Source organism: Bacillus sp. XF8 (genome assembly GCF_017498755.1).
GTDB lineage: Bacteria > Bacillota > Bacilli > Bacillales > Bacillaceae_G > Bacillus_A > Bacillus_A bingmayongensis.
On sequence record NZ_JAGDQK010000043.1, the window covers coordinates 1 to 57,671 of the forward strand.

The following is a 57,671-nucleotide window of genomic DNA, read 5'->3' on the forward strand; positions in this document are numbered from 1 at the left end:
GAAGAGAAACATATGCCTGAAGGCATACAACTAAGGCAAGTTAAATATCTCAATAATATAGTAGAACAAGACCACCGTTTTATTAAAAGGCGAGTTCGTTCTATGTTAGGATTAAAATCATTTAAAACAGCATTCTCTATATTGAGTGGTGTTGAAGCCATGCATATGATGAAAAAAGGACGAGTGGTTTTACCGGACAAGTCCGTCCAAAAACAGAAGGAATTTATTCATAAATTGTTTGGCTTGGCTTCATAAGATAGAAATGTAGAGGAAATTGCTATTCTATGTTTCTAACTAACATTTTTGCACCAGAATCGCCAATGGTTATACCCTCTCCAATGGAAATCAACCATTTTCCATGACCTCTCCCCTAATCCTCCTGGCTCATGTTCTCGTTCCAATAATACTCGTCTGGTAAATAACGAGGACCAAATACGCTTGTCCCTACACGGATGATAGTAGCTCCTTCTTCGATGGCCACCTTGAAATCCCCGGACATACCCATCGAAAGAATATCCATTTCTACACGTGGAAACTTTTTCTCCTTAATTTGTGTTTGAATAGATTTTAATAATTGGAAGCAGTGCCGGGTCTCGTCGTTTGTGGCATTTAGTTTTCCAATGGTCATTAAGCCTTTTATATTTAACGTTTCGAACTGGGACAATTGCTCTACTAACTCCAGTGCTGATTCAGGCGGAGCACCAAATTTGCTTTCTTCGTATGAAGTATTGATTTGTACCAGAATATCCATAGTTTTATTCTCTTTAATGAGGTGATTATGCAACACCTGCCCCAATTTCAAACGGTCCACAGAATGAATGAGCGTAACATATTTAACGACGTCTTTCACTTTATTCGTTTGCAGATGTCCTATAAAATGCCATTCCACCTGATTGTACTGCTGAATAAGTGGAAATTTGCCCCGAAGTTCTTGCGCTTTATTTTCACCAAATAAAGTTTCACCAGCTTGAATGGCTGTTTGTAATTTTTCAATTGGTACAGTTTTTGTTGCCAACAACAATTTGACGTCCTCTATCTTGCGTCCTGAGGATTGGCATGCCAATTCCATCTGTTGCCTCACGGTTTTGAGATTCTCCTCGACTAAATTTCCCACGTTCTTCCCTCTTTCCGCTCTATATTCGTGTTTATTTGTAATGGTTACTTTAGAAGACATCATACATCTCCAAATTGATATTTTCCTTTGCCAACCGCGCTTCCCCCTCTGTTGGATGGAACAAAATGCGTGAACTACACACCACTTAGCTCCCACTTCAAGCGTCAGCTAAGTGGTGAGTAGTTCAATTCCAAATGAAGTTTATTGAACTTAAAACTAGGTATCAATTCGTTTATTTGCAATGAAAAATCTGCCTTTGTCTACTATGGGTTAACCCTAATCATCCATTGGTTAGTTACTGAAAACATTTCGTTTCGATTGTATGATTAGGATATATGATAATAAGTTAACAAATAAAAGATTAGACGTATGAAGGATTTTTATAAAAAATAATAAACAAAAAATCCGATTCAAAATCCATTTGGAAATAACAGTAAGGCTATAACCTATTTTTACACATACCTCGGTTGTACCCTAACAACATGGATAAAGCGTTCACTTATTTCCTTCCGCATTACCATGGTCTAAACCAAACGAAATTTCTTTTAACGTATCAATCAAAATATGTGTAGCTGCGCCTAGATATTTATCCTTTCTATAGACAATTCCCACATTTCGAGCAAGATTAGAATTTCGCATAGGAATGATTTTTATATTAGGTTGGTTAAGATACTCTAGGTAAGGGCCAGGTAATATAGTGATTCCTATACCGTCTGCCACCATATTAATTAATGACTGCATAGTTGTAATTTCAAAAATAGGCTCCGGAAGAAAGCCCAAGTCTTTGCAATTTTTATTTATAAGCTGTCTTATAAAATATTGTTCAGGAAGTAAAATAGAAGGGGTCGTCTCTAATACTTCTAATCCTAACATATCCTGATGTGCTAATGGATGTTCAACAGGTACTGCAAAAGCCATTTCTTCTGTATATAAAGAAAGCGTTTCAAATTCATCGCCTTTCATAGGTAAAAAAACGATTCCTAAGTCCACCTTATTTTCTAACAAGTGTTTTTGAATATCCCCAGTACGTAGACCTAGCACAGAAATCTTAACAGCTGGGTATAGCTTGTGAAATTTAATTAATGCGGGTGGAATCAGATAATTTTCTACTGTTAACAATGTACCAATCGAAATTGATCCTCTTTGAAGTCCATTTAATTCATTTATTGAAGTTTTTGCTTGTTCTAATTCGTGAAAAATGTTGCGAGTATACTTTAAGAGTAGTTTTCCCGATTCAGTAAGAGCTGTCTTCTTACCAATTCGATCAAATAAAGGCGTTCCAATTTCATGCTCTAATAATCTGATTTGTTGACTTAAAGATGGCTGTGAAATTCCAACCTTTTCTGCAGCTCTTGTAAAATGAAGTTCTTGGCACACAGCATAAAAATACTCCAGTTGTCTTAATTCCATTCTGAAGCCTCCTAGTTCAAATGGTGATAGTTAATGAATTGATGTTATGTAAAGCCTCAAGGATCTTATTTATTATGGATAGTTTCTATATGAATTCTACAGAAACTTAAGGTAATACAAATTATATCATAGGTTAAAACTATAGTTATTATATAAATAATTAAATTGTTCTATTAATTGAAGTATCTTAGACTATTATTTACACAGAAGGCTAATCTTATAGTTTCAAAAGTTAAAAATCTTTCAACTGTGTAAAATTTTGAGGAGGTTAATAGGATGAGTAATCAAAGAACAGATATTGTCAATTATAGCGAGTTTCTAAAAAAGAGTAGGAAGCCTGCCATTCGAGCATGTTCTTGGAAATGGAAAGATATTTATCCCTTGCTTAATGAATCTGTATCAGAAGATTTTCTTGAAAGTGGACGTGGAACTTTATCCCTCATTCATAAGGATACTGGAGATGCATATGGCACTTCCTCAACAATGAATGTAGTAGTACAAATTTTTAAACCTGGTGAGCATAATAAGGCTCATCGTCATACGAATGTGGCTTTAAACCTAGTATTTCAGGGAGAGGGTTTTAGTATTGTAGATGGAGAGAAGATTGAATGGGAAAAAGGTGATTTATTCCTAGCTCCTCCATGGTCTGCTCATGAGCATTGCAATACTTCAGAAACAGAGGATGCCATCCTTTTCACTTTTCAGGATGTGCCGGTCCTTACTTCAATGGGCACATGGTTTTTAGAAGAACCGATAGGGAGTACTCCCCGTCACGTCTTAAAACAAAATATACAGACAGAGAAAAAATAGAAGGTATTAACTAGTACTTTTTATATTTGATCTCACATACAAATTAATTCTTTCTATATATATCAACACTGGAGGATAAAACAGATGAAAAATTTAAATGTAGCTATTCCAACCCCCTTTCAAGATGATGAGAGTTTGTATTTAGAGGGCTTTAATTCTATTGTTGAGTACTTAACAGATAACGGAATAGAGTCTCTTCTTGTATCTGCTACTACAGGTGAACAAAATTCAATGAGTATTGAAGAGCGAATCCAAATTATCGATTATTTTAACCAGCAAAACTTTAAACATGTTGAACTTATGTTTGGTGTATCAGCTACAAGAACAAAAAATGCAATAAGATTGATTAAAAAACTTGAGGAGTCTGTTTTCGATTCCATTCTAATTCAGTTCCCTCCATACATTCAGCCGACGCAAGAGCAGGCTATTTCTTATATTAATGAGTTGTTACAACATACCACAAAAAATGTTGTACTTTATAACAATCCTTTTCGAACAGGTTTTGAGCTAAGTGCTGAGTCATTCAGTACTCTTATTAATCAGAAGCACTCCAATCTGGTAGGCATGAAAGAAGAGAGTGATGTTAAACGTCATGAAAATACAACTTTACCAGATGACTTCATCATGTTTGCTGGAGGAGATGTAAACCTTATAGAAAAGATTATGAATGGGTGTAATGGACTTTCTAGTATGGTAGGAAATGTTTACCCAAAAGAAATTCAACAAATTTTCAGCGACTTATTAACGAATAAACCAGTGGACCTTCGAAAAATAAACCAATTAATCAATAAGGTTACAAGTGGTCAAGCCGTTATAAACATTAAAAATCACTACAATTCTTTGGGTATAAAAGTAGGTACTTGTCGTTCTCCTATTCGGTAATAGTACTATTTCAAGGATTTCCTCATCTTAATGAAAAAATCCTAAGGTAATCGCCAAGCAGAAAAAATAATTGAATTATTTTTTCTGCTTGCGGATACCATTACTAAACAATATGGAGGGTCTATAGCTATCATGAGCATTTTACATCAAATGGAAAAACAGAAACTAGATATAAAGACTAAAAGAGAATTACTTATTATAGGTGTTATTCTAATTGGAGCTAATCTCAGAGCTCCAATTACATCAGTGGGCCCACTATTATCTTCTATTCGTGATAGTCTGGGTATATCTAACACATTAGCAGGGACAATCACTACAGTACCGTTACTTACATTCGCATTTTTATCCCCTTTTGCCCCTAAGCTAACTCGTCGTTTTAGCATAGAATTTACGCTATTTATTTCCTTAATCTTATTAATAGTTGGAATTGGAATACGTTCTTTTGGTGAAGTAGGCACGTTATTTATAGGAACCGTCTTAATTGGTTCATCGATTGCGATTGGTAATGTATTATTACCGAGTCTCATTAAACATAACTTTGCACAAAATATAGGTATGATGACAGGCATTTATGCTGTTTCTATGAATTTATTTGGAGCTATTGGATCTGGGATAAGTATCCCCATTTCTTCGTTTTCAGGTTTGGGATGGTCAGGAGCCCTCGGATGCTGGGGAATCTTATCTCTTCTCACTATTTTCTTTTGGCTATCACAATTACGGAATTGCCACAAATCTATGGACTTTTTACAAACAGAAAAGAAAATAAACTCCATCAACTTATGGCGTTCTAAGCTAGCCTGGAACGTCACATTGTTTATGGGGGCTCAATCCTTAATCTTTTATACAGTGATTGCATGGCTTCCTGAAATACTTGAATCAAAAGGGTTAGGCATTAATGAAGGAGGCTGGATGTTATCTTTAATGCAACTTTCTATGCTTCCTGTTACATTTATTGTCTCTATTTTAGCTGGGCGTTTAGGAAAGCAACACGTATTAGTAATTGTTTCAGTTACCTTGCTTATGGCAGGTTTATTCGGAATTTTATATGGAGGCCCACTTCTTATTCCCTTATGGATTATCATGATTGGAGTTGGAGTTGGAGTTGCCTTTAGCTTAGCTATGATGTTTTTTAGTTTACGTACCAAAAATATTCACGAGGCTGCAGAACTATCCGGTATGGCCCAATCATTAGGCTATCTCTTAGCAGCTATAGGGCCTATTTTATTCGGATGGCTACACGATATTACCCATAATTGGACTACCCCTTTATTGATGTTAATTTTCACATCAATAATCATTTTCATTACAGGTATGAGTGCAGGAAAGAATGTATATGTAACCTCTAAATAATCAATATCTTCTATAGCATTTCTGTTCTGAAGAGAGCTTTCTTCGATTATTTTATTAGAAATAACGTATTCCAACTTTATTTGTTTTCTATTTTTTAAAAAGTAAAACAAACCCAAACCAATCCCTGTTATATAAAAAACAAAAATTCGATTTTAAATCAGATTAGAAATCAAAGTAAGGCTATACCCTATTTTTATATGTCTCTCGGCTGTACGTACCCCTGGTTAACCATAAAAAAACCTTTATAATACTTTTTCATGTGTATCATAAAGGTTTTTTTAAAGTTAGTGAAATAATTAATATTTTATTTTTGTTGATAAAGACTAGTAAGTTTATCTAAAAAAGTATATAGCTGATTATTCATTGTTGTATAATCATTTTTTCTTAATTGCTCTGGAGACTGAACGAAACGATTTTCCTTATACTTTTCTAACTCTTGTTCAGAATGTTGAATTAATAATTCTATTAATTCAGGAGTAAACTCCATATGGCATTGAAAACCATAAACGAGTTCACTATATTCCACAATTTGCCGTGGACACCCCTCACTAAACGCTAATATTTTACTATTTTTAGTTAAACCAGGCATATCATTGTGCCAGTGGCCAACCGTACTTGTAGTAGCGAAATGAGAGAAAAGCTCATTCGTTTTTCCTTCTTCAGTTAAAGTAATAGGGAAGGTTCCTACCTCTTTTTCTGGACTATGTTCATAAGATGCGCCTAAGGCTTCACCAATTAACTGGGCACCCAAACAAACTCCTATAATAGCTTTATTAGCCTCTATACATTTTTTAATGACAGATATTTCTGCGGCTGCATCAAAATGTGGGCACATTTCTTTAGTTGTACTAGGATCTTGTGGTCCACCTAATACAATAAGTAAATCTATGTCTTCGATATTATAAGGAAGTTGTTCTTCTTCGTAAACTCTTGAATAACTGACCACGTGTCCATTCATCTCTGCCCATGTAAGAAAAGCCCCTGGTCCTTCAAATACTTCATGAATAATAAAATGTATACGCATTTGTTTCTCCTTTTTAAAAGAATTAATTAACTTGTGAATTGACTAGTATTATTATAAGATGTTAACTGACATATAAAAAGGTACAGTTTTATAAAAAAATACATGTCAGATGAGGGCAATATGAAAAACTACTTGTTTACTTTTGAGAAAAGTATTCCTAAATATAAACAAATATATACAAATGTCAAATTACTCATTGAAAAAGGATTATTAAAAAAAGATGAAGCGTTACCTTCAATACGTCAGCTTGCAGATTCACTTCATGTTAGTAGAAATACAACATTATTAGCATATGAACAGCTTGCAGCTGAAGGATATATCCGTGGCGAAAATCGAAGAGGTTTTTTTGTTAATGAATTAGAACCAAATTCATATCAAAGAAGAAAAAAGGTTAAACCAAAAGATGAGAAACAAATTAGTAAAGAAATTATCATTAACTTCAAAGTAGATGCAGTGGAAAAGGAAATGTTTCCAAAAAACACATGGAAAAGATTTGTAAATCATTCCATGGAAGAAAATCTTTTATATAAATATGGTGACCCGTTTGGGGAATCAACTCTTAGAGAACAAATTGCAAAATATTTATTAGAATCTAGAGGATTAAATACGGATAAAGAATCTATCATTATAGGTAGTAGTACACAACAAATGTTAACTTACATTGGTCATGTATTAAAAAGTGATTTTTCAAGCGTTATTGTAGAAGATCCAGGTTTTTGGGGCGCTAGAGAAGTTTTTAAATTACATCATTTTTCTTTTGAATTTCTCCCTGTATATGAATATGGCATTGAATTATCTGAGTTAAGAAATTTAAAAGCTAGACTAATTTATGTAACCCCATCTCATCACAGCCCTTATGGAGTAAGCATGTCAATTCAACAACGACAACGCCTTATTCAATGGGCTAAAAAAAAGAAGGGATATATTATAGAAGACGATTATGATAGTGAATTTCGATATACACAACGTCCATTTCCTTCATTAGCATCTATTGATCAAAATAGAGTAATTTATATCGGAAATTTTTCGAAAGCATTTTTGCCAGGTCTACGATTAAGCTATATGGTCTTACCAAAGGAACTAGAAATAAGATATAAAGAACAATTTAAAGGCTTTGAAAATACAGCATCAACGATACATCAAATCGCTATGGCAAAATTCATGAAGGAGAATGAATGGTATAGACATATAAAGCGAATGCGTAATATTTATAGAAGAAAAATGGAACATTTAATTTCTACCTTAGACGAACATTTTGGTAACGATATAACTATCATCGGTAACAATTCAGGATTGTATCTGCTCATCAAGGTGCATTTGCAAAAGTCAGAGAATTGTTTAATAAAACATGCGTATAAAAATGGTGTAGAGATAGGCCCAACATCAAGTTATTTTGTCAATAATTATACTGACACACCAATCATTAAATTAGCTTTTGGAGGTCTATCTCACAAAGATATTACTTTAGGAGTAAAGTTACTTAAAAAGGCATGGCTTTAAATAATATAGGGACTAGGACTTAGTACAGTAACTAAATTCTATTTTGTATATAATTTAATATGAGCCCTTAATGCCAATTAAAAATGAAAATAACAACTTCACATTTTGATACCAGTCCTTACAACAAAAATGGTCGTTTTTGTTACGTTTTATATTTAAAAATATGGAATAGCCTAACTGTTGAACTTGCTGTAACAAAATACTGTATCAAAAATAATTTGTAACATTATCAACTTAGTACCTTTTTGTTACAACAAATTTGATGAGTGGCTCAAAAAATAAGTAATCGTTGCCGTCCCCCCTACGGTTTTAATATGCTACGAAACATGGGAAAACGTCAATTCCTTTTTATGGTAAATATATATTTAGAATGTTCTGTTCACGTTCAATCAGAAAAACAAAAAGAACTTGTAGCAATCACTACAAGTTCTTTTTAAGGTAAGGTGACAAAAACTATCTTAATAGGCATATTAGAAAAACATAGGGATGTTTCTTGATAGGTTCATTATATAACAAATATTAACATTTAAAGATTTTAATTTTGAAAATTATGTGAATTATGAAGGTGGAATAGTGGTTCTGTTGCAAAGTTTTAAACGCCCCCAAAAATATAGAATGAAAATACAATTGTTCCGAATAAACATTATAAAATATACAAGAACATGTATCGTATACTCATTATTTTTGGTTATTTTTCAACTTTGCAACAGAACCCACAAAACACTACTGATAGATCACAAGATTTAAATGATTATTTAAGTAAAGATCAGAAAAAAGCATACCGCTATATAACAAGTCAACTAGTAACAAATTTAACAGAACAGGACGCTTATACTATAGCCTTAAGAATGCCGAAAAAAATTGACCGTTATCAAAGATGGGATTTTGAAAAATGCGTTGAATGGTTTGAATATAATCAAACTGAAATAAGTAATCCCGCTCATTTTATGAAAATGTTCGCTGAAAAATCTAAACAAAGAAAAGAGCGTAACGATTACGAAGCAAAAGAAGCCTTAACTAATATAGAACACGAACAAAAATACGAAAGCAAACTTCCAATTATAGACTGGCTTAATAGCAAGAAAATGGATTCCGTCTTACAAAAAATGGGCGTTCTAAAGTCCTAATTAAAAAACATCTAAAACTTAGCCTTGCTCAAAAAAATTTTAATTAGCAAGGCTATTTGTCATGTATTCTTATAACCTCCAAGCAACTTATCCTTTTTCGACACAAAGAAACTCAAAACACCTCTCAGTTCCTATGATTATTTCTCCTTTTCTAGACTATTCTGCTATGTAATTTACACTTATATGAAACTGAAAGTTCACTTATTTACTCACAGGTTAACCTTGAATTTTACTAAGATAAAATCTTGAATCGCTTGGTATATTTAGCCTAGCATCTCTAAAATAGATTCTAATGTTTATAATGGTTATATTTTTTAAACAAGACTTAATAAATATAGTATTCTATCCTAAAAGGGCAACATTATAGGTATTTTCTTTAGCGGTATGGCTTTAATAATACTCATAAAACTATATGTTTAATTGTAAGTTTGAATTAAAGTTTGATTAGCAATATTGAATGTACCAATAATTTTAATCATATATTCCCCATTCAAACAAAAAATAATGGCTATCAGATTGTCCGAATATATAATCATAAACATATCCCTTTTGTACTTGTATTGTTTCAATATGATTCAATCTAATTAAGAGTTCTTTAACAACCTGTTCTGGTGCATTCACATCAGCTAAATTCCTTTTAAATCTACTTATAAAATCATCTTTGTTTACTAGCTCTATGCTAGTACATACTCTTGAATAATATGCATTAATCCAGAAACTTTTTAGTGCTGTTAGCCATTGTTTATCTGAAGGGGCTGGCTCATCACTAATATCCCATTCCTCTCCATCGAACAATTCCTTCTTAAATAGTGCAGAAAATGCCTCTTGAATATTATCAAATTGAACTTTTTGGGCGAATATTAAGTCTACTTGCATCGCACACTTATCCCCAAATTCGTATACATCAAATGATAAATTTTGCAATCTTACGTTTGCAATTTGTTTGGCAAATAAATTGAGATCATCAAACAATTCTTGAATTTCTTTATTCATCGTATTCCTCACCCTTTCTTCCTAAAGCCCCGATATTTTGACTATCGATGTTTAAAACAACCATTTATATCTATTGTATAATCATTAAAGATGTATTCAGCCAATAGCATACACGCAGCATCTTTAATAAGTTAATTGCTATTTTTTGTTGTTATTTAGGGAGACACATCACATTTATAAAAAAATAGGGAAGCTTGTAAAAACATACAAGCTTCTCTACTTTTTTACAGATTTCGCGATACGAGAAAGCCCATGTAGGACTTTAGTCCGCCTTTAGGCATGGGATGAAAGTATCGTTTTTGCATAGCAAAACATGTTAAAATTTATTCAAAGTCATGCAAAAGATTCTAAAACGATCAAGTTCTCTGAAAAGTGAATATTGTATGAGGTTGCGCAAATCAATTTCAATTCGTGCGTAAAACAATATGTGTCGTCAAGAACAAGACGCTAAAACACAATGGAAAACCAACAATCTGTACGGTATGGTAACAGTACCGTAGCCCACGAACCTATATGGTCTGTCGTAGGAGTGGTGATGGCACACCGCAATCTTGCACGTCAGCGATACCAGAAATGGACTTCGCCTTTGGTAGCAAGAATCCCACTGACGTTAGTCAGCTTGCCCCTTTAGGGATGGGAGTGTCAAGTATCATTTAAGTTATTTTTTAAATAATTTAGCAAACCATGATTTTTCTTGTTGTGTAGATGCAACTAATTTCTTAGTTTCTTGTATCTCACGAACTACTTCTAATAGCTGTTGATCTCTGTTATTTATTTTCCCATCAATATTCTTTTGTTGTTCATCAATCTTATTCAGTAGCATTTGATTAGTTTGTTCTAATTGGTCTATACGTTTTAAAAGTTCCATGCTCATGGCTTTTTGTTCTTGAAAATATATAGAAACCTCTTTCATACTTTCATACATTGTCTGAATAATTGGCTTCGTTATTTCGTCGTCTTCATCACTCTCTTCTACTACAATATAATCTACATTTTGTTTTAACATCTGTTCTATTAATTCTGGTGGCTCTTGTGCATCTTTCATATTAGCAATTAATTTAAAAAGCTCTAATGCTTCCTGTTCATATCTCAGTGTCCGCCCTTTCGTCCCAGCGACAGTTGGTAAATATGGTTTGAATTGATCTCGCCAGGCCTGAAGAGTTGTCCGTGGCTTCCCAAGCATCCTTGCTATATCTGCAAGGGAATATGTTTTCTTGTAAGGTTCTTCCCTATCCATTTCATCGTCCTCCCTTCATCGTCATTTGTTGTTATCGATGTCCGACATGTTGTCATTTCATTGTTATTGATTATCATCCATGTCGGTCTTGTTGTCATTTCACTGTTATTGATCATCATTTATGTCGGTCTTGTTGTTGTTTTACTGTTATTCATCATCATTTATGTCCGACATGTCGGCATCTAATTGTTATGTGTCTAATTCGTTTGAAAGAAGGTATTTCCTTGTTTATTTTGAATTTTTTAAGTATATAAGTTAATTAAATAACAAGTACGATTCAAATCGTACTTGTTATAAAAAACGTTCTTATTTTTGGTTAAATGTGCTAAAATATAATTAAAAGTAGCACTTAAGTCGCACTTAATGTATAAAGGAGGAATTTTAAATGAAAATTGGAAGAAAAGTAGCGGATTTCGGAAATAGTTTTAATAATTTCATGGTGGATGGTTATTATATTGAACTTGCAACGAATGTAGTTAAAATTTCAAAGAAAAAAGCTGAGGATTTGCTTGTTGATCGTATTTCTAGACCCGAAGATTTACTAGATAGATTACTAATTTCAACTGAAATTGAAGGTGAAGAATCTTTCTACTTAGTTGGACAATTAGCTGAAGATAATCAATTAGCAAACTCTCATGTAAATAAGATGCACGATAAAATTAATAGTCCTATCCCTTACATAAGCTTTTTAGGAGCAATTGCATATTATCATGCTCTTAACGCTGAGCAAGAAGATAATGAAGTTGAAATTGAAAACATGAGTATGATGCTTCCAATTTGGCTTTTAAAACGTGAAGAGAAATTTAGCATTGCCCATAAAAAAATGGAAGAAAGGTTTATCGGTGAACATAAAGTTAAAGTATTAACACCAGGAATGGAAAGAGAACTAACTATTACAGTTAATTCAGCAAAATGTAGAAATGAATCAGAAGTTGCTAGACATTCTTTAAAATATAAAATGGTTTCAAAAGATCAGAATACAAATGTAATTAGTATTGAAAAGCGATATGAATCTGAGAGATTCGATGACTATGAAGTGGTTTTAACTGACATTGGTGGCGGTTCTACAGATGCTGTGCGATTAGGTAAGGGACTCACTACACCTAAGCACAGAGATTCTTTCCAAGTTATCGATATTGAACCATTCTTAGGATACCTAGAACGCTTTAGAAAAGAAAAATTGATTCAATACTTTAAAGATCTAAGAACATTAGAGAAATTTATTGTTAATAATTATAAAGCACAAAAGTATGTACTATCGAATGAAAATACTGGTGAAGAATATGATTTCACATCTGAAATTGTAGAAGCACTAAAAGAATATGCAAGAATTTTAGTTGCTAAAATTCTTGATGTATTCATCCCATCTAGTACGAATACAGTATTGAAATTCATCTATATCGGAGGCGAAGCACCAGTTCTAGAACCATACATCCGTTTAGCTTTATTGAATCATATGTCTGAAACGGCTGCTAAAAACAATCACTTCTTCTTGAACGATATTATTCAAAATAGCGAGAAAGAAGTATTTGCTCCAACTTCACGTACAATTAACCTAGCTGCATTAGAATTAAAAGCAATTGATGAAATGAAGGGACAGTTAGCTTAGAATAAAGGGATGTGCTGATAATGGATAAAAATAGAAAAATGGCATTACGTGCTGATAATATGCCTGAAGATGTATATAAGATCCTTAATGAAAAAGCTAATAGTAGGCAATTAACAGCATTTGTTGTTGAACTGGTACAAAATGAAAAACGTTATGAGCAACTACTACAAAAATTAGATAATGTAGAACAGAGATTAAATCTTTTAGATATAGTTGAAAACAAATTGGATCTTCTACTTACTAATGGATTTGTTCCTGCACAGAAACGAGAAGATTTAAAAATGGAAGAGCCCGTACTTCAAGAAGGTAAAATTATTGACGCTAGGGAAGTACTTGGTGGGATTTCTGAAGAAGATAATGAGGAAATGGATTTTTGATTAATACGGGTATGAAGTGACAATAATGTGATTCAATCTATACCTTGTAAACCTTACATTACTACGTTATACAATTGAATTATAACAAGAATACAACCGTTTAAAAGTAATGAATGAAGCAAAAACAACTAGACGTATTATAACATGATGGAGTGCTTACTTATTAAAGAAGGCACTCCATTTTTGCATTTTACACACGAATTTTTTGGCGAAAACCTTGCAATTATAAACTAAAAATACAAGAGGTGAGATAATGGAAGCACCAGTAAGCAAGGAAAAACAGAATCCTAAGATCTTAAAATCTTTTCTATTTTGGATACTTCTTCTAAGCGTACTGTTTTTATTAAAATCATTTATTTTGCAAATAATTGGAGTTTTATTGCTAGTAGCTTTTGTATGCCTAGGTTTTTATTTTCTCGGGTATTTACTATTTGGGGTTCTTTCTTTGATTATAGTTGTAGGTAGTATTATATGTGCAATTGGGATTTTAGCATATATCTTCGCTTAGTTAAAAAAGGAGGATGTGATTGGTGGAAATCTTAATAGTATTGGTATTACTTTTTTATGCTGTATGAGTTGATTAAAACAAGAAATGAACTTAAATTCTTTAGAAATGATGTAAAACGTTTATTAGAGAAGGAAAACAAAGATATATAATTTAGCTTCTGTTAATGGAAATTATGGTAAATAAATGAGGAGTGATATTAAATGTTAGATGTTTTAAAACAACAGTACAGCTTTATTCGTTCTACCAGAGAAATTCTATTTACGTTTTTGGAAGAAATTCCACTGCAAAAGTTGCACAGCACAGTTCCAAATTTCGGAAGCGGCAGCATTATAAAGACCCATATTCATGTTGCCGATTGCTATCGATACTGGCTTGGATCATTCGCATTTAATCAAAAGCGAGCAGATTTTTCGTTTACTACTGATTATGAAATTGAGCATTCAAATGTCGAGAAAGTTCGCATCAAATTTGAGTTAGTAGATGAGATTGTAAAACGTTTTTGGGATGAATTCAATGCTCGCTGGTTCGAAAATATAGCAAATGAAGTAAAATGGCAAAAAGAACCATGGAGTACAACCCCGCTACGGCTTTTAACCCATACTGAGACACATGAATTTCATCATAAAGGACAAATCGTATCAATGGCTCGTCACCTTGGATACAGTCCTCCTAACACAGACCTTGATTAATTCAATTGTACTAAAAATGATCTGCTCTAACTGTCGATAACATTGATTATGTAAATGGAAAATTCCTTTATTACTTCGGAATGCACTTTTAAAGGTTTGATAATACTTTGGTTTTTTAACAGTTAATCTTTTTTCAAAACGGCTAAACTTTATTTCAAATCCATACTATCAATACTCGTTGTTAATTATAGCATAATAGATAAATAATCTCTTTTGAAATCAATGGTTTAGGCATTATCCGTTAATTCTACGACCTTATTGTATGCACCACATTTCACTGCTGTAATCTTTTTACAATACATAAATATCCCTATTTCTATAAATGGATATTTCCCTATATCCCTACTTTTGTTGTCAGAAATATAGCAATGGGGATATATGGGCTTTTTTGAAAAATAACTGGAGTAGTATAAATGGCGGATTCTATTGCATGTACTGTAGCTTTAAAATTAAGTTTAAACAAAAACATTAGACAATCCCGTATTTAACGGCAAAAGAGAGGAATCGATTTTGAAAAAAGATTAATCAAAGTGGATTCCTTTCTTTTAGGATGAACTTTCCCTTTTATAACAAAGTTTGATTAAAACGCACTTGGAATTCTTTAATTGAAAGAGGTAAAGTAACAAACCTCGCATCTTTTTTGTACATATCGTAACTTCATTTTAAAGCCACATGTACCATATTTCACTGTTACAACCTTCTTCATAATATAGAAATATCTCTATTTCCATAAGTGGATATTTCCCTATATACTGACTTTCTTTATCAAAATATCATCACCAGAACTTCCACCATGGCTTTTTCTTCTCTCTTGCTGCTGCAACTTCTTCATGAAATTCCTTCATTATTCTCTTCGTCTCTTGGATCTCTCTTAATGTTCTCATCAAAGTTTCATCTCGTTCTTCTAATCTTTTTTCAATCCGTTCGTTCCGTCGTTCCATACTTTCCTCAATGCGTTTACTTCTTTTCTCAGCTTGTTCGCCAAATCTTTGCTCCATTTCCAAGAGGTTTGGGTTCATTTGTTTCGCCATAACGTTATATTGCTGCTGAAGTTGTTGTTGAATATGAAATGGTATTAAATCTGTGTTCTTGGATTCTTCACCATTAACCAAATCTGGATTGATACTTTCTAACTTCTGCGTAATCATCCTCGCTGCCTTTTTTAACGTCATACCGTCATGTTTGCTAAGTTCGATTAACTTCTCAATCACCATGACGTAATGCCCTGTGTATTCCCTCTTACCTTGCTTCTTCTTCTTAATGATGTAGGATTCTCGTTGGAGGACTTCAACGTATTTTCTTAGTGTGCTGTCGCTCACTTGCAAGCGACTATAGACGTCTTTTGGAGTATAAATAATTTTCATATCCGACATAACGCTATAACACCTCCTAGAAAAGGTAATCCCTGGCATTCTGTAAATTCCTGCAAAGAAAAAAGCCCTGATATTGGGCTTCTTATTCTACATTCATATTTTATTACATAACTTAAACTACTCACGACTTCAAACAGTCCGTAAGCACGTTAAGTGGTGGGTAATTTATTTTTTAGTCTTGAAAAATAGCTATAATCCTTATGACCCCATCAAAAATAAATAACATCCCTTAAATACTAAAACACAAGGATACGACGGTGCAATTTTTTATAAACAGTCAATCTTTTTTCAAAACGGTTAAATTTTCTTATAAATGGTTAGACTGTCTTATAAACGATTACACTTTATTTCAAATCCCCACTATTAATAACCTTTGTAAATTATAGAATGAAAAGTAACTAATTTCTTTTGAAATATATAGTTTAGGCATTATCCTTTAATTCTATTGTATCTACCAAATATCACCGCTATAATTTTCTTTACAATAGGGAAATATCCCTTTTTCTATAAGTGGATATTTCCCTATATCTATACTTCCATTATCAAAAATATAGATATAGGAATTCAAGGGGATTTTTGAAAAATAACTGGAGTGGTATAAATGGCAGATTCTATTGCATGTACCACATATCACTGCTATAACCTTCTTTACAATAGGGAAATATCCCTTTTTCTATAAGTAGATATTTCCCTATATGCCTACTTTCGTTATCAGAAATATAGCAATGGGGATATAGGGACTTTTTTGAAAAATAACTGAGTAGTATAAATGGCAGATTCTATTGCATGTACCACATATCACTGCTATAATCTTCTTTACAATAGGGAGATATCCCTATTTCTATAAGTGGATATTTCCCTATATACCTACTTTTGTTATCAAAAATATAGAAATATCCCTACTTCTGTGATCTGAAATATTGTTAAAAACATTATTCTTTCTAGATTAATAAGAAGGGATAACACACAAAAAAGACACCCGCACAGGTGGCCTTTTCTTATTATAGAAATATCTTAAAATAGATATCTGGTGTCATATATTCAGTTTAAAAGACCTTTTGTTACATCATAACGCCATTATCTTTGAATGAATACCATTTACCATCAATGAAATGTTTTCCTACTGCCATTGCACCATTAGATTGTAAGTAATACCATTTTCCATTATACTGGAACCATTCTTGTTGGTTTACACCACTTATATCGTCAAAGTAATACCAGCTTCCATTATAACTTAACCAGCCATTATAAGCGGCTCCATTTTCTTTGAAATAATGCCACTGATTATTAATTAAATTCCACCCTGTTACCATTGAGCCATCTGAAAGGAAATAATTACCTTGTGGGGATTCTCCTATCCAACCTGTTCGCATTTTCCCTTTACTAAATCCATCTAAATAATATGTCTTATCATTATATTTAAGATAGCCCATGTGTAGATTTCCGCCTTCGAGAATGTAATACCAATCTCCCTCATATTGAACCCATCCTGCATTTGTATACAGTGCACCGTCTGCTCCTAATAAGTAAGCTCCATTTTCATCTTCAATATGACCCATTTTCATTTTTCCGCTTGCATCAAAGTAGTACCATTTTCCACCGTCTTGTAGCCATCCTATTTTCTTCATACCATTTTGATCATAGAAATACCATGTTTCTCCCTCTTTTACCTAACCACTTTCTTGCATTGTCTGTTCTGCTTTTTGAGCGTCCTGCTTCATATTATCTTGTTTTCTGCATGTGATACTGCAGGAACGATAAACATTGTAGACATTAAAATTGGTAAAATAGCTTTCTTCATTTTCCATCTCCCCCAAATAATGAGTAATTTTAGTTTTTATTTCCACGAATGGAATTACATTATGATATTTAAATATAATCAATAGCTTTATGTAACAAAAATGTAATAATTATAAATTAAATGAAAATAAATAACTATTAAAGTAATTATTATTACTTCTTTGTTACATTAGAGGTAGCACCACATATCCATCAATCTAAGGGTACATATCCCAAAACAGTTAAACTTTATTTCAAATCCACACTATTAATAATCGCTGTTAATTATAGAATGAAAGATAAATAATCTTTTTTGAAATCAATGGTTTAGGCATTAATCGTTGGTTCTATGATTCTATTGCATATACCACATATCACTGCTATAATTTTCTTTATAATATGGAAATATCCCTATTTCTATAAATGGATATTTCCCTATACCTTGATTTCGGTACCAAAAATACAGAAATAGAGATATAGGGGAATTTTTAAATAGATAACTGGAGTGGTATAAATGGCTATTACAATTACTGTTGGGAATTACAAAGGGGGCGTTGGTAAAACCACTAATGCTGTATTAAACTCTTATGAATTCGCAAAAAAGGGGAAACGAACTTTACTCGTTGACCTTGATCCACAGAGTAATGCAACAAAATCTCTAATGTTAACAAAATCTATCCTTAATCCTGACGAAAAGGTAACTTTAAATAAAACATTAATGAAAGGAATTCAAGAGGGGAATTTAGATGGATTAGAAGTTGAAATAATGGAAAATTTATATTTAATTCCCTCTTATGTTGATTTTCAAGATTTCGCAAAATTTCTATATAAATCGTGTTCTTCGGAAACAGAAGAAGATTTCTACTTTAAGGGATTACTTGAGAAAATAAAACATAAATACGATTACATATTTATCGATGTTCCACCTATGTCAATTGAAGTCACAAAAAATGCAGTTGTAGCTTCTGATTATGTTCTTATAACTCTACAAACACAAGAACGTTCTCTTACAGGTGCGGAAAACTACATTAACCAACTAGTAAAATTAAAAGAGCAATATAATCTTGATATTGAAGTTGTAGGTATTCTTCCAGTACTATTAAAAAATAATGGTAAAGTGGATGAATACATTATGGAAAATGCTCGTGAAATTTTTGGTGAAGAAAACCTATTTAAAAATATCGTTCCACAAATGGAACGTATTAAAAGGTTTGATGTTAACGGTATTACTGAAAATGATAGACATGATTTAAATGTAATAGAACTATACGAAAAGATTAGTGATGAATTATTGTCTCGTATCAATATTTTTGAAAGTTTGAAGGTTGGTGTATAACATGGCAAAAACTCCTGGATTATTAGGCAGAAAAAAGAGCAATTTTAACCCAATAGATCCTTATATTCCAAACGAGGATCCAGTTGTAACAAAAAGTGGCGAAAAAACTCCTGCTTTTCCACCTGAAAATGAACAAAAACAAGTAAATCAGCAGGAGGAAAAGAAGGAGCAAACACCAGAGAAAAAGAAATTTAAAAACCAACAAGGCAGTATTAAAATTTCTAGTCAATCTAAGGACGAGCTTGGAGCACTAATGAAACTCACTAATAAAAAATATGCTCATGAAATAATTGATTTACTTATACATCATTATGTAGAAAATCAATTAACTCCTGAACAGAAAAGGAAATTTAAATTATTAACAGAGATTTAGTAATATAGAAATATCCCTACTTAGAAATAGGGATATTTCTATATTTTTGTAGTTTAAAAAAATAGCATCAACAGAACTTCTTCCACGACTTTCTCTTCCCTCTCGTCGCCGCAATTTCCTCATGATATTCCTTAATCAATCGTTTTGTCTCTTAAGCTAACTATTTAATATTTTCTTTGTACTTGGCTACAATAACACTAAACCACTGATCAGTATTAACACCCCATTGTTTTTGAGCTAGTAGCGCCATTCTTTTTATCTCTTCAAAATCTGGAATATCCTTTAGTTTCATTTTTATTGTAGTTAATCTCTTTTGACATCAATGTTTTAGGCATTATCCATTAATTCTATAATTCTATTACATGTACCACGTATCATTGCTGTGATCTTCTCCTGCAATATAGATATATCCCTATTTCCACAAATAGATATTTCTATATATCCCTACTTTTGTTATCAACAAATAGTGAAGATAATCCTGTTTCTTCGCCTAATAATGAACAAAGACAAGTGAATCTACAGGAGAAAAAGAAATTTAAAAACCAATAGAGTAGTATTAAAATTTCTAGTCAATCAAGAAAGGGCTTGGAGCACTAATGAAACTCACTAGTAGGGAATATGCTCATGAAATAATTGATTTACTTATAAATCATTATGTAAAGAATCAATTAACGCCTGAACAGAAAGAAAAATTTAAATTATTAACAGAGATTTAGCAATATAGAAATATCCCTATTTAGAAATAGGGATATTTTTATATTTTGTGGTTTAACGGTACTCCAACAGAAGTCCTCTTCCTCAAGCACGTGTAGGACATAGTCCAGTGGTAGGGAGGGGTCATTCACTGCACCTTGTTAAGATGCATTTTTTAGATGATTGCATGAACCCTATTACTTTTGACAAGCCCCTTATAATAATCCTTAAATGTGTACAAAAAAGGACATTTAACGGATAATATTTACATATTTTTTATTAAATGGTAATATGTATTGGTAGTTTTTTTCAGAAAATACAGAACTCTAAAAGGAGATAGGGATTCTATGAAAAAATTAAAAGTGGTTTCTACCCTAACGATTGGTTTATCATTATTTATTCCATCTTTAAGTTCTGCACAAGCTGCAACAAAATTAACATATACACAGACTGGGGCGAATTATATGTATTCAAATTCGCCTGAAACTGTCAAAGGACCAGGAGCTGGATATGAACATCGTTTTGAAAGCGGAAAGTATTCTTATTACACATTACAACGTTACACAGAACCAGGTAAAGAATACGTAGCCGAATTCTATAATCACAACAACGCAGGAATGGATTTGCAATGGGGCTATGCAATTTACAATGGGAGTAGTTCGACACGTTATGTTACAATCAAAAATGATTCTATTAAATATGGTCCACAAAGTTTAGATGGAAATTCAATGGTTGTTGCATCTGACATGGAGATTGCATATGCCAACGATATACAAACAGAAACAAAAGCCATACCTGCATGGAGCAGTATTTTTATAAAAGAACAAAAGGTACCTAGCCCAAATACGGTTACAGGTAAAATGAAATTCACTACAGATGGCAATCTTACAGTTCGTCAGTTTGTTTCTAAGAAAAAGCCTGATGGAACTTTCCCTACAGCAACAGAAGTAATGGATTTAAATAAAACACCACAAATAAAAATTTCTACGAGTGCCCAAACAACTGCAAACTATCGAACAGATACAAGAAAAGTAACGATTGACTATAATACAACAAAAAATTTTTATGTTGGAAGTAATTTAAAAAACGCTTCACAAAATGTGGGAATTAACGAATATGAAAACCCGATTGACCAACTAGCTAACACAGCAACTATTTTAGACGGGAATTACGGAATTACGTATGAATTTACTTTTAAAAATGCGGCGGGTAAAAAGATAAAAATCACTCCTAATTTTTATCAGGGAACCCCTTCTACATTTGTGTATTACGACGGAACATGGAAAAAAGCACCTAAAATAAGTAGTGGATCTCATGAAATCATCGTTCCTGCAAGTGGAGTTATTAAATACATCTTGCCTGGGGGAACAAACGGTTCGAAGCTTTTTGAATTTATTAATTAATAAACCAGGGATAATTATATCCCTGGTTTATTTCTATATTTCAAGTTCACAATCCAGCAAATTGCGTCATGCATGAATTATTAAGGTTTTGATGTAAAAACATTTAAACTTTATTCCAAATCCAAACTACTAATAATCATTGTTAATTATAGAATGAAGGATAAATAATCACCTTTGAAATTAATGGTTTAGGCATTATCCGTTAATTCTATAATTCTATTACATGTACCACATATCATTGCTGTGATCTTCTCCACAATATAGAAATATCCCTATTTCTATAAGTTGATATTTCTATATATCCCTACTTTTGTTATAAAAAATAGCAAATATACTCCTGTTTCTTCACCTAAAAATGAGCAAAAATAATTGAACTTGCAGGAGATATAGAAATTTAAAAATCAACAGGGCAGTATTAAAATTTCTAGTCAATCTAAGAAAGAACTCGGGGCACTAATGAAACTCACTAATAAGAAATATGCTCATGAAATAATTAATTTACTTATAAATCATTATGTAGAAAATCAATTAACTTCTGAGCAGAAAAGGAAATTTAAATTATTAGCAGAGATATAGAAATATCATCACCAGAACTTCCTCATGATATTCCTTATGTAAAGTGATAATAAAGTTATTTAATTTCGATATAAAAATATAAGAGCCTTGCTACATTTTTTGTAGTAAGGCTCCTTAAAGTTGTTTAATTCTTATTGAACTAAAGCACCCGTTACTCTATATAGTTATATAAGTTATTTATTAGAAAAATTGTCAATCACTTGGATAGCTAATTAGAAAAATTGTCAATCACTTGGATAGCTAGTTTCAACGCTTTTATTCTTCTTTCTAAAAGCGTTCTTTGGGGACTACCAGCCTTTGACTTATCATAAATGCTCTTAATTGATGGAAGCAAACCAGTAAGAACATTACGAGCTTCCTCTAAATCTTCCTGGGTGTAATGATGGGGTCTTTGATTCCAAACGTTTTCTAGCATTGCTAAGCCGATGCAAACAGCTTTGAGTCGTTTCTTTACTAAGGTAGTATTTGCGCCTTTCTGAGTCATCTGTGACAAGGCATTTTCGAGTTTACTGATTGTCGATTGTAAAGATTTTATTGATTCCAATTTATCTACATTTGATACGTTTTCCATGTTAGTACTGTCCCTTCTTCGTTTCTGAATTATTTTGCTTGATACTTGATGAAATCGTTAAGAACCTAATTTCACTCGCAATATTTTAACATAAATAACTAACTCTCTTTGAGAGGATTTCTCAACAATCTGGCCCAATTGTTAAACATAAGTTAACTAACACCCTTCAACTAACCTACCTGTTAGTCCAATAAGAATTAAACAACTTTTTTGTCACTTAACACCTTAATCAATCGTTTTGTCTCTAAAGCTAACTGTTGAATATTTTCCTTTTACTTAGCTACACTAACACAACACCACTAATCAGTAGTAACACCCCATTATTTTTGTGCTAATAGCGCTATTCTTTTTATCTCTTCAAGATCAGGAATATCCTTTTAGTTTCATTTTCATTGTAGTTAATCTCTTTTGACATCAATGGTTTAGGCATTATCCGTTAATTCTATAATTCTATTACATGTACCACATATCATCGCTGTGCCCTTCTCCTGCACCGTAGAAATATCCCTATTTCTATATATCCCTACTTTTGTTATCAAGAATAGCGAAGATGCTTCTGTTTCTTCACCTAAAAATGAGTAAAGACACGTAAATGTGTAAGAGAAAAAGGAATTTAAAAACCAACAGGGCAGTATTAAAATCTCTAGCCCATCTAAGGAAGAGCTTGGAGTACTAATGAAACTCATTAATAGGAAATATGCTCATCAAATAATTGATTTACTTATACATCATTATGTAGAAAATCAATTAACTCTCGAACAGAAAAGGAAATTTAAATTATTAACAGAGATTTAGAAATATAGAAATATCCCTACATAGAGATAGGGATATTTCTATATTTTTTGTGGTTTAAAAAAATATCGTCACCAGAACTTCCTTCACGACTTATTCTTTTCTCTCGCCACTGCAACTTCCTCATGATATTCCTTCATCAATCGCTTTATCTCTATAGCTACAATTGTTGCTTTAAAATAAATTTTGATCAAATTGATACTAATAACCTTGATAAACGATCATAGAAAAGAGAGTGTTTTAAAAAAAAGATTGATCAAAACACGCTCTTAATATTTTCAGTCGGTTCATTCTTTTATAAAAAAGTTTGGTCATTTCCTATCTATGTTGCTCCACAATCGCGCCCTATTCTTGAATAATGAAAAAATGACTTAGTACTCGATCTTTTCGTACATCGTACGGTGTCCCCGTGAATGTAATTATTCTACTTTGCGGGTAATAGGTTCTCTGGTCCTCCCATATAGAATAAATATTTTTATAACTGATTTAACACTCACCTTTATGTAAGTACCTGTACTAAAAGTGCATACTTACATATTTACAGTGTTCACTTTATTATCAAGATATAAATAATACTTAAGGAGGACAAATCTTTGAAAACACTTGTTATTGTAACACATCCCAGCATAGAAACTTCCGTCATTAATAAGCGATGGGTAGAAGAACTGAAAAAATATCCGGAAAAGTATACTGTTCACGAATTGTCTAAGGTTTACCCTGATGGAAACATAGATGTGCAAAAAGAACAAAAAATGGTTGAATCACATGGTAATCTTATTTTGCAGTTCCCTATACATTGGTTTAATTGTCCGCCTCTCCTTAAAAAATGGCTTGACGATGTTTTAGCTTATGGATGGGCTTATGGTTCAAATGGAGGGGATAAATTAAAGAATCGTAAAGTTGCTTTAGGTGTAACTGCAGGAATCAAAAAAGAGGATTATAGTGAAAACGGAAGATATCAGTATACACTTGAACAAATATTAGTTCCATTTAAAATGACATTCCTGTATTGCAATGCAGATTATCGTTCGTACTTTGCGTTTTATGGTAAAGAAAATAAGCCGGGTGGAAACGAAGAAGAAGAAAATGAGCCTGGTACAAGCGAATTGGAAAAAAGCGCTCAGGATTATTTGAATTTTGTTGAAAACCTGTAATAGGTAGCTGTATAAAAGCTATAAAAAAGAAGTATCTCCTTCTTGAAGAGATACTTCTTTTGATTTAAACAAAATAGCTAGCTACCGCTGTACATCCTCCATAGCTGGAAAACGATTTTTCTCTCCCCACTCACACATCATATTTAATAATGGAACGAGAGAAAGACCACGGTCAGATAATGAATATTCAACTTTTGGAGGTATTTGGGGAAATTCCTGGCGTATGACAATGCCTTCTGCCTCTAGCTCTTTTAACATGATGCTTAGCGTTTTAAAGGAAATGGCACCGATACTTCGCTTTAGCTCATTGTATCGCATAACCTTATTTTCAGACAGCCAATATATAATGATCATTTTATATTTACCGGCTATTAAGGACAACGTATATCCAAATCCGGTGTCTTTTAGTTCAACGCCAGTCGGAACACAGGTTTTGTACACAATATCATTTTCTAATTCACTCATGATATTTCTCCCTTCACACTTAGATTCGTCTCTGTTTATATTACCATTTAAAAATATCCCTTGTTCAACAATTTGGCCCGATTGCGGAACAAGAAAAAATCCTGCACATCAACACAGGATTTTTGAACAAACTTTTTTACAAATTATCAAACTTTGTTTTAAAGCCATAACAATAACACTGGGCCACTAATCAGTATTCCCCCATTGTTTATAAGCTAGTAGCGCCATTTTTTTATCTCTTCAAAATCTGGAATATCCTTTATTTTTATTGTAGTTAATCTCTTTTGACATCAATGGTTTAGGCATTATTCGTAAATTCTATGATTCTATTACATGTACCATATATCACCGATATAATCTCCTTTACAATATAGAAATATCCCTATTTCTATATATCCCTACTTTTGTTACCGAAAATAGCGAAGATACTCCTATTTCTCCACCCAAAAATGTGTAGCTTTGAAATTAGGTTTGATTAAAACCCATTAGTCTAATGGATGTAAACTAATAGTTCACATATTTAAATTCTTGCTAAATCATTTAAATCTACATTCAACTAAAACAATATTATCAGAAAACAAAAAATGGAAGACGATCTCACATTAGTCCTCTTCCATCCTTAAAAAATAGCAAAAAATTATTTTATTTCATCTAACTTATCCATTTTTCTAAGTAATTTAGTTTTTGTTATATCTCTAGAAATAATAAATAAAACTAAGTTAACCAAAGCTAAAATTACATCTATACAAATGACCCAAAAATCACTTTTTATAAAAGAATTAGCAAAAACCAATATTAATAAACTAATTCCTGAAATTAAACCCACTTTGTTTTGTTCTACTTTTAACATAAAATCATCTCCTTCTAGCTATATTACACTATTCTTAATACAATTAATTTAAATATTAAATAATTTTTATATAAATAATGAAAGTAAACCTTTTATTAAAAGTTTACTTTATACAAGAAATTATATTTATATATAGAATTATTGATATTATGATCGTTTTTTCCTATACTTGCTATAAGGCGGTGAACATGAATGAAATTTAAGATTAAACAAAATCCTATTCATATGATTATATTTCTATTAACTATTTTCATTTTTATTGCTATGCTTTTCGAACATGGCACAAAAAATATCTACTTTAGCTGTATGATTCTATTAAACATAATCAATTTTTTATTTATTTACAGATCTACTTATAAAATTACTGACAAATCATTAATTATCAAATATTATTTTACAAATACTGAAATTCCCTTTGAAGATATTCAACATATTAAATACCAAGGAAAATCATTGAACTCAAAAAATTGGTCAAGACAACGTTTAGAAATTATGTATGGATTATTTAATACTTTAACAGTTTGTGTACCAAAAAAAGAAGAAGAATTCATTAATTTATTAACAACTAAATGTCCTAACATAAAAATAATAGACAAGCCCATTAATCAATAAAAATAATGGGCTTGTCTATTATTTTTATATTAAATCTAGGAAACTGCCAATGTAAACTTTGAAATATTAGACTCAATAGTAGCTATGTTAAATGATATTGTTGATTTTTAATACAAAAAATAAGGAAACTCCAATTTTGCCGGAAGTTTCCTTTCTTATTCCATTAAAGACTCCGTATATTGAACAAGGAATGCACTCCTTAGCTGATATAATAGAAGGATAGGTATAAACCTACTTAGGCACCTTCTACCTTTTTGTATCCGCAATTTTCTGGGACTTATATGTGTGAATTATACTCGGAACTCCTACAATCATACTGACCATAAAACTCCACATTACATACCGCCAATTTTCAGTGAGTAACGACACTCCTATAAAAAATACTAACTGACCCAAAAGGGCAAACCACGAAACTATCCATGCTACCTTTAAATTTTCCTTCATCCCATAACTCCTTATACCCATTAGTGGAATAACATATGTGAATTTGGTAAAAATTGATAATTTAAATTTATCATAAGTTTCTTCGACAGAGCACGGAAAAGTATCAATAACGCTATTTAATATAGCCTAAAAATCAAAAAGGTCTAATCCTTGTTGAATACAGAAATATCCCTATTTCTATAATTGGATATTTCCCTATATCCCTTCCTATGCTATCAGAAATGGAGGTATAGGGGGGAGCCTTTGAAAAATTTACTGGAGTAATATAAATTGCTGATTCTATTGCATGTACCACATTTCACTACTATAAGCTTCTTTATAATATAGAAATATCCCTATTTCTATATTTATGTAGTGTATTTTAAAACCACCAAATTCAATAACTACATTAAAAAGAGTCCTATTTCTAGGACTCTTTTTAATACTAATTTTTAGCTTTAGCTTACATTTTATCAATAATCATTTGTCTTTTATACCATTGGTTTAATTTGTCCCTCGCAGTTCCAGAGAGACGCTTTGTTTTTTTATTATAGAATCTTGAAAGAGTAGGCTGTGATATGCCTATCTCTGCTGAGAGCTCTCGCATAGTTATGTTCTTTCTCCGATGCATAAACTCTATTCTATCCCGAATTAACTGTTCATTTCTATTCATATCTAAGGGCTTTTCTTCAGTTTTTACTGGCTGATTTTCCTCATGTATTACATCTATAATCTTCTTCTTTGCTAAGTTTTCCATTGAATGAATTAATTCTTTAGGTGGTAGTATTACTATTCCTAACTGTGAATAATAATTTTTAAACCAATTCTTCTTCGTCAATTGTTCCTCATCTAAACTTTTATCATATCCCCAATGGGAAATTACACCTTCTTTTTCTAAATCAATTAAAACATTTTCTAATTGATCACGAATACGGTTAGGCTTTTGCTTTTGGTTAATGCCCATTACTGCTAATAACCCTTTATCTCCCCCTATGGAATATGGCCTTTTCAAGTTAGAAAACATTTGGCGAATTCTCCACTGCCATGTCAAATAACGAATTAATCTTTTATGATATTTGTGTCTATAGCTATTATACTCAAGGGCCTTTTTTGATAATAGTGCCGTAGTGCTATTAGATCCATATAGATAACTGGATAAGAAACTGCCCGGTTTAATTCGGCACGATTCTATACCCATGTATTCATTGGTATTTTTATCTCTCCAAAGCACTACAGAATCTAATACGAATAACCTTTTAATTACTTCACGCTTTACTTCATAATGTTTCCCGGTTTCAGCGCGATCATTTAGTACGACTACTTCATTCTCATCATTTAAGTATATAAAAATACTTGCTAGAGCCGCTATACGTTTAGCTACCTTAATCTTATCTTCCACTCTATAATATTCAACACCATTTGCTTTTGCTTTTGAAATACTGCACATTTCTAAAACTTGTTCATATGAAAAATCAATAAATTCATCAGGTGTGTTTGCTTCATTTAGCCATTGAATGGTGATGGTATCTAGTACGTCTGCTGTTAAATCATCCATATTACTCATTACACCATCTACTAATGTATTCCATCTTGCGGCTTCTTCAATATTCGTTAATCTTAGGTCTTCATCTTTATGAGATGATAGCTGTGCTACTCCATTACTATCTTTTGTTTCAATGGGATATGATTTTAATTTTGTATTTTCATCTTCCTCAAATTGATTCTTCGCTATCCCATCTCTTAACTTATAATAAACAGCCGAATTATTTACTTCCAAATAATTTTCATCCACTATATTCGCATCAGGCTCGACTACTGGTGTATGTGTTTTAGTATTATCTGTTTCATCATTGCGAAACTCCTGTGCTATAAAGACATCTAATGTCTCATGAATCGTTACTTTGTAAGTATCAATATTCTTAAATATATCTAAAGATGAAATCCCTTTTATTTGTTGCTGCTGTACCCACTTTACAAGCATTGAAAATGATGGAGAAAGGTATTCTGAAGTTACAATTTTACTATTATCTGCTTCAACGTCTACATAGTAAGAATTCCATTTATGCCACAATTGCTCGTTCTGTTTATAAAGTGGTTCTGTTATTGATAATGCATCTCTAAACAATTGTAGAACGTCTTCCATATATATTTTGCTCCTAACATACTTTTAATAAATATTATCTAAACGTGAAAATACTTAGCTATATGATGTCCCTTTCTAAATAACAAGAAAGAAAGATAGCCAGAATATTCTATTTGAAATTTTCTACGTTATACCTTTATAGGACTTTAGTATTCACACCTATGGTCATCCCTTTTAATGATTATACAAGACCAACTCAATTTGTAAAATCAAAATACGACTTAATTCAAGGATTTACGTAATATCCTAACTTTTTTCATAGATTCTTCTATTGGTCTTATTTTTCATAGACATGAAAATCTGTAGCTATATCATTACCCGTTCACCTGCACAAAATCTTTTGAAATAGAAGATTAAAGCTTGATATAACAGAATTTCTCTTGTAATTATAATTTGGAACATGAAAATTTATAGATATATGATGTCCTTTTTAAAACTAGAAATTTTAAGTTCCAGCCCTTTAGTATCAATCCTTAAGGGCCGTTTTACGAATCATTTCATAGTTGAAAACATGAAAATTTATAGCTACATGATGTCCCTTTTTTATGAAAAGATGAAAATGACTTTAGCTACATGATGTCCTTTTTTATGAAAAGATGAAAATGACTTTAGCTACATGATGTCCTTTTTAAAATTTAAAGTTTTTAGGTTTCATCCCTTTAGTATCAACGTTTAAGGCTGTTTTACGAATGATTTCATAGTTAAAAACATGAAAACTTATAGCTATATGATGTCCCTTTTAAATAATGAAAATCCTCTATAAATCCTTTGATATCATACATTCACTACCCTTTTCTTGTATTTTCAACTATTTATATAACATGAAAACCTGTAGCGGTATGATGTCCCTTTTTTTATGAAAAGATGAAAAGACTTTAGCTATATGATGTCCCTTCTCAAATTAAAGATTTTAGGTCCTATCCCTTTGATATCAACGTTTAAGGGCTATTTTACGGATAATTTCATAGTTGAAAATATGAAAATCTATAGCTATATGATGTCCCTTTCGTTTTTATAAGAGAACCCCATAAACGCTGTTATATTAATGTTTATGATGTTTTTTCTAATGATTTTTTGATTTTCTACAAAGATGAAAATCCATAGCGGTATGATGTCCATAAAAAAAAATTGATAAATCTTCAAACCCCTTGATACACAAGGGATTAACACGCATTTCATCTTTTCATTTTTCCTCTTAAAGGGGCACATTTCATCAATTTTCGATTTGCTATAATCATAATTGGTATATTTTATATTGTTTTGGCATATATTTCTTAATTTATGTGTAGGAGGTGAAAAGGATGGGACAATCATTTATTATTCGTAATCAACGTAGTCTAAATGGACAAGCTACAAATGCAGTTTTAGTCACACTAAAATCTTGGCAAAAACTTGTTGAAGCTTTTGAAGAGAAATACTACAGCTATAAAGATACATACCTTGAGGATATTTTAAACCATATGACATCTGAAGAACGTATTGCTGATGTAGACGGATTTGTGGCTCAGGCGAAACCATCTTTTTCACGTCGTACACTATCTGCTATTTCAGAAACAATGGGAAGAAAACATAAATTATATGGTATTACAAATGCAGATTTAGAAGTCTTCTTATATCTACACAAGAAATGTTACACGAACGGGATTATTCCTAATGTAACAGTACATATGATGTGGGAAGATTACAAGCAATATAAAGAGGAATTTGCTTATATAAAGCATTCTCAATTCTATATTGCATTAAAGAAATTAAGTTTACATAACATTATTGCAATGGAAAATGAATTAGATGGCCGCTATACCATTAAGCTAACTCATTTTATGAACGAAGAAACTGACAAGGCAAACCCTTACGTTTATATTAGCCCGGTCGTGTTCACTAAGGCTTTCTTTGAGATGTCAGTTGCAGCCAAAAAGCTATTCTTGGACATTGCTATGCAACAGCACAGCGAAACGACTCTTAAACGTTCCTTAGACAAGCAAGATGAAAGAGGAAATACAACTCATTTTGGTGGGATGTACCGCTTTTTACATAAGAAATACCCACATCAAATCCGTGCAGTTATGAAAGAGCTAACAACTGCATTACCATGTACAGGGAGTCCCCTATTCAAAATTTGCAAATTACAAAAAGGGGTTAAAAATAAAAAAAGATATACCACTTTATATCTATCCTTACATACAGATTTCTTATGTACAAAAGAAGCTGGAGAAATACAGTATCGCGATCCATTCACGCCAAAGGTTACGTATGCACGAAAAGCTCGTTTTATTGAATCTGTGCTTCAAGAACTGAATATCGGTGAATTTGCACAAGACATGAATAAATTTATTCATGTACTCAAGTATACTTGTCATCGACAAATTCGAAGTGTTATTCGCGGCTTACGTGACATGATAGATCGTAATGAAGAATATCCAAGTAAGTTAGTGTACACACTGAAAAAACTATTAAATCAAACATCACAATATCAAATTCTTGATACAGCAGCAAAAGAAGGTATTTATCCGCTTATTACACAACATGTTCCAAAAGAACAAAAAGAGCAAGCTGTATTTGATTTCGGATTACATTTCTCTATGTATTCTCTTCGAAACATCAAAAAGTTGTTCCGTAAAACATATGAGTTACTAAAATCCAAATTTGCTGTACCTGTTACAGAGGAATCATATCACCGTAACTATCTAAAGTATCAAGAAGAAACGTTGTTTAGAAAGTACGCCTATGAACAAGGTACAAATCTAAATGCTTATATGGCTTTAGAAATAGAAATACGTGAACTCCTAAAAGCAAGAGGACATAAAGAACGCTTTATTCCTAGTGATGTTCGCGAATTGTTCATTGAAAAGATAGATAGATTACCTAAAGAAAAGCTTCGCGTTATTGAAGTGCCAGATAACTTCAATTTGATTACTTTTATGCGTGCCTTTGAACAGTTAATACGCGCTGGTATTCAAGTAACAACAGCTGAACAAGTACTTGAAGTTATGGAAAAAAATTAACGATACTCCGCTCTCTATTTTGAAAAAATTATAAATAGAGGGCTATTCGTGTTGATTTCATTCTATAAAAGCCCTCTACTGATTTCTTCTCATAGACACCTTTACTAGATTCTATTTATAATAGAGTCTTTTTTTATACATTCCTATACAAAACTGTACTTCAATTAACTAATTTTCCAGATCTGTACTTAAATAAACACGTTATTTTCATCTAAAATACATACAAATACCTACAAAAAATCATAAGGAAAACATTAAAATTCGTGGGTAAGTAGATAAATAGAACCTAATGTGAATAATATTTTGTAATTATTATTGAAATAAAGGGATTTTGGCACTTTACCTATCAAAAATCATCAATATTTATGTGAGTAATGTGACAAATTCTAATTGTGTTGATTAGTTAGCCTATATTGTGAATGTATTGTGAGTAAGTATTGTAAAATTGTGGACATACAGTGGATGAGTTCGAAATTTAGGGCTTGAATAAATATATTTAATAATGTATCAATTTATTTCAGTTTTTATGTAGAGACGCTTGATGTAATTTACGATTATTTGTAGGTTTTATATCTTAACAAATCTTATTTTTCCGTCGTTAGATTCTGCTATTTATGATTTTTTACGTTATGGTATGCTCAAAAACCTTATTACAATAGAGATAAAATCATATTTATTAGTCCTATATAAGTTTTATCTTTATTTTTTTAATATATATAAGATATATATTTATATAAGATTTTATTACTTAATAAATTTAACCCTAAATTTTAAGCATACTATAAAACAAAATAATCCTAGTAGTCTCGATAATATTAACAGACTTAACAGCTAATTCTTCTATATCGGATAATACAACAGCCTTCAACTTATCATGTTTAATTAGATGAGAAGAGCTTAAGAATAAAATTAATGCAAAAAAAGTTAAGGTGGAATTTAGCAACGACATAAACCAAAACAGCCTAAATCTTTTCACGCAGATAGTTCAAGACATACTGACCGATTGGCAACTTGAAGAAGAAATTAATGTGAAATTTGATGAAAGAAAGAAGGACATAGTGATAAATGGAAAAGATAAAGAAGGATTTGGAAAGGGATACGCATCCATACTGAATTCTGCTTTCGTAATAGGTGTGCTTAAGTATGCGATAAAGCTAGGACTGCCTCACCCAAAAGTAGTAATTTTAGACTCTCCTTTAACAACATATAAGGAAAAGGATGTAACAGAAGACGAAAGTGAACAAAAGGTGAGAGAAGAGGTTAAGAATGCATTCTTTGAATCCTTAAGCAATTATAAGGGGAATGTCCAATTTATCATTTTGGATAATATAGAACCTAAGAAAGAAATACAGGAAAAAATAAATTATTGCCGTTTTACAGGAAATGAGTTAATCAGTAGGTATGGTTTTATTCCAGCTAATAGTTAAAGTACAAAAGGAATGAAAAATTATTAAAGTAGGAGATTAGTTGGCTATGAGATATAGAGGGATTAAGCTGTATGAGTATTTAGGGTTTTTAAGGAGTGTTAACTGATGAGCGTTTTAATTACTTATGCATTATCGGATGATTTAGAAACACCTATTCATATAGACGATGCTACAAAAGATAAGAATTTAAAATATTATTGTGAGGAATGTAATGAAGAGCTTGTCATAAAACATGGTACGATTAACCGAAAACATTTTTCTCATAGAAGTGATACTACTTGTAAAGTAAGCAAAACTGGAAATGGTGAAAGCATCATTCATAAGTACTGGAAAATATATTATTCTCATTATTGAGAACGGAAAAGAAAAAGGGCAAGAAGTAGCTTTAGAAATTTTCTATAAGAATAAAAAGAGTAAAGAGTATAAATACGCTTATCTAGATTTAAAAATACCAGCCTTCAAAGTATGTGTTAAAGAAAAGAATCAAGGCGAAATAACTATTTTGTACTCAAGTAGAGAATTGAAACTTAATGAAAAGTTATTTGAACGTAAAATGATTGAACATAGATCAGAAGCATTAGGTTTTTTGATACGTGAGGAAGAACGAAAGAGCAATCTTGCTTGAAGCCATTACCCAGAATACGAACCCTTAAAAGATATTTATAGTCAATTAAAACGATTAGAAAATAAAAACCGATTTAAAATAGATGTTCCTAGATATGTATTTCATGTTATTTATCAATCACGATCACTTGCAAGACCGACATATTTATTATTCTTTACAACCTACAAAACTTATATAGAATTAATTGAACTTAAATATACTGATATTTTTACAATTAAACCTAGTATGAATTTAGGTAAAAAAATAAGAAAAGAAGAACGAACTTAATTTCAATGATATAAGGGAGGAATAACCTAAGAATAGTGATTAAAAAAAATACTGGTAATGCTAAATAACTTGGAAATTGCAAATCCCATTGTACATGCTATAATATACATACAAACTAAGGTATACTTCAGTTAATAAAGCCATACAATAAAAAAGAGAGCAACATGCTACCAACATGTGCTCCTTTTTGGATAACTGCTACCGTCAAGGTGGTGGCTATCATAACTTATTTTTTCTTACGAAATCCACCCTTTTTACGCTTCCGACGGCGAGATGATAGGGTGGATTTCTTGTGTTCTAAAATGTTTTTCTTAAAGAGGTGTGTAATCGTTTCACGAACGATCCCCTTTATAATTTCTTTTAGAAATTCAAGAAGTACTTCCATGGCTTTTCACCCCCTTTCTTTCCAAAATAGAAAGAAGGAGTAATAGCCTCCACCCTAACTTCACAATTATTTTTTCATATTATAGCATAGTCTTCTCCGTTTGAAGACTGTACACCTCATCTTAATAAGAGTCGAGTATTGTGTAATATCTTGTATAGTATCTATAAGAAATACTTTGAGTCTGATTCCCCTTTTCAAAAATTAAAGCATTTTCATATTCTAATTGCTCAACGAATTTCCAACCATCCTTCTCTAGCATCTTTATGAAAGGCTCCATTTTCCCATGTTTTACTAAATAAAGAGAAACATCTGAATATCGATCTTCGTTTTGTTCTATTTCAACTATTTCTTTCCCTTGAAAAATCATTTTTGACATTCCTATGGCTAATGGTATGGGGCTCTCTTCTTGAAAAATAACCCTTCTTTTTTCGATAACGAATATAGCCAACAAGGTAAATATTAATAACGGAATGATGAATTTTTTTGACTTTAACAAGCAACGTCACCTCTTTCCTCTTTTTCCCTGTTGCAACATACATTCTTCGTATATACATAACTGTCCTTTGTGAGTAGATATTTTATTTTTTGTACAAATTCAATAATATGGATAGCACTCATATGTATTAGTGTACCTAGAATTTTATATGGATGGTGAGACATATGAATCAATATCAAATGTTGTATAGTACACCGTATCTTTATTCCTCTCGAACATTGAATCAAATGTATAAAAGCACTAAAGGTGAAGAAAACATATGCGCTATACAAGAGCATATGCAACGGCATAATGTATATCTAGATTCACAGTATCGTGGTTATTATTATCTAAGTCGTAAAATTGAGGAATACCTAAATGATGACGAGTATCCATTAAGTTGGAATGAATTACTCGATGATTATCAATTGTACAAAGATAATCAAGGGAATCTGTCTATTAAACTGAAAGGACGGAGTTAACATGACGATCATTGGAGAATTAGGGGTTGTATATGGTGTGACAGGTGCTTCGGTTTTAGGAATTAAATTACTGAAAAGGAATGGTTTTTACCTTCCAGGTTGGTTACTGCGTGCAGGTCTCAAATGCTTGCTTATTGGAAGTGTTTGGTACGTGCTAATGGATATGCTAGATGTGTTTCTACGCTAGTATCACATATGGTAGTTGAAAAATAGGATAACAGTGCACCTATTAGATGTATTTTTCCCCTTCCATACAAGCTCAACTACCTTAAGGAGGTATGGAGGAAATGTTGTCACTCTTATTAATTCCAGCAACCTTTTTAACTGTTGCTTATTTTTATAAGGGTAAAGAGATGAGTGATAAGAAAAAAATTACTACTTTTTTTGAAATTGCAAAGATCTGCGTACAGCATAAAGGAGAATTACAATACCCCATTTTTATAAAAGAAATAGAAGATAACATAAGTAAGAACTATGTCTACAAGCTACCTTTAGGTGTACCTAGTCAACTTATTAAAAAGTTAGCTGAAGTATTAGAAGAAGGACTATATAAGCCTGTTAAAATATTGTTTCATCAGAGAGAGCTTCATATTCGAGTATTTAAGCAAAAAATACCTGAGAAGTGGAATTGGTCTAAGGATCTGCTAAAAGAGCAAACATGGAGCGTTATGATAGGGAAATCGTTAGATAACCATGTATATCATGATTTCGAGAAAACCCCTCATATGTGTGTGTCGGGTATGACTCGTTTTGGAAAAACAGTATTTCTAAAAAATGTGATGACGAGTTTAATTTTACAACAACCTCAACATGTGAATTTCTTTATTATCGATCTAAAAGAAGGATTAGAATTTAGCCCTTATAGGGATCTGTCCCAAGTAGAGGAAGTTGCTAAAAACCCAAAACAGGCATTAGAAATGTTAGTCAGAGTGCGTGAGATGATGGTAAAACGAATTGAAATGATGAAGACATCTTATTTTACGAATATCATAGATACATCCATCAAAGAGCGGCACTTCATTATTGTTGATGAAGGAGCAAACCTTTGTCCGACACAAGGCTTATCTAAAAAACAACGTGACTTATTATTTATGTGTCAGGAGATGTTATCTGAAATCGCAAGGATTGGAGGAGGTTTAGGATTTCGGCTTATCTTTTGTACACAATATCCTACTTCTGATACGCTACCAAGACAGATTAAACAAAATGCTGATGCGAAATTAGGATTTCGACTACCAACAGCAATTGCTTCTCAAGTTGCTTTAGATGAACCAGGGCTTGAGGATTTACCTTCCCTTCCAGGAAGAGCATTATTTAAAACTGATCGTACAGAAGAAATCCAAGTACCTTATTTGGAGGATAAAGATATGTGGAATTTACTAAAGAAATATAGGGTGGTGAAACAAAATGAGGCATCAAACACTCAAACAGAAAGCGAGACAAATCGAGATTTTATCCACTTTGAGTAAGTTAGATTTTGCAACTAGGAGACAATTACAGGCGATTCATTGTTTGGGAAGTATTCGAAATGCAAATCGTGTATTAAAGGATATGCACCCGTATTGCCACATTACAAAAATAGCTCGTGAGCATGTTTATTACCTCAATAAAAAAGGGCGTAGTTTATTGGGGGTTACAAGAGAAGTGAAAAAAAGTAGTCAATTACAGCACATATTAATGAGAAATGAAGCCTGGATGTGGCTAGGGTTTCCGGAGTGGAAAACAGAACAAACGATAGAATTTTCAACCGGCGGACAGCGATATCAAATTGTTCCCGATGCAACTTATTTTGAGGGTAAGGTCCCTCATCTTGTTGAAATAGACCGCATGCAACATATGAAAGCAAACGAACATAAAATACAGTTATATGGCCATATAACAGATATCTATAAAAGACAGAATGCTATTGTTCCAGTAATTATCTTTTTCACACTATCAGATTATCGGCAATCAAAGTTAGAGCAATATGCTGTAAAACAAAATGTGTTTATGAGAACGTTCGTGATGGAAGACATGTTTTAAAAAACTCTAGATATTTATGTCCCAAAAATCATGGTAATCAATGTTTTTATCAAATTTTTTTAGTGTTTTAATTATTTTTGTTGCTGATGTAAAAGTTGGAACACGATCTTTTTTGTTTGCTAAATCACTTATTAATGATTTGCTTAATCCAGTCTTTTGTACTAACCATTGTTGTTTGATTCCTCTACGATCTAAATAGTTACCAAATGGAGTTCTTTTTTTCCCCAGGCCAAACATTGGAAATCCCTCCTGATTAATAATATCGTACTAATAGCTTGTACAATATTCCATAAATCTAAACTTTTGTTCATAAATATGGAATTATGTTTTACAGCAAGGCATAGAATAATAAAAAGAGAAATTAAAAAAATATGTAATAATTTTGAGGAATCTAGCATTCATAGTAATAGCTACAAGTTGCTTATACACTAGCCTAATGGCCACTTGTTGCAACGAGTATTCCTATAAAATAAAAAAGCTTAAATCCATTGGTACACAAGGGTTTAAGCTTTTCTTAATTTGTGAAGAAATGAAAATAAGTTTAATAAATTAAGAGATATAAAATTGTTCAGTGGTCGAATTTTGAAGAATCACCAATAATTTCACGTATCGTATTGCTATTAAAAATTATTTACAAAAGGATTGTATAATACAAAACAATAGGCTTATAATAAGAACGAGTGTTCTGTTTTGGAGGGTAAAATGATGTTCGATTACTCAAAATGCATGAATCGAATGATATTCTGTATCGACCTTTGTTCATTTTTCGCTAGTTGTGCTTGTGTTATGCGAGGACTAGATCCATTAAAAGTGAAATTAGCTGTTGTTGGAGACGTAAATCGAAATGGATCAATTGTGTTGGCTGCCACTCCTGAACTGAAAAAATTAGGGATTTCTACAGCAACCAGATTATACGAAATACCAAGAGACCCAAATATAATTATCGTAAATGCAACAATGAGAAGGTTTGTTGAAATTTCAAATCAAATCACAGAAATTTATACGAAGTATGTAGCGGTGGAAGATCTACACGTTTATTCAATAGACGAGTGCTTTCTAGACATGCAACAAACAGCCCATCTTTTTGGACGTGATCCAATTGTAATTGCTAAAAGGATTCAAAGAGAAATATATGATAGAACTGGCATAACTGCGTCTATTGGAATTGGGCCGAATCTATTCCTTTCAAAAGTTGCTCTAGATGTGGAAAGTAAACATTCAAACTCCAGGATTACTATGTGGACATACAATGATGTTCCAAGGAAACTCTGGAATATCAAGCCACTCAAAAATGTATGGGGAATCGGATCAGCTACCCAGGATGCATTACATGGCATGGGACTGTTTTCCTTGAAGGATGTTGCAAACACGCCCAAAGAGCGTTTAATCAAGCGATTTGGAAAGGTAAAAGGTGAAGAGTCACATCGTTATTCATTTGGTATCGATGAAAGCCGTATTGCTAATAAATACATACCTAAAAGTACGTCCATAACAAAAGGACAAATCTTATTAGAGGATTGTTATAGCTTCAATAAGTTGAAGGTACTTATTTTAGAACAGATTGAGGAAACTTGTTTTCGTCTACGATCTATGGATAAATGCTGTAGGACGGTTGAGCTTGGAATAGGCTATAGCAAATATATTGGTGGAGGATTTAAGCGAGCAATCACTCTGGAACAGCCAACCTGTTTAACTGAAGAGGTTTATGAAGCGTGTTTACAGTTGTTAAAAAAGTTTCATTCGGGACATCCAGTTCGCCAAATACATATAACTTTAAAAAATTTGACCAGAGACGATGCAATCCAGATGTCTTTGTTTGAAGATACTTCAAGAAAAGATGCTCAAAGGAAATTAGCAAAAACAATGGATGCTATTCGTCATAAACATGGAAAGAATTCAATTATGAGAGGTATTAGCTACATAAAAGGGGCTACTCAAAGGGAAAGAAACGGTAAAATAGGCGGTCACAAAGCATAAGGAGGAATGTAAGTCATGATTGATCGAGGTATGATGAGATGGGCGCCATTTTCAGCCATAAAAGAGCAATTTGAAGGATTAAATGAAATATATGATAAACAAAATGAAATATCAATGCCTATTATAGATGAGCAACAATTAGAAGAAATAAATGATGTTGTGTGTGGGGCAATGTCTGAAAATCTAGAAGTAAGCATTTCCTATCATAAACAGAAAAAATTACAATTGGAAACAGGTTATATTCATTATTATGATACATCTCGAAATGAGTTAAGAGTTGTTAATAAATATGATAAAGTATTATATATAAATGTTAATTGTATTATGGATATACAATATATATGAATGTAGGGTGGAGATTTATATTGGGAAGAACAGGTGAAGATACTGTAGCGCTTATCGGTATAATTTTAGGGATACTTAGTTCGCTATTTTCTATCTTCATTGGGGATTTTGAATATGGTTCAGGATCAACTAATCTTTATAGCATAATAGGTTATACAGGAATATTTTCTGCTATTGTAGGAATGTATGGATACATAAGAGCTAAAAAAGCGCATAAAGAAGCTGGAATCTTAATGATATTATCCGCAATTGGTATGTTTATTTGTTGTAGAGGTATAATACCATTTTATTTATTTTCTACTTTGGCACTGTTAATCGGTGGATTTTATAACATTTTTGGAAAAAAGGCATAAACTTTGCAAGTAATCCTCTAAACTTGGATATACTGATACTAGTACTCTAAAAAAAGGACAACTTGCTTTGCGAGAAAAGTCTGTCCAAAGTCAAGTGAAGTTCATTCATCAACTATTTAGAATTACTGCATAAAAACAGGTTCCATTAGAAATCTATACATCTCTTTCAATAAATGCAAGCTTTGCACCAGAACCAAAAAAAACACCTAATTGTAATTAGGTGTAAAGTAATTATAGTAGTAATTTTTGTATTTCTTCTGTACTTAGACCAGTAAATTTTGCAATATCTTCTAACGGCATTCCATTTTTGTGCATACCACGGATTAATTGTGCACGCTCAGCTAATTTACCTTCCTCATGTGCATGAGCTATTTTAGCTTGTTCATCTAGAAGTATTTCTTTACGTGCTTCATAAGCTGTGCGGAAAGAAGAATCATGGCTCATATTTTCCCATTTATTCATTGCTTTTTGTAAAATTGGATCTTGATTCATCGCGATCTCCTCCAATGTCTGAGTTAAGTGTTCATCTTCATGGGCTGGCAACAATAACATCCAACGGACAAATGTATTTTCCCACGGATTTACCTTTTCTTCACGCCATTGTTTCACTAATTTTGGAATCTCTACAAAATGGATTTCAATATCATCACTTAATACCTGTTGTGTTTTAACATTCCATAATTGTCCGATGGTATGAAATGATTCATCATGAGAAAATAATATAAAATCTAACAAGTTAATAGTGATTGTTTTTCGCAGAGAACGATATGGCATCCCTTCCTGCATTTGGGATGTATAGAGTTTACTCCAATAATATAAAGAGCGTTTTACCATGTCATGTGTATTTCAAAGCTGAATTTCTATATTCACTTGTGTTCCGTTGTTGAGTGTTGCTAATAAATCTAAAATAGATAACTTATCATCTTCATAAGACTTATGGAGATGTGGGTCTTCCAATTGTAGTGATGAAATAGGTGTATCTAAAGATTCTTCTAAAATGGCGTTTAGAAATCCAATTAAGATTTCTTCATTCCCTTTTGTTCCGAATAATTGTTTAAAAGCAAAATCAATTCGTAAATTTACTAATTTTGTGGACATGGGTTTCCTCTCCCTGTCTTTCTTTTCTTAACTATATTTTATAAGATAGTCCTCTACACATGCAAATGCTACTGTTACTATTGTAGCTTCTTTATCATTTTCCGACAGAAGTCTCCCTCTTCAATTTTTCGTGAAGGCGCGATAGCACCAGCAAATAGGTGGGAGATGAATGTCGGTTGGCGTAAGCCAAAATGTTTGCTTTCATATACTTGTACAGATTGCTCTTTGAATACTGAAGATATGAGGTTAGTTGCAGAAAAATCGTTGCAATCGTAAAATCTTCAACGCTCTATCGCCCCACGCTTGCCGAAGTTGCGAAAATCAAGCTTAAAGTAGGAAGCGTGGTGAGTCAACATACAAGATACTTAAGTTCTCACCGTAGGAACTACGGGCAGAGCCTGCTAAGATAACTGGTGGATACATCGGTGTTCGCAGGAATTTTCCACTTCAAACAAATTGCAAGGTCGTTAAGTGGGGGTAGTCCAATATGTAGAGTTCTTACTAATATTTTTCTATTTCACAAGATATTGCTGTAATTCTTTTATTAACAGTTCGGCACCTTTGGGACTAAGAACAATTTTGCCTTCTGCTAGAGAACAATTTCTTTCTGAAACATCTCCTGTTATCATACACGCTTGATGAGCTTGATATTTTTGTAAAATGATCTTATCATCTTCTACAAAGATTTCCATTGGGTCTTTTTCTTCGATCCCTAAAGTTCTTCTAAGCTCCATGGGAATAACAATACGCCCTAATTCATCAATTTTTCTAGTAATCCCTGTTGATTTCATAAAATCCCACCCTTTATTAGTCTAATTTCCTCATATTTATTATAAGTAAATTTTACCACGCGGAATAGTTTGATATACTCATTGAAATATGATTGTCACACATAAGAAAAAGCCCTGCTATATAAGCAAGACTTTGTTACACAATTGTATACCTACTATCCTCTGAAACACACAAATTGGCCGTATTAATTCTCACATGACATTTCCCCAATCGTCGCTTGACTTCTGATTTCAACTTCTCGTTTGCTTCCTCTAAAGAACTTGCTGGAATGATTGCGGATTGTAAACCTCTTTCCTTGCCACCATACACTACTGAAAAATCAATTTCATACCGATGTATCATGGTTTCCTCATTTCCCTTCTTTTGAAATCACTTTGTCCATTCAAACGAAAGATAAATACCAATATATAATCAAATATATGCAATGTTTTCTAAAAAGTTGTCCATTATTCTCTTATTTCTTAAACTTTTTCACGCATCATTTTATTTTAGATTTCCGTTGGATTTTGACAATCCTTTTATTTATTGTCTTTGCTAAAATACAATTCACAGTGCGAAACAACACATATAAAATGCCACTTCCTTTTTCATTTCTCCTAATTGGCTTCTTTATATGGATCACAGAAAATATTTCCATTTTTTTCGGGTGTTGGTAAAATTAGTTCTTGGGTCTTACTTGTTGTTATCAGTATAATGATTGTCGCTCAACTTAAAGAAATTAGTTACAAAGATTCCACAATATCTAAAGGGGGTACGGCAACGATTCCCTCTTTTTGGAGCCACTCACAAACGTAAAGCAAGAGAGGAGGTTATATGAACTATTTCTCCTCTCTTGTTTAGATTAACCAGCTACTACAATTGGAACAGGTATTTCGATAGCTGGTTTTTGTTTAACCTTGGCTGATTTTTTTAATAAGCTGAATGAAGATCAAGATATCAGAATAATAAGAATTTTATCAGAAAATACAAGTATAGCGTTGTATCTATTGGCGACTGGTAGTATTATTTGTTTTCCGTATATGAATAGTATTTCCTCTTTGACAAAAGACGCTTTAGATAAAATGAGTACGGTAAGTAGCGTAATTGCATTAGGTCTCGTATTTGTATCTATAGGGTATAGTAACAGAAGAGAAATGTTTAAAGATGCCAAAAAAAGAGATGATCATTACGAGAACTTATTAACCAATTTTGAAGATGCTACTTCCCTAACAAGTGAACAAGTAAAAATAATGTCAGAGCAAGCTACACAACTTTTAGAACAAACTGAACAGGTTTCAGATAAAACAAAAGGATTATATAAAATTATTGAGGAGAAAGATAAAAAAATAGAAGAATTAGAGAAAAAAATAAAAACCTTAGAGAAAATAGAGTCAACCCCATCTGTATAAATAGATGGTTTTTTTTCTTTGCAGGAATTTTGTAACCATCATGGAATACTGTCACTAGGAGGTGTTGTGACGCTATGACGGACGAAATTGTTTATTCTGCTAGTGAAGTATACAAACGACTAGGAATAAGTGATAGTACGCTCAGAAAGTACATGGAAGTGTTGCAACGAGAGGGATATACAGTCAAAAAAGATAAGCGTGGCAGAAGAGAATACACAGAGTATGACGTTATGGTGCTTGAGAAATTAATTGAGTTAAGTAAGCATGATGGTATGACGCTTGAAAAGGCAGCAAAGCTAATTGCTCAAAAATTAGAAAGCGTCGATACAAATGCGAAGACAGAGGGATCCCAAGAAACGGATATAATCCCATTCCACATTCAACAACAATTCCAGCAACAGTATAACGTTATGACACAAGAAATGAATCAGAGTATTTTGGATATGGAAAAACGACTAAGTGAGCAAGCAGAGCAAAGAAATGAAGAAATCAAAACTAGTATAGAAAAACATAATGAAAGAGTTGAGAAACGATTAGAAGCACGAGACGAGACTCTTATGAAAACACTTCGTGAGATCCAAGAAGCTAAGAAGTTAATGAAGGAATATCATGAAGAAGTTGCAGCAGCAAAAGAGAATAAAAAGCCTTGGTGGAGGTTCTGGTGAGTGGTTTTATATGTCTACGATTCATAAAAGAAACCATATGAGGTGTAATAAAAATGAAAATACAAATTGTATTGTTTGACGGCTTCGGAGAGCTTGTCTCTTTCGCACCTTTTGAGTTACTCAAAAGAGCGATAGAAGAAGGGGCTCCATTTACGGTTGAACTAATATCAAGTGAACCAAAACAAGAAATTACTACTTCGTTTGGAGTTACGGTTAAACTAAATGATTTTTTACGAATGGATAATCGTCCAGATTTGTTAATTGTACCTGGTGGTGGTTGGAATCATAAATCTGAACATGGGGCACGAAGACAAGCAGAGCTTGGAACCCTGACCAAAATGATTAGGGAGATGCACAACGAAGGAACGATTGTAGCAGGAGTTTGTACAGGAGGCATGCTACTAGCTGCCTCCGGTATATTGAATGGTCGAAAGGCGACGATGCACTATTTGGCTCAGAATGAAATCAGTGAATACGGGGCAGATCTTCTTCGGTACAGAATTGTTGATCAAGGGAATATTATCACTGCCAGAGGAGTCACTTCAGGACTTGATTTGGGACTTTGGATCACGGAAAGGTTCGCAAGCCCCAAAATTGCAGCTGCCGTTGAATATAGAATGGAATACGAGAGGCGAGGTGTTGTTTGGTGTTAATTTGAATTCTTTTTTATTGGCTTAATCACAGGGTTCTTGCTGTAGACCGCAAAGTAGCTATTCGTATATATAAAATTGAAGCCAATTCTGGCTTTTTTTATTGTTTGTTTTTTCCTAAACTAAAAGTGTAGGTAGCTATTTTATACAGAGGGAGAGACAAGCATAAAGAATAATTAGAAATAAAAGTAAGTCTATGACCTATTTTTACACGTATCTCGGCTGTACCCCTTATATGCAATTAGTGAAAATGGAGTGAAGTTATTTCCCGATCAGACAGAGGTTAGAAGGGTTCTGTTGCAAAGTTTTCTAAACTAAGCTACACTTTCGAAAAAGAAAACGAGGAGAATCACAGATGGGATATTTTAAAAGGAAACAGTTCAAGAAGGATATTATTTTAATAGTCGTTGGCTACTATTGTCGTTTTTCTTTAAGTTATCGCGATGTGTCTGAAATTCTCAAAGAACGTGGTATTTCTATCCATCCAACAACTATCATGCGCTGGGTTCATGAATATGGAAATCTTATCTATCACATTTGGAAAAAGAAAAACAAAAACACATTGTTATCTTGGCGTTTGGATGAAACCTATATCAAGGCGAAAGGGAAATGGTGTTATTTATATCGAGCAATTGATAAAGAGGGACAAACCCTTGATATTCAACTTCGTCAAAAACGGGACACACAAGCAGCATATGCTTTTATGAAAAGACTTGTTCGATCTTTTGGAGAACCAACGGTTCTGACGACAGATAAGGCCCCTTCTTTAGCTTCCGCATTCAAAAAATTAAAGGAGATAGGTCTTTACAAAAATACCTTTCATCGTACAATCAAGTACCTCAATACTATCATTGAGCAAGATCACCGACATGTGAAACGTCGATTCTCTCGTTCTTTAGGATTTCAAAGTCTTCGCCATGCCTCACGTACTATTAAAGGTATAGAAACTGTTCATGCCATATACAAAAAAAACGGAGTCTTCAACCAAACTTCGTTTTTTCGACGTATAACGCATTACATGAATTATTAATAGTTTCATAAAACTGGTCCACAATATTCCCCATCTCTTTATATCTTCGGAAACTTTGCAACAGAACATAAAATAGTAACGCTACAGCTTTAAAAACACTCAAAATAAGTAATAATAAATGAAAATTTGTCTAGTATGAGTTAATATTATTGAATAGTATGCAACATTTTCATACATTCATTTATTTTATTAAAGAGGAGAAAAGAATGGCAAAAAATATATCAGATATTGCGAAATTAGCAGGTGTCGCAAAAAGTACCGTTTCTCGTTATTTGAATGGTGGATATGTCAGTGAGAAAACAAAGCAGAAAATTGAAGCGATTATTCAAGAAACAAATTTTTCTCCTAATACATTTGCGCGCAGTTTAAAAGCAAAAACGACAAATTTAATTGGAGTGATTGTTCCTCGTTTTGATTCTTTTGCTACGACAAAAACGCTTATTGGAATCGACAACTCACTTCGTGAACACGGTTATCAAATGCTTGTTGCAAACGCAAATCAAAGTCAAGAAATAGAAATAGAAGCAATAGAAAACTTTGTGAAACAAAAAGTAGCCGGAATTATTTTGTTAACGACAAAATTAACAGAGCAACATCATAACATTTTGCGTACATTACAAATTCCTTTTCTATTTGTCGGTCAACAATACGAAGATCAGTATTGTCTGATTCACAATGATTTTGAGGCAGCATTTGAATTAGGATCATATATTTTATCACAAGGACATCGTCATATTGCGTATGTAGGAGTAACGGAAGAAGATGTGTCTGTTGGGGTAAAGAGAAAACAAGGGTTTCAAAAGGCAGTTCAAACTTTCGCTTCATCGTGTAACGTTACATACTATGAAACAACTTTTCATGTGAAAGATGCGATGGAACAAGTAGCATATATTTTGGAAAGAAACCGTCCGACTATTATTGTTTGTGCAACAGATAATATCGCAATTGGTGCGATCAAGGTGATCCATGAAAGAAACCTGTCTGTACCAGCAGATATTTCAGTTACAGGGTTTGGAGGTTATGATATTTCTGAAATGATTCACCCTAGCTTAACAACTGTTTCATTTGACTACCATTACGCTGGGACAATGGCCGCGACATCTATGATACACTTAGTTGAAAATAAAGAGGTACCAAAAATAGTAAATTCAAGATATACGTTAAAAATTCGAGAAAGTATTGACAAAGTGTGAAAGCGGTTTATAATTCTTTGTAGAACCGGTTCCGCTTTTTGAGAAAGTTAAGACAGGATTTCTGTTATATATGAAATACCTGTCTTCTATTTTAACCATTCAAGGAACCGGTTCCGCAAAATGTATTAGGGGGACTTTGAATGGATATGAAAGCGATTGCCAATAGTGTGTTACAGCATATTGGCGGAAAAGAAAATATTATAAGTGCGACGCATTGTGCAACACGTCTTCGGCTTGTTTTAAAAGATGAGTCAAAAGTATTACAAACAGAAATTGAAAATATAGACGGCGTGAAAGGTGCTTTTTCTACAGGTGAACAGTATCAAATTATTTTTGGAACGGGACTTGTTAACAAAGTATATGAACCATTTGCAAATCTTATCGGTCTATCTCAAATTGATTCTCAAACACATACAGAAGCTGTAAAGAAAAAAATGAATCCAATTGCACGGCTAGCAAAAGTATTATCAAATATTTTCGTCCCAATTATTCCGGCCATTGTTGCGAGTGGTTTATTAATGGGGTTACTCGGCATGTTGAAAGCGTTTAAATTTGTGCCAACTGGCCATGCACTTATGCAATTGCTTGATATATTTTCAAGTGCAACGTTTATTATTTTACCAATATTACTTGGTGTTAGTGCTGCGAAAGAGTTTGGCAGTAATATTTTCTTAGGAGCTGTAATTGGTGGGATTTTAACTCATCCTGCGTTAACGAATCCTTGGACACTTGGGAATGCGAAACCTGCGGTATTACATTTCCTTGGTATGGATATTGATATGATTGGTTACCAAGGGACTGTTCTTCCTGTTTTATTATGTGTATATGTAATGAGTGTAATAGAAAAACAGTTACGAAAACATGTACCAAATTCTTTAGACTTATTAATTACACCTTTTCTAACAATTATGATGACAGGTTTTCTATCATTAATTATTATCGGCCCTGTCGGCTATAAACTAGGTGATGGCATTACGTACATTTTAAACACTGTCTATGAAGTTGCTGGACCAATTGCTGGGCTTATCTTTGGTGGTTTATATTCGACTATCGTTTTAACAGGACTGCATCATAGTTTCCACGCTATTGAAGCTGGATTACTTGCAAATAAAGATATCGGTGTAAACTTTTTACTGCCGATATGGTCAATGGCAAATGTTGCGCAAGGCGGGGCAGCTTTAGCTGTTTATTTTAAAACAACAAATGCGAAAACAAAGGGTATTGCAATTCCTTCTGCTATTTCAGCATTCTTAGGAATTACAGAACCAGCAATCTTTGGTGTGAATTTAAAGTTAGGAAAACCATTTATTGCAGCAGGAATCGGTGGAGCTTTAGGAGGAGCATATGTTGTCTTTATGAATGTTGCGGCAAATGCTTATGGTTTAACTGGGATTCCGATGCTTACGATTGTTGCTCCACTCGGGATGATGAATGTCGTTCATTATGTAATTGGTTTTGTTATTGCAGTTATCACAGCTTTTATCGCGACAATGATTTTATATAAAGAAAAGAACTAATTATTTGAGGTGAACACCCTATGGACAAATATAGAACAATACAAGATGCAAAAGGGTGCGAATTAGCTTCATTAGAGAGGATTGCAAATCAAGACTCGTGGAAGCCAATGTATCACATTCATCCGCCATATGGATTAATGAATGACCCAAACGGTGTATCTTATTATAACAATGAGTACCACGTGTTTTATCAGTGGTACCCCTTTGCTCCCATTCATGGAATGAAACATTGGGCGCATGTAAAATCTAAAGATCTGATTCACTGGGAGCGTATGCCTGTGGCGATTACTCCTACCGAAAGTTATGAATCACACGGCGCTTATTCTGGTGGCGCTTTCGTAAAAGATGATATTCTTCACTTGTTTTATACTGGTAATGTAAAATCTAAAGATAGCTCGCGTGACGCGAATCAATGTGTTGCCTTTATGAATAAAGAATATGAGATTGAAAAAGCAACACATAATCCAATTATTCGAAGCGTTCCTGCTGGATATACTGGACATGTTCGCGATCCTAAAATTTGGGAATATAATGGTTTTTATTATATGCTGCTTGGCGCACAGCGAGAAAACGAAACAGGTACATTTCTTATTTATCAATCAGAAGACTTGTATGATTGGAAGTTGCAAGGAGAACTACAAACAAACTTAAAAGACTTCGGCTTCATGTGGGAGTGCCCTGACTATTTTCAGTTAGATGGTAAAGATATTCTTGTTTTTTCCCCACAAGGTATTCAAGCGACAAAAGATAGCTATCAAAATGTTTATAATGTAATTTATGTAATTGGAACGTTAGATTTAGAAAATTTATATTTTCATGTTGATTCTTATTATGAGTTAGATAAAGGGTTTGATTTTTACGCACCGCAAACATTGCAAGATCCCGTTGGGCGCCGCATTATGTTTGCATGGGCGGGATCCAGTGAAATGACGTATCCTTCAGATGATTGCATGTGGGCACATTGCTTAACGATTCCGCGCGAACTAACTCTTGAAGATAATGTGTTAAAACAGCGTCCTATTTCTGAATTAAAGGCATTACGTACATCTTCTAAAACTATATCAGGTTGTTTACAGAACGAAACATACGTATTATCTGACCTTTTCAAAGAACGCTCTTATGAATTAGAAGTACAATTATATTCTGAAAAGGCAAATGTATTTGGTATTTCTTTATTTCATCATCATGAAGAATCATTTCCGGTTACCTTCCAGCGTGAAAAAGGGGTTGTTTCTATTGAGCGCGGAAGCTTTCAGCAGCGTTTTGGGGGAGAATACGGCTATGAACGCTGTAAACAAATTCAGATCCACGATGCAATGAAAATGCGGATTTTCGTTGATCAAAGCATTGTTGAAATTTTCTTATGTGATGGAGAAACTGTGTTTACATCGCGCGTGTTCCCTCGTAAAGATATAGAGTATAACATCTCTCTTTTCTCAGATGAAAAGATGGAATTTCATATCACACAATATAAACTTGGGAGAGGATTGGAATGAAGCAAGTATTTTGTATCGGTGAGTTATTAATAGATTTTATTTGTTGTGATGCACATGTTCCATTAAGTGATGGAATACGTTTTGAGAAAAAAGCGGGCGGAGCGCCTGCAAATGTTGCGGCGGCCATTACAAAATTAGGCGGCAAAGCTTCCTTTATGGGACAAGTCGGAAATGATCCTTTTGGGAAATTTCTAGAAAAAACATTACAAGAAAACGGTGTTGATACTTCTATGCTTGTGAAAGAGAAACAAACGACATTCGCTTTTGTCTCGATTGATCAACATGGTGAACGTGATTTTACTTTTATGCGTGGTGCTGATGGCGAATATCAGTTTCATCAAATCGATCTTTCTAAAATGCACAATCATGATATCATTCATTTTGGGTCAGCAACAGCTTTATTACCAGGATATTTAAAAGAAACTTATTTTAAGCTGCTGCAATACGCAAAAGAACAAAACCATTTCATTTCTTTTGACCCAAACTATCGTGATGCACTCATTACAGATAAAGAGCAATTTTGCGAGGATTGTTTATCTTTCATTGCACAAGCTCATTTCGTGAAAGTAAGTGAAGAGGAAGCGGTCATGCTTTCTAAAGAAACAAATATGAATAAAGCTGCACAATGTTTACTTGCAACAGGAGCAAAGGTAGTTGCGATTACACTTGGCAAACAAGGGACGCTTCTTGCAACGAGTGAAGGGGGAACTATTATTCCTTCTATTACTGTGAAACAGGTAGATTCAACTGGTGCAGGAGATGCGTTTGTAGGTGCCATGCTTTATCAACTTTCGAAAGAAGAAAATATATTTGATGTCAGCGTTAAAAAACTTTGTACACTCATTGCATTTGCGAATAAAGTTGGGGCGATTACGTGTACAAATTACGGGGCCATTCAATCTTTACCAACATTAGAAGATATCGTTAAGTTTGGATAAGTATTTTTTCATAAAGTGGAATTTGTTTTTCATTTTTCATACTTTGAAGGTGTAGTATCTTGATTGAATACTGCACCTTTGTTAATTAATTTCACATGCAATTTCCTATTTGGAGTGTGACTTCCTGCAAATTATGAGAGAAACTTAATTTGAAACGATTAAAGTTCTACATAATTAGTTGTCTGGTTCTTGTTATTTTAGGGGTGAACTACCCGCCACTTAACACTCTTACGAGTTGTTTGAAGTGGGGACTTCTCGGTTAGTCGTTACTTTTATTAGCTAACGAATTAGTCGTAAGACCGCGAGCTATCTCCCATGTTCCATAGGTTCTTTGATAAGATTTATAATCATGCTAACAGGCGTATCGCTTCATTTTTGATGTTGATTGCAGCATTATAATCTCTATCTATTGACGTACCGCAATCACAAACATACACTCGTTTAGATAATGCTACATCCTTTACGTTTCCACAACTACTACATGTTTTTGTAGAAGGAAACCATTTATCAATTTTCACAAGTTGTTTGCCCTGTTCTTGTAACTTATAGGCTAAAAAAGTCGTGAACATTCCCCACCCATTATCAGCAACACTTTTACCAAAATTAAGTGCTCGTGACATTCCTTTCATGTTCAAGTCTTCAATTGCTACAATATCAAAGCTGTTGACTAATTCTTTTGACTTATGATGAAAGAAGTTCTTACGTTGATTTCACAACTAATATAAGATGATAATAAAGCGAGAATACTGAATGATTATTACTATCTAGATCCATTGATATACCAACCTTTATAATTTATAAGACTGATTATATCAGAGTGGAAATAAAAAGAATAGCAAGTGCTTTTTGGCTAACGCCAAACCGAAATTCATCTCCCACCTACCGTTGGGCTATCACCCTGCATACGCTTGAGGAAGGAGAATTCTTTCGGATAAAGCGTTAAAACGGTCAATCCTTTTCTTCATTCGAGAATGAAAACTTTGCAACAGAACCTTTCGGGGGTATGGCAGGAATTCGTTCTTTTTGGATCCACTCAAAAATAGAGAAGAAAATCTAAATTTATTTAATAAAATTGCTAAGGTTTTTCAATTTAAAGTAATTTAATCTAGTTCTGCGACACTTTTTTCGTTTCTTATCTTTGTTTTTTTATATGTTTTTCATCAAAAAGGAGTCAAAACTGTCGCAGAAGACTATTTCTACGTCATTTTAATCCGAATGGCTCAAAAAAGAAGTAATTCTTGCCGTGCCCCTAAAACAATACCTTAGATGAATACCATCAAAATAATACATTTATTATCTAATAGCAAAAGACCACCTATTTCCGTAGATGGTCTCTGCCTCCTCAGCTTTATTGTACACATTTAAATTATACTGCTAATCGCATACTATATTGTTATGCAATTGTGCATTAATTCTATTTTTAATATAGTAATAGTGAAAAATATCTATACTAAACTTTGGGAATATTTTGCATAAACATTATCAATTTACTGCATATTCTGTCAATGTTAAGCTATAAGTGTAATATATATCTGTTTGAACCATGTCCCCTAATACAAGGTTTGAATAGTCATCTCAATACGCGAGAAAAAACCTAGAAAAGGCACCTTAGGGTGTCTTTTCTAGGTTCTGTTGCAAAATCTTCTAAACTACGCTACACTTTCGGAAAAGAAAACGAGGAGAATCACAGATGGGATATTTTAAAGGAGAACAGTTCGAGGAAGATATTATTTTAATAGCCGTTGGCTATTACTGTCGTTTTGCTAAATCCGCAGGATTTCAAAACCTTCGTCATGCTTCACGTACCATAAAAGGAATTGAAACCATTCATGCCTTATACAAACAGAGACGAAGTCTTCAAACAGACTCCGTCTTTTCGATGTACAATGAATTACAACAATTATTAATGGCCGCATAATATTTAATCATACATGCTTACCTATATCTATCTCTTGAGAAACTTTGCAACAGAACCAAATTTATCATGTAATAGTAATTAATAACTTCTAAATACTTCAATCGTTTAACGATAATTTATGTGAAAAAATCAGATTTCATCAAAAACAACTTTTTATTTACTGTAAGTTGATAGTTTAATCGAAGGATACTCTGTTTTCTTATAGAATTAAAACATTCGAAAAACTTTATATATTATTTATAAGTTTTAATTCTAATATTAAGGAGGTGTTGCCTATGTATAAAAAATTAGGATTTTTGGGGCGAACTATGAGGGGATAACGTACTAATAGCCCAAAAATTGCGTGGTTCCCTTCTATATTCGAAAGGAGTATTATATTGAACAAAATATCTTTAAAACCCATTGTTGAACTACTCACCACTTAACGTCCTTACGGACAGTTTGAAGTGGGAGATTCCTAAGTACAGCGTTCTATTAGGCTATCCCCGTAGTTCCTACGGTTAAGAGACGAATTGCTTCGTTTCTCAGATTGAGTGCTGCATTCCTATCTCTATCGTGATGTGTGCCACAAGAAGGGCAATCCCACTCACGAATTATTAGATTTTTAACATCTTTGTTTTTGTATCCACAATTTGAACATAACTGACTGGAAGCAAACGTTTTAGATACCACAACAACTTGTTTGCCATACCATTTTGCTTTATATTCCAACATCGTTCGAAATTGTGATCAAGATACTTCACTAATTGCTTTTGCAAGCTTTCCATTTTTGAGCAGGTTACTGACTTGTAAGTCTTCTATACCAATGACATCGTGGTTTTTGATGATTTCAGTAGAGAGTTTATGTAAGTAATCAGCTCTCGCATTGGCAATATGTTCATGGATTCTTGCAACTTTCACACGCTGCTTGTTCCAGTTCGAAGAACCTTTCGTTCTTCTGGAAAGGATACGCTGTGCCTTCGCTAACTTTTCTTCTAATATACGGAAGAATTTAGGATTCTTGTATGTTGTGCCATTAGAAAGAATGGCAAAATCTTTTAACCCAACGTCCATTCCACAAGTGGATTCCGTTTTAAGCATTTCTTGTACCTCTGTTTCGACAAGGATAGATACAAAGTATTTACCACTTGGGTTACGTCGAATCGTTGCATTTAGAATACGACCTTCTACTTCACGACTTTTGGCAAAGCGAACAAGGCCAAGTTTCGGTAATTTCATTTTGCTATCTATAATCGCAATATTGCCGTTCGTTTGCTTTGTTGTGTAGGATTGAACCTTATTGTTTTTAGATTTGAATCGTGGAATATCATTTTGTTTCTTAAAAAAACGCGAAAAAGCATCTGCGAGGTTTTTTAATGTGGATTGAAGAGCAATACTATCTACTTCTTTTAACCAAAGTGTATCCTGTTGCTTTTTTAATTGAGTAAGCTCGGCAGAGCAAGAAGGATAGGTTAATCCTTTTCCTGTTTCTTTATAGGTGTCATTCCAGAGAGTAAGAAAATAGTTAAATACAAAGCGACTGCAACCGATAGTTTTAGCAATTAATATTTCTTGTACCTTATTTGGATATATACGAAATTTATATGCCTTATTTACTAACATGGGTTGCACCTCACTTTTTTCGTAGGATACTTACAGTATACTAAAAAAAGTAGGCTTACGCCTACCGACATTCATCTCCCACCTAAAATTGGTGTTTTCACACCTTCACATTTTTGAGGAAGGAGGATTCTGTCGGAAAACGATAAAAGTAATTAGAAAGAGGCTATACAATTATCAGTAAAAGAAGAACAACGTACATTTATCGCCTCTAATCTGTATTCTATCGCAGAGGTTCAATTTCTAGATAATTTTTATGCAAAAGGTATATATCTTGATGATAAATTAATAGGATTTACAATGTTTGGAATAGACCCTGATGATAATAATTATTGGATTTATAGACTAATGATTGATAAAGAGTACCAAGGAAAAGGTATAGGTATACAGGCCATACTTCTCATTATTGAAAAGATGCGAAGTATTAACGAGAAAAATATTCCTCTAATTATGATTGGGTATAATCCTAAAAATCTTTCAGCAAAACTTGTTTATAAGAAGGCTGGATTTGTTGAAACTGAAGTATCTTCTTGGGGTGAACAATTGGCGAAGTTCTCTTTATAAACTCCGATGAAGAGATAGGGGCTATTTTCCCCGATGCTACTTAACAACCGTAGATAGAGTTTGGAGGTGAAAGCAAAAGAAAAACTAAGTGTGAAATAATGAAAAAGGAGTTGTTCCAAAGGTCAACTCCTTTATTTGTTTATAAGATTCTCTTCTGAAATTACTGTGAACCCATGTCTTCTTCGAAATAAAGCTGTTGTAACACCGTAATTATCTTTTTGTGTCCATTAAAATCCCCTATATAAATGGTAGAACTTCCGCAAGAAGGGCTACGTTCTTTTAAGGTGATGTATTCTGGATTAAAATCTTTTATTTTTTCTAAGGCATTATACCCTCCTTATACAAAAGCTTCGGTTACATCGTTTCCGTCTTTATCCATCACCTTTGCTATGCAATCTTGTACATCGTCACCGTTACCTCCAATAATTTCTGCTGATGGACGCGGAGTTGGTAATCCATCTAATACTTCTGGGCAGACCAAGACAGATTCTTCTTTTTGTAATAGTTCCTCTATTTTTGAGATAAGATTGTCATTTCCGTCGTAGCGACAAGCAATACCAGCTAAGCGAGCACTTATTACAATCATATTTTTCACCTCAAGTTAGTAGCAATGTAAATGTCAAGTCACTCCAAAATATACAATAAAAGTTGATTTTGGATTTATTTTTTTTGCTTTGTATCTTGGATAATTGTTTGTAAAATAGATTCCCATATGTCAGGATCGTCAGTTAAGAAATGTCCTGCATCTTTCATATAATGGGTTGTTACATAGGGGGTAGCTGAGGCAACTTTTTTTATTTCTTCTATTGGAGATAAAGTGTCGGCTGTACCATGCCAAATATGGATAGGGATGGAGATATCTTGAAAATTAAATCCCCAATATTTTGCTAAAAGAGCAGGTTCTGCTACTGCTTCATCTACACTATTTCTTAACGCTTCTTTCATATGGATCATAGTTAATTTAATATCTTCATCTGTTTGAATAAATTGTTGATCCCATTTGCATAAATGTGCATTTCCCTTTTTCAGCCCCTGTATATATTTTTCAGGGGTCTTTTCCATTTGCTTTTTTTGAGTACGATATACCCATTTTAATAGCAAAGGTAATCGTTTGGAGATAAAAAAAGCAATCCGATTTTCACGGCACATACTAGCTGGTGGCTTTTCATTCTCAAATGGAGTTGCACTAGAAACCATCTGTACGGATTGTAAACGTTCAGGGATTTTATAAGCACAAGCAGCTGCATAAGCACCTCCTCCTGAAACACCTATAATAGAAAAAGTTTGGAGCTTTAGTTGATCTACTAATTCATTTATATCTTCTGCCCAATCCAGAACAGTTCGATTCCGTTTTGGATCAGAGAGCCCGTAGCCAGGTCTGTCTATTGAAAGAAGTCGTATCCCTAATCGTTTGGCTACCATATCATCTGTTAATGACCAAATTCTTGAACCGGGTGTACCGTGGAATAGCATGACTGGTAATCCATTTGTTTTACCATATTCAATGTAGGCTAATTTACGCCCATCTTGTAAAGTTATGATGTGATCTTTCATATTATCCACTCCTATAACAAATTACAAACCGACCGTTCAGTCTAATTTTATAACAAGAGTAGTTTCTTTGTAAATACTGGAATTTTTATTGTGTAACATAGCCTATTGATAGAATGAAATACTGAAATCATATTATTTTCATTCATGTTGTAATTCATTAGATATAAGAGAACCATCCCATCGCCATCAAGCTAAGCTTATATAAGTTTAATTTCACGTGAGGTTTTTTCTTTTTTTAGAGATTTAGTGTAAGTTCCTTAAAGATTTGCATACCAAATAGCCTGATATTATCTTACCGTTAATAAGATAATATCAGGATGATAGTGTTTCCATTTGAACAAATTTTTCTTTTCCATACCGATCACACACCCTTTTAGAGTAATAGTATTAGTATGTCCAAGATTTATAGATTACTTGCAATTATCCTGAAGTTTTTGCACCAGAACCGTTATAAAAGTAGGCATATCAAATAAAGCCTGACGGGTTTCAATTTTTTTACTAAGCTACCTGATGAGTAGAAGTGGTATACTCATAAACAACACTCAAAATTTTCAATGGGGGAAAATGATATGAGGATCAAGATACAAGAATATGTAGTCAATGAAAGAGATTCAGGACCATATGGAATAACCGTAGGAAAAGACGGGGCATTGTGGTTTACGGAACAAAAAGGGAATCGAATTGGTAGAATAGATGCTAATGGTGAAATAAATTCTTTTCCCATTCCGACAGTAAA

Annotated in this window: 50 protein-coding genes and 15 pseudogenes (1 of these 65 running past the window's edge); 42 read left to right on the forward strand and 23 right to left on the reverse strand. The window is 33.0% G+C overall.

From position 1 onward, the window contains the following. The coding region (locus J4P91_RS23470; protein ID WP_207995996.1) for a DDE-type integrase/transposase/recombinase at positions 1-255 on the forward strand (255 nt) is incomplete at its 5' end. Between the two features lie 115 nt (positions 256-370). Here J4P91_RS23470 and J4P91_RS23475 read toward each other — a convergent pair. After that, positions 371-1,114: a YggS family pyridoxal phosphate-dependent enzyme gene (locus tag J4P91_RS23475; protein ID WP_207996042.1), complete on the reverse strand. Its 744-nt coding sequence runs from the start codon at positions 1,112-1,114 to the stop codon at positions 371-373. Between the two features lie 495 nt (positions 1,115-1,609). Next, positions 1,610-2,524: a LysR family transcriptional regulator gene (locus J4P91_RS23480; protein ID WP_207995997.1), complete on the reverse strand. Its 915-nt coding sequence runs from the start codon at positions 2,522-2,524 to the stop codon at positions 1,610-1,612. A gap of 276 nt (positions 2,525-2,800) precedes the next feature. Between J4P91_RS23480 and J4P91_RS23485 the strand changes: the two genes are divergently transcribed. The 3 genes from J4P91_RS23485 to J4P91_RS23495 all read left to right on the forward strand — a co-directional run bounded on the left by J4P91_RS23485 (position 2,801) and on the right by J4P91_RS23495 (position 5,566). After that, on the forward strand, positions 2,801-3,334 hold the full coding sequence (locus J4P91_RS23485) for a cupin domain-containing protein (RefSeq protein ID WP_207995998.1): 534 nt from the start codon (positions 2,801-2,803) through the stop codon (positions 3,332-3,334). 84 nt (positions 3,335-3,418) lie between these two features. Further along, entirely contained in the window at positions 3,419-4,216 is a 798-nt protein-coding gene (locus tag J4P91_RS23490) for a dihydrodipicolinate synthase family protein (protein WP_207995999.1), read from the forward strand. 132 nt (positions 4,217-4,348) lie between these two features. Continuing rightward, complete coding sequence (locus J4P91_RS23495) at positions 4,349-5,566, forward strand: CynX/NimT family MFS transporter (protein ID WP_207996000.1); 1,218 nt, start codon at positions 4,349-4,351, stop codon at positions 5,564-5,566. A gap of 304 nt (positions 5,567-5,870) precedes the next feature. On the opposite strand, the gene J4P91_RS23500 is transcribed toward J4P91_RS23495, so the two are convergent. Next, a complete protein-coding gene (locus J4P91_RS23500; RefSeq protein WP_207996001.1) occupies positions 5,871-6,590 on the reverse strand; it encodes a type 1 glutamine amidotransferase in 720 nt (239 codons plus the stop codon). Positions 6,591-6,710: 120 nt separating this feature from the next. Between J4P91_RS23500 and pdxR the strand changes: the two genes are divergently transcribed. Then, entirely contained in the window at positions 6,711-8,090 is a 1,380-nt protein-coding gene (gene pdxR, locus J4P91_RS23505) for a MocR-like pyridoxine biosynthesis transcription factor PdxR (RefSeq protein ID WP_207996002.1), read from the forward strand. 716 nt (positions 8,091-8,806) lie between these two features. Next, a pseudogene (locus tag J4P91_RS23510) lies at positions 8,807-9,217 on the forward strand (Replicase RepFR55); the annotation flags it as partial. A 471-nt stretch (positions 9,218-9,688) separates the two neighbouring features. On the opposite strand, the gene J4P91_RS23515 reads toward J4P91_RS23510, so the two are convergent. Together J4P91_RS23515 and J4P91_RS23520 are read right to left on the reverse strand one after the other, a co-directional pair. Continuing rightward, complete coding sequence (locus tag J4P91_RS23515) at positions 9,689-10,210, reverse strand: hypothetical protein (protein WP_207996003.1); 522 nt, start codon at positions 10,208-10,210, stop codon at positions 9,689-9,691. A gap of 658 nt (positions 10,211-10,868) precedes the next feature. Further along, a complete protein-coding gene (locus tag J4P91_RS23520) occupies positions 10,869-11,447 on the reverse strand; it encodes a DUF3967 domain-containing protein (protein ID WP_207996004.1) in 579 nt (192 codons plus the stop codon). Positions 11,448-11,832: 385 nt separating this feature from the next. Between J4P91_RS23520 and J4P91_RS23525 the strand changes: the two genes are divergently transcribed. The 3 genes from J4P91_RS23525 (at position 11,833) to J4P91_RS23535 (ending at position 14,630) form a co-directional block, all read left to right on the forward strand. Next, on the forward strand, positions 11,833-13,056 hold the full coding sequence (locus J4P91_RS23525) for a ParM/StbA family protein (RefSeq protein ID WP_207996005.1): 1,224 nt from the start codon (positions 11,833-11,835) through the stop codon (positions 13,054-13,056). Between the two features lie 20 nt (positions 13,057-13,076). Beyond that, complete coding sequence (locus J4P91_RS23530; RefSeq protein ID WP_207996006.1) at positions 13,077-13,433, forward strand: hypothetical protein; 357 nt, start codon at positions 13,077-13,079, stop codon at positions 13,431-13,433. Between the two features lie 708 nt (positions 13,434-14,141). Next, positions 14,142-14,630, forward strand: coding sequence for a DinB family protein (locus J4P91_RS23535; RefSeq protein ID WP_207996007.1), 489 nt, complete (start codon positions 14,142-14,144; stop codon positions 14,628-14,630). Between the two features lie 776 nt (positions 14,631-15,406). Here J4P91_RS23535 and J4P91_RS23540 read toward each other — a convergent pair. Then, positions 15,407-16,003, reverse strand: coding sequence for a DUF3967 domain-containing protein (locus J4P91_RS23540; protein ID WP_207996008.1), 597 nt, complete (start codon positions 16,001-16,003; stop codon positions 15,407-15,409). 1,061 nt (positions 16,004-17,064) lie between these two features. Beyond that, positions 17,065-17,804 (reverse strand): annotated as a pseudogene (locus J4P91_RS23545) (nucleoside triphosphate hydrolase). A 492-nt stretch (positions 17,805-18,296) separates the two neighbouring features. Between J4P91_RS23545 and J4P91_RS23550 the strand changes: the two are divergent. From J4P91_RS23550 to J4P91_RS29790, 5 genes and pseudogenes are all read left to right on the forward strand, one after another. Then, positions 18,297-19,118 (forward strand): ParA family protein, encoded by an 822-nt coding sequence (locus J4P91_RS23550; protein WP_207996009.1) that lies wholly within the window; start codon positions 18,297-18,299, stop codon positions 19,116-19,118. A gap of 1 nt (position 19,119) precedes the next feature. Further along, on the forward strand, positions 19,120-19,491 hold the full coding sequence (locus tag J4P91_RS23555) for a hypothetical protein (RefSeq protein ID WP_207996010.1): 372 nt from the start codon (positions 19,120-19,122) through the stop codon (positions 19,489-19,491). 393 nt (positions 19,492-19,884) lie between these two features. Continuing rightward, positions 19,885-20,207 (forward strand): annotated as a pseudogene (locus J4P91_RS29095) (hypothetical protein). 324 nt (positions 20,208-20,531) lie between these two features. Then, positions 20,532-21,587 (forward strand): copper amine oxidase, encoded by a 1,056-nt coding sequence (locus tag J4P91_RS23565; RefSeq protein ID WP_207996011.1) that lies wholly within the window; start codon positions 20,532-20,534, stop codon positions 21,585-21,587. A 390-nt stretch (positions 21,588-21,977) separates the two neighbouring features. Next, a pseudogene (locus J4P91_RS29790) lies at positions 21,978-22,163 on the forward strand (hypothetical protein); the annotation flags it as partial. 208 nt (positions 22,164-22,371) lie between these two features. On the opposite strand, the gene J4P91_RS23570 reads toward J4P91_RS29790, so the two are convergent. Then, positions 22,372-22,734: a hypothetical protein gene (locus J4P91_RS23570; protein ID WP_207996012.1), complete on the reverse strand. Its 363-nt coding sequence runs from the start codon at positions 22,732-22,734 to the stop codon at positions 22,372-22,374. Positions 22,735-23,334: 600 nt separating this feature from the next. Here J4P91_RS23570 and J4P91_RS29105 point away from each other — a divergent pair. Beyond that, positions 23,335-23,529: pseudogene (locus J4P91_RS29105) on the forward strand (hypothetical protein); the annotation flags it as partial. A gap of 590 nt (positions 23,530-24,119) precedes the next feature. Next, a complete protein-coding gene (locus J4P91_RS23575) occupies positions 24,120-24,680 on the forward strand; it encodes an NAD(P)H-dependent oxidoreductase (RefSeq protein ID WP_207996013.1) in 561 nt (186 codons plus the stop codon). A gap of 81 nt (positions 24,681-24,761) precedes the next feature. On the opposite strand, the gene J4P91_RS23580 is transcribed toward J4P91_RS23575, so the two are convergent. Together J4P91_RS23580 and J4P91_RS23585 are read right to left on the reverse strand one after the other, a co-directional pair. Beyond that, the gene (locus J4P91_RS23580; protein WP_243763983.1) at positions 24,762-25,145 is read right to left on the reverse strand and encodes a winged helix-turn-helix transcriptional regulator; all 384 of its coding nucleotides are present in this window, start codon (positions 25,143-25,145) and stop codon (positions 24,762-24,764) included. A gap of 637 nt (positions 25,146-25,782) precedes the next feature. Then, positions 25,783-25,995, reverse strand: a complete 213-nt coding sequence (locus J4P91_RS23585) for a hypothetical protein (protein ID WP_207996014.1) — start codon at positions 25,993-25,995, stop codon at positions 25,783-25,785. Positions 25,996-26,187: 192 nt separating this feature from the next. Between J4P91_RS23585 and J4P91_RS23590 the strand changes: the two genes are divergently transcribed. Beyond that, positions 26,188-26,607 (forward strand): PH domain-containing protein, encoded by a 420-nt coding sequence (locus J4P91_RS23590; RefSeq protein ID WP_207996015.1) that lies wholly within the window; start codon positions 26,188-26,190, stop codon positions 26,605-26,607. A gap of 886 nt (positions 26,608-27,493) precedes the next feature. Here J4P91_RS23590 and J4P91_RS23595 read toward each other — a convergent pair. Then, a complete protein-coding gene (locus tag J4P91_RS23595; protein ID WP_207996016.1) occupies positions 27,494-29,173 on the reverse strand; it encodes a helix-turn-helix domain-containing protein in 1,680 nt (559 codons plus the stop codon). A 1,301-nt stretch (positions 29,174-30,474) separates the two neighbouring features. Between J4P91_RS23595 and J4P91_RS23600 the strand changes: the two genes are divergently transcribed. From J4P91_RS23600 to J4P91_RS23615, 4 genes are all read left to right on the forward strand, one after another. After that, positions 30,475-32,175, forward strand: coding sequence for a hypothetical protein (locus tag J4P91_RS23600; RefSeq protein ID WP_207996017.1), 1,701 nt, complete (start codon positions 30,475-30,477; stop codon positions 32,173-32,175). 1,028 nt (positions 32,176-33,203) lie between these two features. Beyond that, positions 33,204-33,602 (forward strand): hypothetical protein, encoded by a 399-nt coding sequence (locus tag J4P91_RS23605; protein WP_207996018.1) that lies wholly within the window; start codon positions 33,204-33,206, stop codon positions 33,600-33,602. A 105-nt stretch (positions 33,603-33,707) separates the two neighbouring features. Beyond that, positions 33,708-33,956 carry a competence protein CoiA family protein gene (locus J4P91_RS23610; RefSeq protein WP_207996019.1) on the forward strand — a complete coding sequence of 83 codons (249 nt, stop codon included), beginning with the start codon at positions 33,708-33,710 and terminating at the stop codon, positions 33,954-33,956. After that, positions 33,904-34,227 carry a hypothetical protein gene (locus tag J4P91_RS23615; protein WP_207996020.1) on the forward strand — a complete coding sequence of 108 codons (324 nt, stop codon included), beginning with the start codon at positions 33,904-33,906 and terminating at the stop codon, positions 34,225-34,227. Before J4P91_RS23610 ends, J4P91_RS23615 begins: the two co-directional genes overlap by 53 nt. A gap of 493 nt (positions 34,228-34,720) precedes the next feature. Here J4P91_RS23615 and J4P91_RS23620 read toward each other — a convergent pair whose 3' ends face one another. Both J4P91_RS23620 and J4P91_RS23625 read right to left on the reverse strand, forming a co-directional pair. Next, positions 34,721-34,879, reverse strand: coding sequence for a hypothetical protein (locus J4P91_RS23620; RefSeq protein WP_207996021.1), 159 nt, complete (start codon positions 34,877-34,879; stop codon positions 34,721-34,723). 121 nt (positions 34,880-35,000) lie between these two features. After that, positions 35,001-35,375: a hypothetical protein gene (locus tag J4P91_RS23625; RefSeq protein WP_207996022.1), complete on the reverse strand. Its 375-nt coding sequence runs from the start codon at positions 35,373-35,375 to the stop codon at positions 35,001-35,003. Between the two features lie 164 nt (positions 35,376-35,539). Here J4P91_RS23625 and J4P91_RS23630 point away from each other — a divergent pair, with 164 nt between their 5' ends. The 4 genes from J4P91_RS23630 to J4P91_RS23645 all read left to right on the forward strand — a co-directional run bounded on the left by J4P91_RS23630 (position 35,540) and on the right by J4P91_RS23645 (position 37,858). Next, positions 35,540-35,836 (forward strand): hypothetical protein, encoded by a 297-nt coding sequence (locus J4P91_RS23630; RefSeq protein ID WP_207996023.1) that lies wholly within the window; start codon positions 35,540-35,542, stop codon positions 35,834-35,836. 1 nt (position 35,837) lies between these two features. Beyond that, complete coding sequence (locus J4P91_RS23635; RefSeq protein ID WP_207996024.1) at positions 35,838-36,023, forward strand: hypothetical protein; 186 nt, start codon at positions 35,838-35,840, stop codon at positions 36,021-36,023. A 100-nt stretch (positions 36,024-36,123) separates the two neighbouring features. Further along, the gene (locus J4P91_RS23640; protein ID WP_207996025.1) at positions 36,124-37,305 is read left to right on the forward strand and encodes an FtsK/SpoIIIE domain-containing protein; all 1,182 of its coding nucleotides are present in this window, start codon (positions 36,124-36,126) and stop codon (positions 37,303-37,305) included. Continuing rightward, positions 37,244-37,858, forward strand: coding sequence for a replication-relaxation family protein (locus tag J4P91_RS23645; RefSeq protein WP_207996026.1), 615 nt, complete (start codon positions 37,244-37,246; stop codon positions 37,856-37,858). Before J4P91_RS23640 ends, J4P91_RS23645 begins: the two co-directional genes overlap by 62 nt. A 6-nt stretch (positions 37,859-37,864) precedes the next feature. Here the strand turns inward: J4P91_RS23645 and J4P91_RS23650 are convergent, their stop codons facing one another. Further along, complete coding sequence (locus J4P91_RS23650; RefSeq protein ID WP_174103940.1) at positions 37,865-38,095, reverse strand: helix-turn-helix transcriptional regulator; 231 nt, start codon at positions 38,093-38,095, stop codon at positions 37,865-37,867. Positions 38,096-38,563: 468 nt separating this feature from the next. Here J4P91_RS23650 and J4P91_RS23655 point away from each other — a divergent pair, with 468 nt between their 5' ends. The 4 genes and pseudogenes from J4P91_RS23655 to J4P91_RS29610 form a co-directional block, all read left to right on the forward strand. Then, complete coding sequence (locus J4P91_RS23655; protein WP_207996027.1) at positions 38,564-39,835, forward strand: Y-family DNA polymerase; 1,272 nt, start codon at positions 38,564-38,566, stop codon at positions 39,833-39,835. 15 nt (positions 39,836-39,850) lie between these two features. Next, a complete protein-coding gene (locus J4P91_RS23660; protein ID WP_207996028.1) occupies positions 39,851-40,180 on the forward strand; it encodes a YolD-like family protein in 330 nt (109 codons plus the stop codon). A 20-nt stretch (positions 40,181-40,200) separates the two neighbouring features. After that, on the forward strand, positions 40,201-40,533 hold the full coding sequence (locus J4P91_RS23665; protein ID WP_207996029.1) for a DUF4064 domain-containing protein: 333 nt from the start codon (positions 40,201-40,203) through the stop codon (positions 40,531-40,533). Positions 40,534-40,579: 46 nt separating this feature from the next. Then, positions 40,580-40,666 (forward strand): annotated as a pseudogene (locus J4P91_RS29610) (IS6 family transposase); the annotation flags it as partial. A gap of 98 nt (positions 40,667-40,764) precedes the next feature. Here J4P91_RS29610 and J4P91_RS23670 read toward each other — a convergent pair. The 3 genes and pseudogenes from J4P91_RS23670 to J4P91_RS23680 all read right to left on the reverse strand — a co-directional run bounded on the left by J4P91_RS23670 (position 40,765) and on the right by J4P91_RS23680 (position 42,765). Next, positions 40,765-41,631, reverse strand: a pseudogene (locus tag J4P91_RS23670) (Rpn family recombination-promoting nuclease/putative transposase). 512 nt (positions 41,632-42,143) lie between these two features. Further along, positions 42,144-42,422 (reverse strand): AbrB/MazE/SpoVT family DNA-binding domain-containing protein, encoded by a 279-nt coding sequence (locus tag J4P91_RS23675; RefSeq protein WP_207996030.1) that lies wholly within the window; start codon positions 42,420-42,422, stop codon positions 42,144-42,146. A 136-nt stretch (positions 42,423-42,558) separates the two neighbouring features. Continuing rightward, positions 42,559-42,765, reverse strand: a complete 207-nt coding sequence (locus J4P91_RS23680; RefSeq protein ID WP_207996031.1) for a hypothetical protein — start codon at positions 42,763-42,765, stop codon at positions 42,559-42,561. Positions 42,766-42,842: 77 nt separating this feature from the next. On the opposite strand from J4P91_RS23680, the gene J4P91_RS29795 reads away from it, so the two are divergent. The 9 genes and pseudogenes from J4P91_RS29795 (at position 42,843) to J4P91_RS23725 (ending at position 51,300) form a co-directional block, all read left to right on the forward strand. Then, positions 42,843-43,079 (forward strand): DUF817 family protein, encoded by a 237-nt coding sequence (locus tag J4P91_RS29795; protein WP_374192063.1) that lies wholly within the window; start codon positions 42,843-42,845, stop codon positions 43,077-43,079. Positions 43,080-43,319: 240 nt separating this feature from the next. Then, complete coding sequence (locus J4P91_RS23690) at positions 43,320-43,811, forward strand: hypothetical protein (protein ID WP_207996032.1); 492 nt, start codon at positions 43,320-43,322, stop codon at positions 43,809-43,811. A 74-nt stretch (positions 43,812-43,885) separates the two neighbouring features. Then, positions 43,886-44,476: a DUF3967 domain-containing protein gene (locus tag J4P91_RS23695; protein WP_207996033.1), complete on the forward strand. Its 591-nt coding sequence runs from the start codon at positions 43,886-43,888 to the stop codon at positions 44,474-44,476. 53 nt (positions 44,477-44,529) lie between these two features. Continuing rightward, positions 44,530-45,129: a DJ-1/PfpI family protein gene (locus J4P91_RS23700; protein ID WP_207996034.1), complete on the forward strand. Its 600-nt coding sequence runs from the start codon at positions 44,530-44,532 to the stop codon at positions 45,127-45,129. Positions 45,130-45,481: 352 nt separating this feature from the next. Beyond that, positions 45,482-46,167, forward strand: a pseudogene (locus J4P91_RS23705) (IS6 family transposase). A 195-nt stretch (positions 46,168-46,362) separates the two neighbouring features. After that, positions 46,363-47,349, forward strand: a complete 987-nt coding sequence (locus J4P91_RS23710) for a LacI family DNA-binding transcriptional regulator (protein WP_207996036.1) — start codon at positions 46,363-46,365, stop codon at positions 47,347-47,349. 140 nt (positions 47,350-47,489) lie between these two features. Beyond that, entirely contained in the window at positions 47,490-48,866 is a 1,377-nt protein-coding gene (locus J4P91_RS23715) for a sucrose-specific PTS transporter subunit IIBC (protein WP_207996037.1), read from the forward strand. Between the two features lie 20 nt (positions 48,867-48,886). Continuing rightward, entirely contained in the window at positions 48,887-50,362 is a 1,476-nt protein-coding gene (locus J4P91_RS23720; protein ID WP_207996038.1) for a glycoside hydrolase family 32 protein, read from the forward strand. Next, entirely contained in the window at positions 50,359-51,300 is a 942-nt protein-coding gene (locus J4P91_RS23725) for a carbohydrate kinase family protein (RefSeq protein WP_207996039.1), read from the forward strand. The genes J4P91_RS23720 and J4P91_RS23725 overlap by 4 nt, the downstream gene beginning before the upstream one ends. A gap of 347 nt (positions 51,301-51,647) precedes the next feature. Here J4P91_RS23725 and J4P91_RS23730 read toward each other — a convergent pair. Both J4P91_RS23730 and J4P91_RS29930 read right to left on the reverse strand, forming a co-directional pair. Then, positions 51,648-52,010, reverse strand: a pseudogene (locus J4P91_RS23730) (RNA-guided endonuclease InsQ/TnpB family protein); the annotation flags it as partial. Further along, a pseudogene (locus J4P91_RS29930) lies at positions 52,009-52,074 on the reverse strand (IS200/IS605 family transposase); the annotation flags it as partial. The pseudogenes J4P91_RS23730 and J4P91_RS29930, both read right to left, overlap by 2 nt. Before the next feature lie 916 nt (positions 52,075-52,990). On the opposite strand from J4P91_RS29930, the pseudogene J4P91_RS29800 reads away from it, so the two are divergent. After that, positions 52,991-53,071: pseudogene (locus J4P91_RS29800) on the forward strand (IS6 family transposase); the annotation flags it as partial. Further along, positions 53,057-53,218 (forward strand): annotated as a pseudogene (locus tag J4P91_RS23735) (IS6 family transposase); the annotation flags it as partial. The pseudogenes J4P91_RS29800 and J4P91_RS23735, both read left to right, overlap by 15 nt. Before the next feature lie 474 nt (positions 53,219-53,692). Here the strand turns inward: J4P91_RS23735 and tnpB are convergent. After that, positions 53,693-54,820 (reverse strand): annotated as a pseudogene (gene tnpB / locus J4P91_RS23740) (IS200/IS605 family element RNA-guided endonuclease TnpB). A gap of 165 nt (positions 54,821-54,985) precedes the next feature. Here tnpB and J4P91_RS23745 point away from each other — a divergent pair. After that, entirely contained in the window at positions 54,986-55,381 is a 396-nt protein-coding gene (locus tag J4P91_RS23745; RefSeq protein WP_207996044.1) for a GNAT family N-acetyltransferase, read from the forward strand. Between the two features lie 131 nt (positions 55,382-55,512). Here J4P91_RS23745 and J4P91_RS23750 read toward each other — a convergent pair. From J4P91_RS23750 to J4P91_RS23760, 3 genes and pseudogenes are all read right to left on the reverse strand, one after another. Next, a pseudogene (locus J4P91_RS23750) lies at positions 55,513-55,967 on the reverse strand (2-thiouracil desulfurase family protein). A gap of 74 nt (positions 55,968-56,041) precedes the next feature. After that, entirely contained in the window at positions 56,042-56,935 is an 894-nt protein-coding gene (locus J4P91_RS23755) for an alpha/beta fold hydrolase (protein ID WP_207996040.1), read from the reverse strand. A gap of 290 nt (positions 56,936-57,225) precedes the next feature. Continuing rightward, positions 57,226-57,291, reverse strand: a pseudogene (locus J4P91_RS23760) (IS6 family transposase); the annotation flags it as partial. Positions 57,292-57,504: 213 nt separating this feature from the next. On the opposite strand from J4P91_RS23760, the gene J4P91_RS23765 reads away from it, so the two are divergent. After that, positions 57,505-57,671: the beginning of a Vgb family protein gene (locus tag J4P91_RS23765; protein WP_207996041.1), read on the forward strand. Its footprint extends 724 nt past the window's final position; only the first 167 of its 891 coding nucleotides appear in the window; it begins with the start codon at positions 57,505-57,507; its stop codon lies beyond the right edge, outside the window.

Coding starts and splice junctions, on each gene's coding strand:
- J4P91_RS23480 (WP_207995997.1), bottom strand. CDS start 2,524: ATGGAATTAAGACAACTGGAGTATTTTTATGCTGTGTGCCAAGAACTT.
- J4P91_RS23485 (WP_207995998.1), top strand. CDS start 2,801: ATGAGTAATCAAAGAACAGATATTGTCAATTATAGCGAGTTTCTAAAA.
- J4P91_RS23490 (WP_207995999.1), top strand. CDS start 3,419: ATGAAAAATTTAAATGTAGCTATTCCAACCCCCTTTCAAGATGATGAG.
- J4P91_RS23495 (WP_207996000.1), top strand. CDS start 4,349: ATGAGCATTTTACATCAAATGGAAAAACAGAAACTAGATATAAAGACT.
- J4P91_RS23500 (WP_207996001.1), bottom strand. CDS start 6,590: ATGCGTATACATTTTATTATTCATGAAGTATTTGAAGGACCAGGGGCT.
- pdxR (WP_207996002.1), top strand. CDS start 6,711: ATGAAAAACTACTTGTTTACTTTTGAGAAAAGTATTCCTAAATATAAA.
- J4P91_RS23515 (WP_207996003.1), bottom strand. CDS start 10,210: ATGAATAAAGAAATTCAAGAATTGTTTGATGATCTCAATTTATTTGCC.
- J4P91_RS23520 (WP_207996004.1), bottom strand. CDS start 11,447: ATGGATAGGGAAGAACCTTACAAGAAAACATATTCCCTTGCAGATATA.
- J4P91_RS23525 (WP_207996005.1), top strand. CDS start 11,833: ATGAAAATTGGAAGAAAAGTAGCGGATTTCGGAAATAGTTTTAATAAT.
- J4P91_RS23530 (WP_207996006.1), top strand. CDS start 13,077: ATGGATAAAAATAGAAAAATGGCATTACGTGCTGATAATATGCCTGAA.
- J4P91_RS23535 (WP_207996007.1), top strand. CDS start 14,142: ATGTTAGATGTTTTAAAACAACAGTACAGCTTTATTCGTTCTACCAGA.
- J4P91_RS23540 (WP_207996008.1), bottom strand. CDS start 16,003: ATGTCGGATATGAAAATTATTTATACTCCAAAAGACGTCTATAGTCGC.
- J4P91_RS23550 (WP_207996009.1), top strand. CDS start 18,297: ATGGCTATTACAATTACTGTTGGGAATTACAAAGGGGGCGTTGGTAAA.
- J4P91_RS23555 (WP_207996010.1), top strand. CDS start 19,120: ATGGCAAAAACTCCTGGATTATTAGGCAGAAAAAAGAGCAATTTTAAC.
- J4P91_RS23565 (WP_207996011.1), top strand. CDS start 20,532: ATGAAAAAATTAAAAGTGGTTTCTACCCTAACGATTGGTTTATCATTA.
- J4P91_RS23570 (WP_207996012.1), bottom strand. CDS start 22,734: ATGGAAAACGTATCAAATGTAGATAAATTGGAATCAATAAAATCTTTA.
- J4P91_RS23580 (WP_243763983.1), bottom strand. CDS start 25,145: ATGAGTGAATTAGAAAATGATATTGTGTACAAAACCTGTGTTCCGACT.
- J4P91_RS23585 (WP_207996014.1), bottom strand. CDS start 25,995: ATGTTAAAAGTAGAACAAAACAAAGTGGGTTTAATTTCAGGAATTAGT.
- J4P91_RS23590 (WP_207996015.1), top strand. CDS start 26,188: ATGAAATTTAAGATTAAACAAAATCCTATTCATATGATTATATTTCTA.
- J4P91_RS23595 (WP_207996016.1), bottom strand. CDS start 29,173: ATGGAAGACGTTCTACAATTGTTTAGAGATGCATTATCAATAACAGAA.
- J4P91_RS23600 (WP_207996017.1), top strand. CDS start 30,475: ATGGGACAATCATTTATTATTCGTAATCAACGTAGTCTAAATGGACAA.
- J4P91_RS23610 (WP_207996019.1), top strand. CDS start 33,708: ATGAGCGTTTTAATTACTTATGCATTATCGGATGATTTAGAAACACCT.
- J4P91_RS23615 (WP_207996020.1), top strand. CDS start 33,904: ATGGTGAAAGCATCATTCATAAGTACTGGAAAATATATTATTCTCATT.
- J4P91_RS23620 (WP_207996021.1), bottom strand. CDS start 34,879: ATGGAAGTACTTCTTGAATTTCTAAAAGAAATTATAAAGGGGATCGTT.
- J4P91_RS23630 (WP_207996023.1), top strand. CDS start 35,540: ATGAATCAATATCAAATGTTGTATAGTACACCGTATCTTTATTCCTCT.
- J4P91_RS23635 (WP_207996024.1), top strand. CDS start 35,838: ATGACGATCATTGGAGAATTAGGGGTTGTATATGGTGTGACAGGTGCT.
- J4P91_RS23640 (WP_207996025.1), top strand. CDS start 36,124: ATGTTGTCACTCTTATTAATTCCAGCAACCTTTTTAACTGTTGCTTAT.
- J4P91_RS23645 (WP_207996026.1), top strand. CDS start 37,244: ATGAGGCATCAAACACTCAAACAGAAAGCGAGACAAATCGAGATTTTA.
- J4P91_RS23650 (WP_174103940.1), bottom strand. CDS start 38,095: ATGTTTGGCCTGGGGAAAAAAAGAACTCCATTTGGTAACTATTTAGAT.
- J4P91_RS23655 (WP_207996027.1), top strand. CDS start 38,564: ATGTTCGATTACTCAAAATGCATGAATCGAATGATATTCTGTATCGAC.
- J4P91_RS23660 (WP_207996028.1), top strand. CDS start 39,851: ATGATTGATCGAGGTATGATGAGATGGGCGCCATTTTCAGCCATAAAA.
- J4P91_RS23675 (WP_207996030.1), bottom strand. CDS start 42,422: ATGAAATCAACAGGGATTACTAGAAAAATTGATGAATTAGGGCGTATT.
- J4P91_RS23680 (WP_207996031.1), bottom strand. CDS start 42,765: ATGATACATCGGTATGAAATTGATTTTTCAGTAGTGTATGGTGGCAAG.
- J4P91_RS29795 (WP_374192063.1), top strand. CDS start 42,843: ATGCAATGTTTTCTAAAAAGTTGTCCATTATTCTCTTATTTCTTAAAC.
- J4P91_RS23695 (WP_207996033.1), top strand. CDS start 43,886: ATGACGGACGAAATTGTTTATTCTGCTAGTGAAGTATACAAACGACTA.
- J4P91_RS23700 (WP_207996034.1), top strand. CDS start 44,530: ATGAAAATACAAATTGTATTGTTTGACGGCTTCGGAGAGCTTGTCTCT.
- J4P91_RS23710 (WP_207996036.1), top strand. CDS start 46,363: ATGGCAAAAAATATATCAGATATTGCGAAATTAGCAGGTGTCGCAAAA.
- J4P91_RS23715 (WP_207996037.1), top strand. CDS start 47,490: ATGGATATGAAAGCGATTGCCAATAGTGTGTTACAGCATATTGGCGGA.
- J4P91_RS23720 (WP_207996038.1), top strand. CDS start 48,887: ATGGACAAATATAGAACAATACAAGATGCAAAAGGGTGCGAATTAGCT.
- J4P91_RS23725 (WP_207996039.1), top strand. CDS start 50,359: ATGAAGCAAGTATTTTGTATCGGTGAGTTATTAATAGATTTTATTTGT.
- J4P91_RS23755 (WP_207996040.1), bottom strand. CDS start 56,935: ATGAAAGATCACATCATAACTTTACAAGATGGGCGTAAATTAGCCTAC.